Raw genomic sequence first — 57,671 nt, 5'->3', positions numbered from 1 at the left:
CGAGTGAGATGGGTTTTTGTTTTTTTACAAATAATTTACAAAGATTTTATAGGGTTTTATCCAATTTTGACTAATTTTTAATATAAGATATAAAAGGAAGGAAGTGGAGAGTATGAAACGTCAAAGGACTTTTTTTATTTATAAAGATCTGATTTTTGAAATCCAGAAACCAGAAATTACACTAAAGCAAATCAGAGTAGCACAGGTTAAAATTGAAAATGAGGAATACAAAGAACTGAGAAAAAAATTCAATGAAGATGTTTTTCATATAGAAAAAAAACCTGAAGGATGGTTTATTACACAGAAAGAGTAAGCCCCTTTCTATTCTGAAAGGAGCTTTTTACTGCAGGTACACACTCGGATACAAAACCAATCATAGTTTATATTCCTTTTTTGTTATTAAGCCAACGGGGGGGGGGGGGGATTTAGTTTAACAAGATACCTTTCCATCTGTTTAATTGGATGCAAGCATGTTATAATTAATAACATAGGATAAGTACGTACTACTTTTACTAATAATTGAACGGATGCCAAAAAAAGCCTCCGCATAGCCATAAAATATGGAGGTGTAAGCGAATGAATAAACGATGGACGATTGGCAAAATAAAAGAATTTGTTGAGAACAATTCTGAGAGTAAGTTGCTAACGACGGAATATCACGGCTTTTCTCAAAAGTTACTTTTTAAATGTGCATGTGGTAGCAACTTTGAAAAAACATTAACGAAATTTAAAAATAATAACCAACGTAAATGTGAAGTGTGCCAACCACCAAAAGCGACACGATAACGTATAGCAAATAAACGAAGTGCCGATTTCTATTAAAGAGAAGTTGGCACTTCGTTTATTTTATAGATGAAATATTAGCTAGGTTCATCGGTTGTGAAAGCTTTTGAAGTAAATGGTGAATAGCGATTAAGTTCGACAAGCAAGGCACTTATGTTCTCTGTAAAATCAACTAATTAGGGCACTGCTGCTCTTTGACCCGGACGCTTTGGCTGAACTCGCTGGGAGTTACAGCTATTCGTGAATTTGAAATAAAAATAGCTTGACAAAAATTAGGGGACCAATAATTGAGGCATAAAAAAACAGACAGAAATACTAAGTTCTGTCTGTTTATATATGAAGAACCGCATTTCATTTGCGGTTCAACAGGATTAGAAATTATCTTCATTAAAATCCGAAGAATCATTGTAATCGTACCGAATACCGTCTTTAGCGGAAGTGATATTTTTATCAATCTGTACATTGTCGGTTTTATCAAGTAAAAACTGTTCGACTTTATTTAATTCATTATTTGATTTCCCATCGTTTGACTTCACTTAGTTAGCCTCCTGCCAATAATTTTTACCTACCTATTATTCCTATAGAATTGTTAATTATACTCAAGAAAAAGGCGATTAAAAGATTAATAGAATTAATTGAACGGAATGATTTTAAAATTGATACCGGATTTTTATCAGTTCCTTATATTATGGATAAAACGTAGTGCATAAATTAGATGAGATGTTACCAAAAAAGACAAAGAAAGCTTTACTTCCTCACAGTAAGGCTTTCTTTGTTTTTCTGTATTCTGTAGGAGTAACCAGATTCAGCTTTTTGAACGATTTATAAACAAATAAAATGGAAACGGTTTCAATACAACTTATCCCATAGGGTATACCAGGCAGGGTATTATGCAGCTTGTTAAATTATTTAGCCATGGAAACTTCACGATATGAAAAATAATGGGACTATCATGGGTGTGATTTTGCTAATATTCTAAATATTGAGATGGAGGGGAATTATGAGTAGAGTACGTACATTGGAAGAAATACCTTTGCGTAAATTTCACTGGCAAATGTTTTTTTATACAGGTGGCGGAGCGTTTATTGATGGGTACATCATTGGGATTATCGCAGTAGCCCTGGCCGTTTTACAGCCCCAGTTTGATATGTCTTTAACCTTAGTCGGTATGATCGCAATGGCTACGTACGTCGGAATGTTTTTTGGCGGAATCATCGGGGGTTACCTAACAGACATTATTGGACGAAAGACGATGTTTCTTCTTGATTTAGGCCTATTTGTTCTTGCCTCGATTCCCCAGTTTTTTGTAACCGACCCGGCACAGCTCATTATTTGGCGCTTTATTTTAGGGTTCGCGGTGGGCGCTGATAATCCGATTTCCGCTACGTATATGGCGGAGTTTGCCCCTAGTAAGCAGCGGGGTGTCTTGCTTGGTGGACTAATCGCCCTGTGGTATGTTGGCTACGGTGCGTCCTACTTGGTAGGGTATTGGCTGCTGGCTTTAGGTGACGACAGCTGGCGTTGGATGTTGACAAGCAGTGCCATTCCCGCGATCATTCTTCTGTTTGCTCGATTAAAGATGCCAGAATCCCCTCTCTGGCTGGCAAGCAAAGGAAAAGTAAAAGAAGCCAACGCGATTATCCAAAAGATCTTTGGAAAAGGTGTGATCCTCTCCGAGTCCTTCGAATATAAAGAAAAGACGTCTTTTATGGACATATTTAAAAATGGGTATGGAAAATGGACTCTCTTCATTGCTTTATTCTGGACGCTTCAAGTGGCTCCTGCCTTTGCGATTGCTACCTACATCCCTCAAGTATTAGGGGAATTTGGATTTGCGGATGGGAACATGGAGTATCTGGGTTCGGCGATTATGAGCCTCTTCTATTTAGTCGGATTATTGCCGGCAATCTATCTGGTAGATAAAATTGGAAGAAGACCGGTGCTAATTTGGCCGTTCTTAGTCTCCTCGGTTGTTTTAGTTGTATTGGGGATAACTTCAAGCTGGCAGATGTCATTTGCCTTGACCATTACGCTGTTTGTCATTTATGGTATTTTTAACACCAGTATGAATATTCACCAATGGATCTATCCAAATGAATTATTTCCGACAAAAATTAGAGGAACAGCTGTAGGGTTTGGCACCGGCGTGAGTCGAATTGGTGCCTCACTGAGTACATTTTTGTTTCCTCTCATCTTGAGTAAGTACGGGCTTGAGGTCACCATGTATTGTTGTGCAGCCCTATTTTTTGTTGGGTTTCTCATTTCATTCATGATGGCTCCAGAGACCAGGAATATGACTCTGGCAGAGACAAGTACATTAAACAAACCTAGCATTAAATTTAGCAGTAAACCTAGTCCTAAGAGAGAGACAGTTTAAATGATTTGTTGCAAAAAGGAGGCATATTTTGTTATTACTTTCAGAAAAAGACGTTGAAAATCACCTATCAATGGAAGAAGCAATAAATGTAATTGAAGAGGCGTTTTTAAAATATGCGAATAAAGATTTTGTAATGCCCGCCCGCACTTTTTCAGAAGTAAAAGGCGAGGATAATTTGCTGATAATGCCTTGTTTTGTTGACGATTGCATAGGGCTAAAAGTAGTCACTTCCTTTCCATCAAATCACAAAACCAATAGTCCGGTAACACAAGGCTTAGTGTTAATTAATGATAGAGAAACTGGTGATCCATTATCTATAATAAACGGCACCATTTTGACAGCGATAAAAACAGCTGCCGTTTCTGGTGTTGCTATGCGGCACCTTATGAAGAATGCTGAAACAGTCGGGTTAGTAGGAACTGGACTGCAGGGATTGTACCAGCTTATTGCAGCTCAATCATCTACTTCCGTAAAAAGATTTTATTTATATAATCGATCTCCGGAAAAAATAGAGTCATTTATTCAAAAATTCCGAAGTATCTCGAATAAAGAAGCCGAGATTATACCGGTTTCGGATAAAGGTGAGTTAGTTCGAAATTCAGAAATCATTATTACCGCAACCACATCAGTCTCTCCAGTCCTTCCGGACGATACGGAGCTCTATAAAAATAAGTTAGTTATAGGGGTAGGTTCTTACAAAAGTAATATGAGAGAATTGCCGCAAACTTTGTTTGAGCTAGCTGACTATTATTATATTGATTCGGAACAAGGAAAGATAGAATGCGGTGATATTATAGACCCATTGGAAAAAGGCTGGGTTAAAGATCATCAGGTTATACTTTTATCCGATTTGTTATCAGGGAAAACAAAAGCACCGAGAAAGGGAAGTCTTATTTTATTTAAAACCGTAAATATGGCCCTTTTCGATGCCTCTATTGGTAATTACGTTTATAAAAAGGCCAAACAAGCAGGAATCGGTCAGAAAGTTACTATTTAATGAATATGTGATAAACAACATAGGAGTGATAAGGTATGGCTTTTAAAAGAATGATTCACGCCGTGGATACTCATTCAGGTGAACCAATGCGTGTTATTACTGGAGGAGTTCCTCATATACCTGGAAATACAGTTTATGAGCAGATGCGCTGGCTACAGGAAAACGATGACCAGCTAAGAATGCTTATGTTAAGAGAACCGAGGGGGTATCCTCCTCTTTGTTGTAACCTAATTGTCCCACCTAAGCATCCACAGGCGGATGCAGGTTACATTATTATGGAGCAGGTTGAATATCCAGTTATGTCTGGCGGCAATACCATCGCTGTTGTTACAGTACTTTTGGAAACGGGTATGCTGCCCATGAAGGAACCAGTAACTGAACTAACACTTGAAGCCCCTGCTGGACTTATTCGTGTAAAAGCGGAATGTTCAAATGGTAAAGTTACGAACGTAACATTTAAGAATGTTCCAGCTTTTGCACCATATATAAATGCAGAAATTGATGTACCTCATTTGGGAAAAGTAAAGGTGGATGTGGGATGGGGAGGGATGTTCTATGTGATTGCTGATGTTCGTCAGTTTGAAGGACTTGAACTAATTCCTGAACATGGACATGAAATTGCCCGTATTTCATCGATGATACGGAAGGCAGCTCAGGAGCAATTACCCGTAGAACATCCAGATTATCCAGGAGTCGGAATTACGATTTCCCAGCTATCTGGGCCATCTTCTAATCCTGAAGCAGACTGGAAAAATGTTGTAAACGTTGCTTCTGGAGAGCTTGACTGGAATGACCCTTCTACATGGACAGGTGCTTTGGATAGGTGTCCTTGCGGGACTGGAACTTGTGCTAAGATGGCTACATTGCATGCTAAGGGTGAATTGAAATTAAATCAAGATTTCCGACACGAAGGGATTTTAGGGACAGTATATAATGGGCGCCTTGTGGAGGAGAACAAAATTGGTGACTATAAAGCTGTAGTGCCAACTGTTAGCGGACAGGCGTGGATTACTGGATTTAACACGTATGTCCTAGATCCAACAGATCCTTTTCCAAATGGATTCAGCATAGGAGATATCTGGGCATAAGATTATTAAAGCTACTTCTTTTTATAATAAAAAACTAAAAACATATAAAGTAACAACTAATATACATGATACTTCACATAAGAGTTATCATGCCTTTAGTATTTACAAGTCGTTATTAGATTAAAGGATGTAAGGATGGAGTCGTAATGGTTCCATCTTTTTATTATGAGTAAGCAATGGATTGTGATGATTAACTTTTTTGTCATGTAAGCCGTTTTCATTTCCGTTCAACTGGCGATAATGATAAAAAGTATGATCGATGTTGGCTATCCGTTATGATAGGTGCTGCCAACCGCTAGGAGAAAAAACAATGTATGAAATAACCGTAAGACTCCCAACTAAAAAAATCGAGAGAATCATTACTCGTTTATACCAAAAAGGCTACTACCAAACCTTTTACGAGGTTCCTTTAGATGTGGTCACAGATGCCAACGGCTACGCCTTTGTTGAGAAAAGGAATGAAACAACAGAACTTAATATCTATATAAATGATTATATTGAAGCAAAGGAACGACGTCAGTTAGTAGAATTATTAGCCATTGATGAGTCCAATCTGCTGGTTAAGGAAGTAAATGAGCTGAATTACCAGCAAACATTTGATGACATTTTTCTTGAAAAAGGCTGGGTCATCACCACACCGGATAGAAGGAATCATTACAAGAAAGAAAAGCTTATTGTACTAGACTCTCAAGGGAATTTTGGAACAGGCTATCATGAAACCACAAAAGATTGTTTGTCCTTCATATTACAACATGATTTTAAAGGGTCGAGTGTAGCAGATATCGGAGCCGGTTCAGGAGTGTTAAGTGTCGCTGCAGCACTCAAGGGAGCAAGTACGATCGATACATATGACATCCAACCGGTCGAACGAGAAATTCTGTATCAGTGTGAATTAAATCGTGTAAAGCCGGTGAATGTGTTTCAAAGTGATTTAATCAAGAATAAAAATCAAATCAACAAAAAATATGATTGGATCTTCCTTAATATCGGAACGCAGGAAAATATCGATATCCTTAACGCCCAAAGACTCTTAGAGTGCAAGGACACTACATTTATAACATCAGGTATGCTTGAATGGAATTCCCATCGGATAAAGACTTTATTTAAAAATGCAGGATTCTCCTTGAAGCAAAAGAAACAAAGTAACGAATGGGTAACATGCCTTTTTAAGGTGATTTAAAAAGGGCCACATATTGAATGTTAATTAATAAAAAACAGGTGTCAGAACTCCTTGTAGGAATATAAATACGGGGAATTGTGATACTTTTTTTTATGTCTTGTTATGGTGTTTTTTTATTATGAAAGCGCATACATTGTTACTATACTATGGAGGTGAACCTTGGATGTATATATATGGTAAAGACTATATTAAATATTTAAACGATGACAGTACCGGCATGTTAACGTACGACCAATGGAAAAATAAAAACAGTCTACAAGGCTCTGATAAAGGAAATTCAAACGAAAAGGTCAAAACAACTAGGTATACTGAGGGAAACTATTCTCCAAGCGTCTTTAATAAAAAATTTATAGTTTGATTTTGGGCAAATCAATGGATGAAATGCCAAGTAAGAAGAAATAACTTGACTTGAATTTTAAAAAAACCATTAAAGACACTGTACGAACATCGGTGTCTTTCTATATTACCTGGTAGAGTCTCACCTGTATTTTAAGGAAAAGATTCGACTATAGGGTAAGTTAGATTAATGGATATTTTTGTAAATGAAAAATGCCCTCCATATGTGGATGGACAATATAGTTATTATTTTTGTTGTGTGATTTCTTTTCTATTAGGAGCAAGAGGCGGTTGTTCTAACCATTTTTTACTTTACTAATGAGGCAGTTTAGTACAATAACCACTAAAAAAACAGTGGGAAACGAATGCTTCCCACTGCGTAATACGTTATTTAACTGGCGTTTTCATTAGTGGTTTTGAAAAAGTGAAAAATTTAATTTCACTAATAAATGTCGAGCCTAAAAGCAATGTACCACCAAGTATTTGAATAAATGTCATTTGTTCTTGAAGGATAATTGCCGAGATAAGTATGGCCACAAAGGGATCTACATAGCTTAACATCGCAATACTCTGTCCTTTTAATTTCTCCATACCTGAGAAAAATAACCAAAATCCTATACCTGTATTGATGACACCTAAAATGAATATAAAAGGAATGGAAGAACTGGATACTTCAAAAATACCAAAGCCTTCCGTAAAGAAAACATATGGCGTTAGAAGTAACGCTGTTGTTCCAAGCTGAATGATGGTCAGCTCTAATTTTCCCAGCTCCTTAATAAATTTATTTAATAACAATAATGCAGCATAAAAAGCAGCTGCGATTAATCCATAAGAAAGCCCAAGGATATCTTCTGATTTAGATGCACTGACGCCTTCTCCTACAATCAATAAAATGCCTATAATCGCTGCACCGATACATCCGATCTTTTTAATAGATAATGGTTCCCTAAGGACAAATGGAGAAAGAATCATCACAAAGACAGGTGCAAAGTAATAACCTAGTGTGGCGTTGGCAATGGACGTATGGTCGTACGATTTATAAAGGAAGATCCAATTTCCACCCAAAGCGATACCGGAAAGAAACAAAAATAAAGCATTCGATTTAACTAAATTCCACGATAATTTTTTCTTCATTATGAAGAGTATTAAGGATAAAAATAAGCATCCTATGAAACTGCTTAGTAAAGCTCTTTCGCTCGAAGTAAGATCAATGTATCGAACAACTAAACCAATTGTACCGAAAATGATCATTGATAATATAAACTGTATTTTAGATTTCATCGTTTTCTCCTTCGAATCTGCGAAACAGCTTATATTTCGCAGATTCTTAATCTGTTTTTAATATAAGCTTATTTAGTGCTGACGAGGCAGCTGGAGTCAACGGAGGTGGCGGTGATGTTGAAAATGGCTTCCAAATGTAAAGATTTATATTTGATAATGGCATAATAATCCTCCTATTTCTATTAACATATTAATAGTATCTAATTATCCTGGTGAAGATGAATCAAATCGAATTGATTTTTTTCTACTTTTTAAACTCATTCAATCTTTCATAAGTATCAATAAGAAAATCATAAAACAGCTTTTCAGTTGGAAGCAAGTCACGTTCAGCAGGGTAGATTACACCGACTGTTCGCGTGAGTCTCGAATCTGAAAGGGGAATTACGACAGTAGATCGTGGTGTGTTATCGACCAATGTCATCTCAGGCATCAAGGCTACACCTAAGCCTGCAGAAACTAAACCCTTTAAGGCGTCAATATCTTTCCCTTCGAATGCTATATTTGGTGAAAAACCGACACCATTACAGGCTTGAACCACTTGTTCACGAAATACGAACCCTTCAGGAAGAACGCAAAAGGGATCATTCATTAAATCCCGTAATCGAATGGATGGCCGGTCCGATAAGGGATGATGATGAGGGATGAGGGCAACGATATTTTCTGTGAATAAAATGTCCCCTTTAATCTTTTTTTCTTTTTCCAAATTTGGCATCGGGGCAATCATCGCCAAATTAAATTGGCCATTTACAACACCATCGATTAATTTGTAATAAAGGGCATTGCTCATTTGAAATTTTGCTTCGGGAAAACGGGTCCGAAAAGAATAAATGATGTGAGGCAATGTATGGGCTGCCATGCTAATTGGAAAGGCAATTCGAACGGTCCCTTTTTCAGGATTTAAATATTCTCTAATTTCTCTCTTGGAATCCTCCATCAAATACCACACTTGTTTAATCCGTTCATAAAAAATTCTGCCAAGGGGGGTTAATTTTACGCTCCGTCCTTCACGTATAAAAAGCTCAACACCTAATTCCTTTTCTAAATTGGCAATTTGTCTGCTAATGGCAGATTGGGCAATATGCAAGGCATCTGCTGCCTCTGTTACATGCTCTCTTTTTGCTACCTCTAGGAAATATTGAATTTGTCTCGTCTCCATGTTTTTACCACTCCAAGTTCATGCGTTTCATGCATGAATTTCATCAATAAATTCTGAACAATTAATTATTAAATTATATATTGTAAACACATTTTAGAAAAGAAATTCTGCAAACTAAAAAGTTTACAATCCTCATACGAGAGCACTTACGATTAAAGAATCTAATAATAGCTTTACAAACATGTTAGGTGCCAGGGATTTTTAAAATAAATGTTGTCAGAGTAAAGTATTGACATCTTAAATGATTATATGATAAATTTATCTCGAGTTAAAAATAACTGAATTCGAGATAATTGATTGAACGATAATAATCAATTTGGGGATTTCAGCTGATTGCCAAAAAAATAAGAGGGTAAACAATTTTTTTGGATAAATATCTCGACTTCGAGATAAATATAAAAAACCAAATGGAGGAATTTAAAATGGCAAAATGGACAGTAGACCAATCACACTCAAGCGTAGGATTTGAAGTAAAGCACATGATGGTATCCAAAGTGAAAGGACAATTTGAATCTTATACAGCCGATGTAGAAGCAGCAGATTTAACAGATTTAACTTCTGCTTCCATTGCATTCAAAATGGACGTTGCAAGCATCAACACACGCAACGAAGATCGTGATAACCACTTAAGATCTGCAGATTTCTTTAATGTAGAGAATAACCCAATGATTGAATTTACATCAACAAGCATTACAAAAGATGGAGGTAACTATAGCGTAACTGGTGATTTAACAATTAAAGATGTAACGAAACCAGTAACGTTTTCTGTTGTATTTAATGGTAAAGGTACAAATCCTTGGGGCGTAGAAGTTTACGGATTTGAAGCAGAAGCAAAAATTAACCGCGAAGAATTCGGTCTTACTTGGAACGCGGCTCTTGAAACAGGTGGCGTCCTAGTAGGGAAAGACATCAAAATTAAAGTGGAATTAGAAGTTAACCCAGCAGCTTAATTTTTTTAGGATGACATCTATTCACAATAGACCGGGCGGTTTTTGCCCGGTTTTTCTTATTTGCGAGCCCAGCAAGCCCAGAATTGCAAATTAGTGAAAGTTCAATCTGAGTAAGTACCAAGACGCTCAGTAGCTGACAGGCAACTGGTGAAGAAAATCTAAGTTTGAAGCCCCTGTGACAAAGTAACTCTCTCGAAGATCCCCTTTAGATGAAGTAATTTACTACTTTCCTACTCCTTTTCTCATCCTCGCAAATTTTTTCTAAAAGCAAATACCTAATGCGAATCCATTCAGCTTATTGAATCATGCGTAGGCAAATTATGAAACTCTATTAGAATCATTGAAACAAATTTGGTCCGTTGGAAGTTAGATAGACGATACGTTCATGGAAGTTATATGATACGTGGACAAAAAGAGAAAGAATATTTTTCATGGTAATAATTTTGTTGAAATTATTGGATGGTATCAGGCACTTATTTATTTGATTAATTTTTGTTATATTAAGATAAATAAAATGGTTTTCACAATAGAAGTGCTCTAAAAAGGGGAATATGGATGAAGGGATTTATTCAAGGGTTATATAGATTAAATGAATTTAGTTTGCGTTTGGTCTAAAAGTTTTTCTTTCTTCATGTTTCTTATCATATAACTCTCGTACCAGTGGTTATATTTCTTCGATATTAAAGTTTTATATAGTTTTAAAAACGATATAATAATATAATTGTTTAAAAAAGGGTGAGGATCATGCCGGTTAATTCTTTTGAAAACTATCCAATGAGCTGGAAGCCAACCATTGATAAAACCAAAAAGCCAATTTATCAAGTACTCGCAGAGCAATTAAAACAAGACATTTTAAACGGAGTTTTATTGCCTGGAACAAAACTTCCCCCACAGCGAGAATTGGCCGATTATTTAGATGTAAATTTGAGCACCATTTCAAAAGCGTTTAAAGTGTGTGGGTTAGAGGGCTTGTTAAGTTCATCTGTTGGAAGTGGCACCTTTGTATCCTATGATGCGTTATCGAATGCGTATTTACTTGAAGATGCGAAGCCGAAGCATTTAATTGAAATGGGTGCAACACTACCTGATAATGCTTCTTACGAGCCACTACTCCTCCAACTGAAAAGTATGCTGCAAGAGGCAGAATATGAAAAATGGTTTGGGTATGGTCGATCAGGCGAAAGCCTTTGGCAAAAGGACGCCGCTGTAAAGCTTATGCTAAGATATGGGTTTGAAACAACCGTTGATCACATTTTATTTTCAAATGGGGGGCAAAATGCGATAGCTGCTACACTTGCGAGTCTTTGTCAGCCTGGAGATCGTATTGGTGTTGATCATCATACATATCCGGGCTTAAAAACGGTTGCAGCGATGCTTAGTGTGCAAATTGTACCGATAAAATCAGAGAACTACGTAATGAGTCCTGCTGCCTTTGAATATGTGTGTAAAAATGAGAATATTAAAGGCATTTACTTGATCCCAGATTATCATAATCCGACAGCTTCCTGTATGTCTGTTGAGAAACGAAAAGAGATTGCAGCCATTGCCAAAAAGTATAATCAGTTCATTATTGAAGATGCGACGTATCATCTCCACAAAGAAAATCCACTCCCAGCAATCGCATCATTTGCACCAGATCAGGTCATCCATATTGCGAGTTTATCAAAATCGATAGCACCGGGGTTACGACTAGCATATGTAGCGGTGCCGAGTCAATTCAAGGAACTAATTTCAAAAGCACTTTATAATTTAAATATATCCGTCTCCCCTTTATTAGCAGAATTGACTGCACGTATAATTGTATCGAATCAGTTTGAAGTCTTAATTGAGGGACATCGGGAACAAACGATTCGCAGAAACCAAGTCGTAAATCGATATTTGGCAGACTATACGTGTTTAGGTGATGAAACAGGCATTTTTCGTTGGTTGCTTTTACCAGGGAAGATTACAGGTGCTGAATTTGAAAGATTAGCCGCACAGCACGGGGTACAAGTCTATGCGGCTGAACGTTTTGTAGTTGGAAATAGTTGTCCGGAGCGTGCTGTAAGGGTTGCTGTCTGTGCACCAGAAACGCACGAAGAGCTTGAGCAAGGATTGATTATCCTAAAACGTTTACTAAACGATCTTATCTAATATTATTTATTATTCGCCATACAAATTACATTTTGTTTGCCATACAATTATTATATTGTGTGGCTTTTTTTATGCGTGTTAAGATGACTACATAAAGAAATTAAATAATTGAGAGGGTGTGAAAGCTTATGTACAATTTTGATGAAATTATTGACAGAAGAAATACAAATGCAATGAGCACAGATGGTTTCCGCGGCTATATTTTCGGGGCCGATGATTCGATGGCGTTTCCTTACAAAGATGAGGAGTTTATCAGAATGTGGGTTGCAGATATGGATTTTGCTACACCACAGGTAATTATTGATGCAATCAAGGAACGTTTGGATAAAAGTATACTTGGGTATACCCGTACATTCTCTGACTCTTATTATAATGCTTTTGTGAAATGGTGTATGAAAAGATATGGATGGAGTTTTGAAAGAAACCAGCTAGTAATGTCTAATGGAATTATACCCGCTTTATATGAACTGGTTGATTATATTTGCAAGCCAGATGAAAAGGTAATTTTTTTAACTCCATCGTATGCATATTTTAAATATGCAGCAGATTTTAATCGTCGTGAGAGTGTATGCACAGACCTTATAAATAATAATGGTCGCTATAGCATTGACTTTGATGATTTTGAACGGAAAGCAGCTGATGAAAAAACAACTCTCTTTATTTTGTGTAACCCACATAATCCTACAGGTCGGGTGTGGACTGAAGAAGAGCTTAAAAGATTAGGAGATATATGTGTAAAAAACGATTTGTGGATTATCTCAGATGAAATTCATTGTGATCTTCTAAGGCTGGATAAAAAACATATTCCGTTAGCTAAAGTATTTCCAGAGTATGACAAATTGGTTACCTGTATGGCTCCGAGTAAGACATTTAACACAGCGGGACTGATGCTTTCGAATGTTATTATTCCGGATGAAAAAATAAGAGAAATTTGGCTTTCAAGACATTACAATTTTGATAATCCTTTAAGTGTTGCTGGTGCCCAAGCCGCTTATGAAAAGGGAGAACCTTGGTTAGAAGAACTTAGAGTTTATTTGGATGACAATTTTATTTTTACCAGAGATTATCTTGCAGAGAATTTGCCAAAAGCCGTTTTTGAAATTTCGGAAGCAACATATCTTGCGTGGGTAAATGTAAGTGCTTACTTCGGTAAGAGTGAGAACCTTCCTACGTTTTTTGCCTATGAGGCAGGAGTTCTATTAGAGGGGGGGAATATGTTTGTTCAGAATTCAGACTGCTACATTCGGTTAAATCTAGCCTGCCCGAGATCTGTATTGGCTGAAGGTCTGAAAAGAATCTGCAATGCAATCAATTCAAAGCAAGAAGAAACTGCAAAATCCGATACTTCCCAAATGGTGAAATAAAATATCGATAAAGTTATTACAATACAGGAGGAAAGTGATTATGAAAATAATAGATACAGTACATGCACCCGGAGCGATTGGACCATATTCACAGGGTTTTATAGTGAATGGATTGGTATATACATCCGGTCAAATTCCAGTGAATCCAGAAGATGGAACGGTAGGAAATACTATTAAGGACCAGGCGGAACAAAGTTGCCGTAATGTAGGAGCGATTCTTGCAGAAGCAGGAAGTGGATTTGAATATGTATTTAAGACTACATGTTTCCTAGCAGATATGACAGACTTTTCGGTTTTTAATGAGGTATACTCAAAATATTTTGTATCAAAACCAGCTAGAAGCTGCGTAGCGGTAAAGGAGCTTCCTAAAGGTGTCCTATGTGAGATAGAAGCTATTGCTGTACTTCCAGGAAATCTAGATTAAAGTATATTAATTAAGTACTATTTTCCCGTACTGGAAACAATGTAAAAGAGATGACCGTTATGACAGACCAGTGGAATATAACCTGATACGAGCATAGAGCAATCTATAAATCAACTTATTAGGCAACCTTCACTGGTCAATATTCCAATTTATTACATCAATATATATATAGAAATCTAGTTTTATTGAAATTCCTTAAACAAAGTACCTTGCGCGCTGATAATTGTAAGTGCTTACTTTGATGGGTATTTATTTAAAGTGAAAATGGAGAAGTGAGAATGCAACTAATTTAAGGGCGAGATTGTTATATTTCCAGTAAGGTAAACACAGCTGCATTTTTATAAATATATCTTAAATCACCACTATAGTGGGAGGGAAATGAAATGAGTGAAAAAGAACACGTACAGTCCTACGAGAAAGAAAACTTGAAGAGAGGACTGTCAAGTCGCCATATCTCAATGATAGCCATAGGAGGCTCAATTGGAACTGGTCTTTTCTATGGTTCTTCCTGGGCTATCAATATGGGGGGGCCTGCAGTATTACTTACCTATTTATTTGTAGGTATTGCCATCTACTTTATTATGAGGGCTTTAGGCGAAATGGCTGTGGAAGAACCTGTCTCTGGATCATATATTTCCTATTCGAATCGTTACATTCATCGCTTTGTTGGGTTTCTAACTGGTTGGAACGCGCTTATCTTTTTAATAGCTACAAGTGCAGCTGAACTTAATGCGCTTGGAAGATATGTACAGTTTTGGTTTCCTAATATACCGATATGGGTTAGCGCTTTAATAGTGGTATTGATTTTGTTCATTATTAATATGATTGGTGTATCGTTTTATGGAGAGGCTGAATACTGGTTCTCCTTGGTTAAAGTTGTAGCGATAATTCTTATGATAATATTTGGAGCTTTTATGATATTTTTCGGAATTGGAAATGGTGGTAATCCGGTTGGATTGGGCAATCTCGTAAACCATGGAGGGTTTTTCTCAACGGGAGTGAGTGGATTTATATTATCCATTGTTATGGTGGCTTTTGCATTTGGCGGAGTTGAAAATCTCGGACTTGCAGCAGGAGAAGCAAAGGATGTAAAGAAAACTATGCCAAAGGCTGTTAATTCTGTGTTCTGGAGAATTTTGATTTTCTATGTTGGGGCTATATTTATTTTGGTAACAATCTATCCTTGGAATACTGTCGGTTCGTCTGGAAGCCCATTTGTAGAAATATTTACTAAAATGAATATTCCAGCGGCCGCTTCAATTATGAATTTTGTAGTTATTACGGCAGTATTATCTGCAGTAAACTCTAGTATTTTTACCAATACCCGTTCTTTTTACAGCTTGTCTTTAGCAAAGAACGCTCCTTGCTTCCTAAGCAAGGTTAATAAGAAAAATATACCATCTAATGCAGTAGTGCTAGTTTTTGTATCAATGTTAGTTGGGGTAATAATGAATTACTTTATTCCTGATTCAGTTTTTTCATTGTTTGCATCAGTTACTGTATTTGGTCTAATTTCTGCCTGGTCTGCGATTCTAATAAGTCATTTAAAGTTCAGGAAGATTAAAATTAAAAATAATGAAGTGGACAAACTTACTTACAAAATGCCTTTCTATCCGTACGGCAATTATTTCGGTTTGTTCTTTATGGCTGTGGTTATAGTATGTATGGGGATTCTTCCAGAAATGAGAATGTCCTTAATAGTATCAGCTGTATGGGTTGCATTAGTTTTCGTAGCGTATAAGTTCTATACAAAAAATGCTGCAGAAGAGGATACAAATGAGGGTGAATTAAATAAAGTAGATTATGGCGCGTAATTATTACCTTAGAAATTCGCTCTCTTGTTTCTATTGGATTTAGAACACATATTGAACAAGATCTAAACATTTCTCATATATTGTTCGCCATACAATTGTTGTATTGTATGGTTTTTTGCGGGTGTTATGATGTTATTGTTGTACCATGCAAATAAATTAAATGGAGGATGTAAAATGAGAACAAAATTGTGAAATAGAATTATTGCTTTAATGCCTTGAAAGCTGAATTATAATAAATATTTTTAAATACAAGTTTGAAAGGTGGATGAACTATGAAAGTGAAAGTAATTGGAAGCCACTTGTGCCCAGATACATTGTACGCACTCAGCAAACTGAAAGAAAAAAATGCAGATATCGAATTTCAGGATCTTTCTGCAAACTTTTCGGCGCTAAAGGATTATTTGTACGTAAGGGAAAATAATGCAATATATAATGCTGTACGTGAAGCAGGTGGTATAGGAATACCTTTTTTTGAAATAGAAGATGGAACACAGAGCTTAGATTTAAAAGTTGTGTTATATAGAGTATCTAGTACGAATAGGAGTTCCTTTTTTTGAAATAGAGGATTGATTACAGACTTTAGATTTAGATGCTGTATTAAATAGATTGTAATGAGAAGTTTATAACAATGGTTAATTTATTATAGAATATGAAGCAATTGAAATAAATTGTCTGCCATACAATTATTGCATTGTATGGTATTTTTATTCATGTTAAGATAGTTGAAATTTAGTTGAATTAGGATTTAAAAAAGAATTAGCTTTCTAGAAAGATAGGTGAGAATGTGTTAGACGATCGCGTAAAAAAGTTAGACGTTCAAACATCTTTGTTACAAGTCTACATTAGTTCTTCAGAAAAACAAAAACAACTATATAAAAGAACATTAATAGTTGTTGTCTTATCACAAATTTTTGGAGGAGCAGGACTTGCTGCAGGAATAACAGTAGGGGCACTTCTAGCCCAAGACATGTTAGGTACAGATAGTGTAACCGGAATTCCTACGGCGTTATTTACTTTAGGGTCGGCAGGGGCTGCATTACTTGTGGGACGACTTTCTCAGGAATTTGGACGGCGTTCTGGACTTGCGACGGGATTTTTGGCTGGAGGTATCGGTGCTATTGGTGTAGTCATTTCGGCACTAACAAATAGTATTCTACTATTATTTGTTTCACTACTCATCTATGGGGCTGGATCTGCTACAAACTTACAAGCACGTTACGCAGGAACAGACTTGGCAAACTCAAAACAAAGGGCAAAGGCTATTAGTATAGCCATGGTTTCCACCACATTCGGGGCTGTTGCAGGTCCAAACATGGTGAATGTAATGGGTGAGTTTGCGTTATCTATAGGAATTCCAGCTTTAGCAGGTCCATTTTTATTAGCTGCAGCAGCTTATATACTTGCTGGGTTGGTTCTCTTAATTTTTCTTAGACCAGATCCCTTTATTGTTGCAAAAGCGATATCAAATGCTCAACGGTCAACGGGTAATTTACGCTTAGAGGATAATTTTGATTCGTCATTGAAAAACAGGCGAGGCATTTTTGCAGGAGCTTCTGTTATGGTTCTAACACAATTTGTTATGACTGCAATTATGACGATGACACCCATACATATGGGACACCATGGACATCATTTGAATGAAGTAGGAATTGTTATTGGGTTTCATATAGGGGCTATGTTTTTGCCTTCTTTAGTAACCGGATTTCTTGTTGATAAAATTGGTCGTGCTACAATGGCCATTGCTTCTGCCATTACGCTAATTGCTTCTGGCATTCTAGCTGCTATGGGACCTGCTGATTCGATGGTAGTACTCATTACAGCACTTGCTTTACTTGGTCTTGGCTGGAATTTTGGTTTAATCAGTGGTACAGCAATCCTTGTAGATGCAACTCCACCATCAACTCGGGCGAAGACGCAGGGTTCTGTAGATGTTTGGATTGCTTTGTCAGGAGCATTAGGAGGAGGCATATCTGGAATAGTTGTAGCACAATCTAGTTATGCAACGCTTTCAATCGCTGGTGGCATGCTTTCATTATTGCTTATTCCAATCGTTTTTTGGGCAGGTATCAACAAACAGAGGAATTCTAATAAAAAGTAACTGAAAATTCAGAGTCTAATTTAAGTAAATGTAGCTATTAAACTTTTAAAATAATCGCTTAACTTTACAAAAAAAAAGGAATGTGTATAAATGGAAAATAAATTTGCCGAGAGAGCTCGTTTAGTAAAATCTTCTGAGACAAGAGAAATCCTAAAAGTTACAGAAAGACCAGAAATCATCTCTTTTGCAGGAGGACTGCCAGCTCCAGAGTTGTTTCCTATGGAAGCACTTAAGGATGCTTGTAATGCTGTACTAAATGAAGAAGGTACGGGTTCCTTTCAATATAGTACGACCGAAGGATATATTCCTTTAAGAGAAGCAATTTGCCAAAGAATGAAAGTTATTGGGATTGACTCAACTATTGACAATGTTCTTATTACATCAGGATCGCAGCAAGCAATCGACCTTACTGGAAGATTATTTATTAATGAGAGAGATACTATTATTTGTGAAAGCCCAACCTATCTTGCAGCAATTAATGTATTCAAGTCATATAATGCAAAATTTGTCGAAGTAGCAATGGATAATGAAGGAATGGTGATGGAAGATCTAGAGAAAAAGCTGCAAGAGCATCCTAATACAAAATTTATCTATACGATTCCAGATTTCCAAAACCCTACAGGTCGCACATTAAAACTCGAAAGACGAAAAAAAATGATTGAGCTTGCTAATCAATTTGATGTGCTGATTGTAGAGGATAATCCATATGGAGCGGTAAGATTTGCTGGTGAGGAACTCCCGCCTGTGAAATATTTTGACACAGAGAGTAGAGTGATTTATATAAGCACTTTCTCTAAGATTTTTACTCCCGGTCTTCGTCTTGGCTGGATTTGCACAGACAAATCTTTCATTGATAAGTACGTTACTTTTAAGCAAATAGCTGACTTGCATACTGATGGTTTTGCTCAGAGAATTACAGCAAAGTATATGAAACTATACAATATTGAGGAGCACATTGATAAAATCAAAGCTGTTTATAAAGAAAGATGCACAGCTATGTTATCTTGTATTGAAGAATTTTTCCCAAAGAATTTGTCTTACAGTAAGCCAGAAGGTGGATTATTTATTTGGGTTGAGCTCCCTGAGGACGTTGATTCAACTCATATATTTGCAGAGTGCTTGAAAAACAATGTTGCTTGTGTTCCTGGTGTACCATTTTTTCCAAATGGTACAACAAAAAATACATTACGTTTAAATTACTCAAATATGTCTATAGATAATATCATTGAAGGAATGAAGCGTATGGGAGAAGTACTACATCGTGAATTAGATAAAGAAATCACACTTACATGATTCAAACTTCATTCAACTTTACATGGAGAGGTGGGCATTCCAGCCTCTCTCAAGGCACTGCTAAGACTTGATTTGAAAGTGTGGAAAAAAGGTTTAAATAGATTAATTACTAGAATGGTGGGATAGAGAATGTTACACAAAGGTTTCTTCTTGAATTGAAAATTAAATCCCTAAATTTACATGCCCAACGGCATATTTCTTCTTTAATCCTTTACTTCAATCCAAACTGATGGGCAACAAATTACACAAATCGCTGAATTAGTTGCAAAGCATAATCCGGAAACAAACATCACGCCGGAATGTCCACCGATCTTTATTCAACACGGATGGGATGATGAAAACATACCTCGCCTGCGATAACAAAGGTCATATTGGGCAGTAAGAGAAAACACCCAAGTGAATAATTAACACTTGGGTCGTGATTCTTACCAATTTTGTTCTTACTGAACCGGTTTAACAGCTTGAAATATTTTATTAATGAGGTTTCCAGCATCGTCGGCCTCGATTGTAGTTAATTGAATGCGGCAGAACGGTCTTACTCTACATTCTAAACACCTGCTAAAGCAGTCTACTATACAAACATCTACATCAGTTTGATAATGCAGGCGAAGAAGGTCTATGACTTTGTCAGCGTCGGTTACTTGAATGTTTCTCTCACAAAACTTAGCCACTCTCATGCTGGTTTTTCCTCAGTATGAATAAAACTTCTATTCCTGATCGTAATGGGTAAATTGGATATCCAAAGTACGAAGGTAGGTTTGTAGACCCGCATCCTGGATTGGGATAATGTATGCGGGTTCTCCTGATTCATTGTGATGGGAGTGCCACAGCCCTGGAGGGGTAACGAAAGCTTTTCCGGTTACCCAGTCAATCCGAATCGGATCAATGATTTGTTTTGTATGAGGGTCTATCTTATCCCCAACCAATGTATATGTCCCAGGTGCAGCATAGGCAACAAAGTCAAGTGCAACTGATTTATGACTATGAGGAGCTTGGCTTGCGCCTGCAGGAACAATACCAAACATAGCCCAAAAAACATGTGTAATCGTTAAAGTTTGTTCGAAATTTTGATTATTTAACAAAATGGAGATGCGGTTTTTTAAATGTGCGTCTGGTGCATTAGCTACCTCATCTAATTTTGCTTTTGCCCGTTCTGCTGTATAAAGTGTCGGCTTAAAACGTGCTTCCGTCGCTTTAACACCTAGGTAGTTAAGAAGCGGGGTGTCCAAAATGTAGTAGATGGTTGAATCCTCCACCGCGATATGACTGCTGACTGATCCGGCTGGAATGGTTAAGAAGTCACCTTTTTTCCAGCTGATTGTTTTACCATTTACTTCGGTAGTGCCAACCCCGGAAATAATATAATATAATTCACTAGTTGCGTTTGGTTGTGTATCAATCGAATCTCCTGCATTAATTCGGATAAAATGAGCAAGAAGGGAGGGGCTCGTTGCCGGATAGTTGGTTCTTAGTTCGCTTGATAAATCGAGTGATATAATCCGAGTTTCTCCTGAGTTATATAGTTCAGGTGCAAATTCTTTAGACGGGATAGGACTAGTAATCCCACTGCCAATTGGATCAGCAGCAGTTGTATATTCGTAAAAAAGGGCATCCTCGGTCCAGTTTTCTCTTAGAGTCCGAATATATAATTCCTCTGTTTGTACATTCTTTGACATATGTAAACCTCCTGTTCTATGAGTACTACTTTTTTGTTCTTATCATTTAGTTTGTAATAGTTCAGTTATAATGGTTTCTTTTCCTGCATGAATTAAATCTGGATCTTATTGATAGAAAAGAAACCATTCATACCTGCCATCTTCCGCTAAGACTATTTTGGCAGCCAGCTGCTCATATAGTCCTCAACTTCCAGCTGGTGGGCATCCTTTACAATATAGAGTGGACGGAAGGTGTCAATCATGACTGCAAGTTCGCGTGTCTCTTTTTTACCAATACTTTCTTCGATTTTGCCCGGATGAGGACCATGTGGCAATCCGCACGGATGAAGGGTAATGGAACCTTCCTCAACACCGCGCCGGCTCATAAAGTCACCGTCCACATAATAGAGTACTTCATCGCTGTCCACATTGCTGTGTACATAAGGTGCCGGAATCGCCTCTGGATGATAGTCATATAAACGCGGCACAAATGAACAAATAACAAAATTGTGCGCTTCAAAAGTTTGATGGACGGGTGGCGGCTGATGAACACGGCCTGTTATGGGTTCAAAATCATGGATACTAAATGCATAAGGATATAGATACCCATCCCATCCAACTGCATCGAGCGGATGGAAATCAAACGTATAGGAAGTAATCATTCCTTGTGCCCGGACCCGAATCTCAAATTCTCCTTTCTCATTTTTTGGCTCTAATCTATCTGGCGTGCGGATATCGCGCTCACAGAATGGAGAATGTTCGAGAAGTTGGCCAAATTCATTCCGATAGCGCTTAGGAGAAACAATGGATGAATTTGATTCGACAATTAAAAAGCGTGCTTCCTCTGATTCCAAAACAACACGATAGGTAGTACCAATAGGTATCACTAGGTAATCGCCGGGCCCAAAGCGTAACTCCCCAAAAATACTTTCAATTTTACCGGTTCCTTCGTGGACAAATAACATTTCATCGCCCTCGCCATTACGATAAAAATATTCCATCTGGCGATTTGGGCGTGCCACGCCAAGTGCGAGATCATCGTTTGCCATGAAAATTTTGCGTGCGGAGAGAAAATCACCGCCAACTTCTGTATTCCAAGAACGAAAATGACGATGCCTTAAAGGTCCTTTTTCTTCAAATTCATAACGAACATCACAAATTTTTTCGGCTTTTTTTACTTGTGTCGGCTGATTAATATGATAAATAAGTGATTGAATGCTAGAAAAGCCTTTCGTGCCCATTAATTGTTCATAATAGAGACTTCCGTCTTCCTGACGAAATTGAGTATGTCGTTTATGGGGGATGCGGCCCATTTTTACATAATATGCCATAGTCTAAACTCCTTTTGTTTTTATATTTTTTATTTCAAATTTTTACGGCAGCTTCATTGCCTGTTACATTGGTTTCTGAATGTGCAGGTAGTATCTGGCCGGATACTTCACCAAAACCTATTCGATATCCATCTCCTTGGCACCAGCCGCTAATTGTCAAGGTATCACCGTCTTCAATCCAGCTGCGTTCACCGCCTCCGTTTAGCTGAACAGGTTGTGTACCACGCCATGAAAGTTCCAGCATGCTGCCCCGTTCTTCACGATGAGGACCGCTGATTGTTCCGGATGCCTGCATGTCACCAGGGCGAATGTTGCATCCTGTAATGGTATGATGGGCTACCTGTTGGGCAATCGACCAATACATATAGTTGAAGTTGGTTTTTGTAATTCTAGTTTCTTTACCTGTATTCTCAGGAGTTAAATAAACTTCTAAATTAATAGTAAATGATCCATTTTTTCCTTGCTGCAGGTAAGGAAGTGGCTCTGGTTCCTGCTTAGGTCCAGCCGTGCGAAAAGGTTCGAGAGCTTCTAATGGTAGAACCCAAGGCGAGATGGAAGTGGCAAAATTTTTCGCAAGGAAGGGACCAAGCGGCTGATACTCCCATGCTTGAATGTCACGTGCACTCCAATCATTCACAAGAACGAGTCCAAAAACATGATCTTCAGCCTGCTGAACGGGAATAGGTTCACCAAGATTATTTCCAGGGCCGATAAACCATCCTATTTCAAGTTCAAAATCAAGCTGTGTACATGGTCCGAATACTGGATAGTCTGAATCCTTTGGTTTTCTTTGACCTAAAGGGCGCCGAACTGGGGTACCGCTTGGAACAATCGAACTAGCTCGTCCATGATAGCCAATGGGCAAGTGTGTCCAATTTGGCATGAGTGCGTTATCCTTACCCCTAAACATTGTGCCTACATTGGTCGCATGTTCTTTTGAAGCATAGAAATCGGTATAATCACCAATCTCTGCAGGAAGGAGCATGGTTACATCTTCCATTCGATGAAATGCTTGAACACGAAAATTGTTATCATCACGTAAAATCGAAGTATTTTCATCTAAGAGATATTGAAGTTTAGACCTTACGGAAGACCATACTGAACGGCCGAGTGCCATAAATGGATTTAGAGAAGGAGAGGAAAAAATATTTTTTCCTTCCACACCTGTACCATCTAATAAGCCGGCTTGTTCAATTAAGGATAAATCAAGAACATAATCGCCAATTGCTGTTCCGACACGAGGACGTTGCCCGGTTACTTTGAATATGCCATACGGTAAATTTTGAATCGGGAAATGTGATTCCGGTTTTGTTTCGATAAAAGATTTTTTCATCTGACTAACTCCTTCTGAAATAATGCAAGCTCTCCTAGTTCTTCTCGCGGCTCATCAAAACTGCAGCTTCCGTATGAAAGAGCAAAAATAGTACGTGCCGTATTAATCTCTTTAGAAGTGACGGCTAAATTCCGCCAGCTGAGTTCGTTTGTTGTAAAGGTAAAATGCTCTGGGTTATCATCAAGTAATATCGCTTCAATCTTTTCTTCTGTAATGGAGTGGCCATAGGCCATAATCGATGCCGTAAAAACGTTAACGAATCCATGCATGAAGGTCTCAATTTCTTGCCGGTATTGGCGAATCGGGTGGTGGAGACCAGCTGTAAATTTCAATGAAAGTCCTAGTTTTTTACATTCATAGATGACGTACGCTGCGGTTTTCGTAGATGGAAAAGAATTTGCTATAATTCCTCCCATACGAAATTTAATCCCAATAGGTCGTGAAGAGCCTTGAATCAGCATCTTGATTCTATCTAATGAGGATTGTAATTGTTCCATTGTTCCAGCTATTTCACAATAAATTCGATATCCCGCTAATAATTTATCAAGCTTTTCGTAGATTCCAGAATTCATTTGAAAGGATGGAGGGACTTCAATACCCTCTATCCTTCCTGCCGTTTGGTAGGTTTCCGAAAAAAGCTTAACGGCATCCAAATCTGTTTGTAACTCTTCAGATTTTGAAAGAATGATGGACAGTCGAAGGGGATAATGTTCATTAAATAAATCTCTAAATGGTTCTAGTTCCCACAGCCGAGAAGCCGGAATAACAAACGGCCCAAGCATCCAGCTATCCTCTTGATGTATATAAGAATGATAGTTTAAGACAGCTTCTTGTAGAGGAAGAGCTGCAGGCGGGAATATCCCTGCATAATCAATCAGTTCTGTCATAAAATGACTAACGGAATCCTCTTTCCAATATGACTTTACTTTTGTTAACAATTCACCATGCACCTCCTATGAAAGGGGGTCATGCCTGATAGGAACTGGCATGACCGAAATCTATTAAATATTCCCTCGAAGTTCCTGCTCTCGTTCAATTGACTCAAAAAGCGCTTTAAAGTTTCCATCACCAAAACCAAGTGCACCTTTCCGTTGAATAATTTCGATAAAAAGTGTTGGCCGGTCAACAAGTGGTTTGGTAAAGATTTGGAGCAGATATCCTTCATCATCTCGATCAACAAGAATATTAAGTTCCTGCAGCCTTTTCACATCTTCATCAATTTCCCCTACACGGTTGGCGAGGTCTGCATAATAGGTGTCAGGTGTAAACAGTAATTCAACTCCGTTTTCTCTAAGTGATGCAACAGTGCCAATGATATCGTTGGTTAAAAGAGCAAGATGCTGGACACCTGGTCCATTATAGTAATCTAGGTATTCTTGAATCTGAGATTTTCGTTTTCCTTCCGCAGGCTCATTAATTGGGAATTTAATACGTCCCGTTCCATTCATCATTACTTTAGACATGAGCGCAGAATATTCAGTAGAAATATCTTCATCATCAAAATGTTTAAGAACGTTAAACCCGAATACTTTTTCATAATAATTTACCCATTCTTCCATAACCTCTACGTTACCAACAAGGTGGTCAACACCAATTAAACCTGTAGGCTTTGTACCATAAATGTCCTCACGCGCTTCAAAACCTGGCATAAACACACCCTTATAATCGATAGGTTCGACCAGCGTATGAATAGTATCGCCATATGTACCAAGGATCGCCTTTTTCACTTTGCCATTTTCATCTTCTTCCACCCACGGTTCCCGAATTGCGATACCACCGCGTTCAATTGCACCTGCATACGTTTTTTCTAAGTCCTTTACAAGAAGGGCGATATCTTTTACACCTTCACCGTGAGTTTTAATGAATGTTGCAATATCAGTCTGATCTGATAACGTACCAGTTAAAATTAAGCGAATGGCACCTTGCTCCAAAACATAGGAAACACGATCACGGCAGCCTGTTTCCAATCCACGATAAGCTACAAGCTTGAAACCAAAAGCTTTTGCATAATAATAAGCAGACTGTTTTGCGTTTCCTGTATAAATTTCTACGTAATGAACATTTTTGACCGGAAATACTTCTTCTTTTTTTGCTTTCGGTTTTGCCATCATTTTTTCAACCATTTGTATCGCTCCTTCAAGTGTTTTATCAATAACAAACAGAATTTTCAAAATTCACTGTCTGTAATGTCACACATCATAATACATAAAAAAAGTGTGAGCAAACCTAGGATTTAACGCGGTTTTTCTGTTAAGCATTAATATTTTAATGCGTTAAAGCTAGTGTGCGTTGAGGCGCAATCTTGCGGATTTTTTAAAATTCCTCATAAAATATGGGAAATGAATTAAAGGGAGTGGTACATGTGAGCATTAATGTAAAATTTTGTCCTTGTAATTTCGAAGATGAACTCGAAGTAACTAAAGAAAAATTAAGGGATCGTGGTGATTTGGAGGTGATCGAAGAAAGATGCCTGTTGTATTGCGGACAATGTTTAATGGAACCATTCGCGCTGGTAAATGGAAAAAATATTGTCACTGACAAACCTGATAAACTCTATGAAAAAATTAATGTGTATGTTAGTGAACTGAAGCAAGGAGTGGTAATAAAATAAATAGTATTTTACGATTCAAAGACCATGCCAGACAAATAGGATACCCCATCAGAACGAGTGAATTTATGGTAAAATACAGGTGAAGCCCTACGAAAAAGGATTTGTAGGGCATTCTTTTATTTTGAAGGAGTATTCTGATGACGGCATTGATTGGGAAAAAGTTCGAAGATGGTGTATTAATTTTGGCTGATAAAAGAATTACCTATAGGGGAACTGAAAAATTTAGTGATGATGAAAAGAAAATCATTGTGTTAAATCATAAGGTAATCTTTGCTTTTGCTGGTGTCAAAAATATAATAGATTTGCCTCTTGAGGAACTTAAAACATTCGCAAGGAAAACGAATTCCCTTGAAAAAATAGAAGCCCATGCAAAAAAAATATTTTTTGATTCTTTGAATGTATTCAAAAAATTAAATCCAGAACAGGACTTTGCAACGGTTTATATTTTGGCTGGTTTTGCGGCGGATGGCTTCCCTCGTGTAACCTATTTCTCTTCTGATGACGACTTCCAAAAAGGAAATTTGCTTGAATTTTTTTATAAAACTTTCCCAAATAGTGAAATGGAATCTTTAAGGAACTTTTTGATCAATGAAGTAGATAGCAGGAAAAAAAGTATAAAATACTACATTCGAAAATTTTCCTTGGCAATACGCCGGATTAACCACGCAAAAGTAGGTAAGAACACTTATGCAATCTTTTTATCTAGGAAAGCTATACTTAAAATTGACATCAATGAGCAGGGGAAATTTCATATCGTGTCAATAAATCCTAATTAACTAGGATTCTTAACTTTAATGCAGTAAAGCAAAACCGCATTAACGCAAGGATGCTTTGAAGCGAAAGTTTGCAGTATCTAAAAAATGATAATAATATTTAGAAAAATCAGAAATGATTTTTATTTTTTCTTGCGTTAACACTATTATCACAGTAGAATTAGGGGGAATGATAGGATAAATCAATGATTAAATTACTATGAGGAAATGTATGCGAAGAAGAGGATTGTATTTTCTTGTATACATTATCTGAAAATTAAGACTACAGGTGGGATTTAGTTGAAATCAAAAATCAATCAGTCTAAAACTCTTCAAAATCACGTTTATGAATATTTACACGAAAAGATTGTAAACGGATTCATACCTCCTGGACAACGAATTGTTGAAGAAAAAGTTGCTCAGGAAACAGGGGTCAGCAGAAGTCCTATTCGAGAAGCTATACGCCGGTTAAATAGTGATGGATTAGTATCGGTCAGTCCAAGAGGTGGAGTAAGAGTTTATCGACCAACGTTTTCAGATTTCAAATATCTTTATGAATGCCGGTTAGGTCTAGAACCAACTGCTGCTTATTATGCCGCTTTACGAATGAATGAGAAGCAGCGTAATCATTTAAAAAATGTAGTGGAAGAAATGAACTTAATGGTGGAAAAGAAAGATCTTGAAAAATTAAAGTATTTTAGTACACAGTTTCACTTTTTTATTGTTGAAGCAAGTGAAAACCCTTACTTAATGAAAATGATGAAACAGTTATATTCGCTCATGTCTTTCTATCGAAATGCGGTATTAAATATTCCAATGAGGTTAGAGGATGGTGCTAAGGAACACCAAGCAGTATGGGAGGCCATTCAAACAGGAAATGGAAAAGCTGCAGAGGAGTTAATGAGGGCACATATTCAACGTGATTTCCAATTTTATAGTTCTATATATTCAGATAGGCAGAGTGAAGATAGCAATACATTAAAAAATTCTGTGAAAAATGTTTGAATGGAGGTTCTAAGGTGATTTTTCCTGAAAGAATACAAATACGAGATGTTTCGTTAAGAGATGGTTTACAAAATGAACCTGTGTTTGTAGAAACTAATCAAAAGATTGATAAAATGAAAGATTTAATAGATGCAGGGTTCAGACGTCTTGAAGTGACATCTTTTGTCCATCCTAAGTGGGTTCCTGCTATGCAGGATGCCGATTTTGTAGGACAAAATTTACCTGAAGTTCAAGGGGTTGAATATGAAGCGCTAGTACCGAATCAACGGGGGTTAGATCGATTTCTAAAGTCAAAAATACACAATGCGGTTTTTTTCCTTTCTGCAAGTGCAAAGCATAATCAGGCAAATTTAAATAAGAGTATCGATGAATCTCTAGCAGAAATAAAAGGTCTGGTTGAACAATCCAGAAGGGAAGGAAGAAAGGCGATTGGTGCAATTGCAACTGCATTTGTATGTCCTTTTGGCGGGGTTGTCCCTTACTTTGAGGTAGAGAGAATTGCAGAGAACCTTGTTAGTCTAGGCGTTGATGAATTAGGACTTGGAGATACAATCGGTAAAGCCACTCCGAGACAAGTATATGAATACTGCAGCCGTTTAGCTGAGAAATTCCCCGATATCCCAATTGGACTTCACTTGCATGATACATATGGATTCGGCTTAGCAAATGTAATGGCTGGTATACAGGCTGGTATTCATTTAGTGGATGTAGCTCAAGCCGGACTGGGAGGATGTCCATATGCTCCTGGCTCACCAGGGAATGTTCAGGCAAGCACTGTCGCAGAATTTTTAGAACTGCAGAATATTAAGACGGGACTGAATCTGGAACGGTTAAAGCAATTGGACTGCTCATTCCCTCAATTGTTAAGGGATGCAGAGGCTTTAACAAAAACTATACAAGGGTAGTATGCGGAAGTATAAATGGATCTAATAAAAACTGCATACATTGTCTGAATATTATAATAATTTTACTTTTTAGGAAAATCAGGGTGATAAATAAAGAGGAGGAGATCTCTTGAGAAAACCATTAGACGGAATAAAAGTTTTAGAATTAGGAAACTTTGTGGCAGCACCCTTTGCTGGTAAGATTTTTGGGGAATTTGGTGCTGAAGTGATAAAAGTAGAGGATCCAAAAAGTGGTGATTCAATAAGGAATTGGCGTGTCATGCATAAGGGTACCTCATTATGGTGGTATGTTCACGCAAGAAATAAAAAATCCGTTACCCTTAACCTTCGTGAAGCAGAAGGTCAGGAAATGGTCCGGGAATTAGCAAAAGATGCCGATGTAGTGATTGAAAATTTTCGCCCTGGAACGTTAGAAAAGTGGGGTATTGGGTATGAAGATTTAAAGAAAATAAATCCAAGTATCATTATGACCCGCATTTCTGGTTATGGTCAAACCGGTCCTTACCGTGACAAAGTAGGTTTCGGCAGTGTTGCTGAGTCAATGGGTGGTCTTAGATATTTAACAGGATTTCCTGATCGGCCGCCAGTTCGTGTTGGATTGGCGATTGGGGATTCGATAGCAGGTCTATATGCTGTTAATGGAACGTTAATGGCATTGAGAGCAAGAGATATGGATCCATTGAAAAGGGGACAATATGTTGATGTTGCTCTTACGGAAGCAGTCTTCTCTTTGCTTGAGGGGGTACTGCCGGAATATGATTTAAAAGGGATTGTAAGAGAGAGAACAGGTGCTACGTTGGAAGGTATTGCTCCATCTAATACGTATCTTTGTGCAGATGGTAAATATATTGTCATTGCCGCTAATAGTGATGGCATTTTCAATCGATTTATGAATGCTATTGGCCGGACTGACTTGGCTGAAGACCCCAATCTTACAAATAATCAGGGTAGAGCGAAACAAGCAGAACAATTGGATCTAGTCATTGAGGAGTGGACAAAACTTCATACACAAAAAGAAGTACAAAGAATCCTTGATGAAGCAGGTGTGCCAGTAGGACCTATTTATAGTATCGAAGATATAGTTAATGATGAACAGTTCAAGGCGCGGGATATGCTTCAAAGTGTTACCCTGCCTGATGGTGAAGAGGTTCTGGTTCCCGGTGTTGTCCCAAAATTATCGGAAACACCCGGCAGTATAGAGTGGATTGGTCCTGAACTCGGACAACATAACGAAGAAATCATAGCTAAAATCTTTGTAAGCAAAAATAATCCGGTTTTTTAGAGGATTATATGGCAGTGATCATTCAAGTCACCAATGCTACCGCAACCTAAAACGAACATTGGGGAGGAAGAAGTATATGTTGTCTATTTTAGGGTTTTTGATGATTTTTACCTTTTTATTTTTGATTTTGACTAAGCGCGTATCTCCGTTTTTAGGTCTAACCGTTGTACCGATTATTTATGGGTTAATTGGAGGATTTGGGTCGGAACTAGGGAATTTGATGATGGAAGGAATCCAGAATGTAGCACCTACTGCTATCCTGCTATTATTTGCCATTTTGTATTTTGGAATCATGTTAGACACTGGATTGTTTGATCCATTAACTTCAAAAATCATCCAGTTGGCAAAAGGGGATCCATTAAAAATAATTGTAGGAACGGCTGTGTTAGCAGGAATCATCGGATTTGATGGTGATGGTTCTACCACGATGATGATTGTTGTAACCGCCTTTCTTCCACTATATAAAAAACTTGGAATTAGTCCCATTATTTTAGCTTCGATAACAATCATGCAAATTGGGATCACTACACTAGTTCCATGGGGAGGTCCTGCAGGCAGGGTAGCGAGTGTTCTAAAACTGGAGCCAAATCAATTATATCTTGGAATGTTACCAGGAATGATTGTAAGTTTACTGTTCGTTATTGCTGCCGCTTATTTCATCGGGTTGAAAGAACGTGCCAGAGTAAGAATGACAAACAGTGAATCCGTTTCTATATCTGAAGCGGGAATTATCGATGCTGCAATTGAAAACGCTGTTATCGAAAACATCGCACCTGGTAGTCTAAATGTTAAACGTCCTAAATTAATTTGGTTTAACCTTTTACTATCAAGCTTAATTATGGTTGCCATAGTTCTAGAATGGCTCCCGCCAGCTACTGTTTTTATCCTAGGTACGGCTCTTGCCTTACTAGTTAATTACCCGGCTCTTCATCATCAGCGTGAACGAATGACAGCGCATGCACCTAATGCCCTAGCTGTAGTAATCGTGGTACTGGCTGCAGGGATTTTTTCTGGAATTTTTAAAGGAACTCCTATTTCTGAGTCTATGGCCCAATCGTTGGTATCCATTATCCCTGATGGACTGGGTGTTTATATGGCATTATTTACAGCTATTGTGAGTGGTCCAGCCCTTTTCTTAATTGGTGCGGATGGGTTTTACTTTGGCATTCTGCCAATCTTGGCTGAAACAGCTTCTAATTACGGAATTGATGCGTTAAAGATTGGAACTGCTTCATTATATGGGACTCCATTTGGGATTATGGGCCCGCTCGTAGCCTCTGTTTATCTACTAATCAACATAACAGGGATTAATTTAGGCGATCTCCACAAGCACGCATCAAAATGGTCTATAGGAATTATGCTTATCTATATTATTGTAGGTGTGATTACGGGAATCATTGCATTATGGTGATGGGAAATCCTACAAAGGGTAAGGGGGTTAGAAAATATGCTTTATAAATATAAGGGAATCTGCCCAGATGTACATTCAAGTTCTTATATCGCTCCAGGAGCGCAGTTGATTGGAAACATTGAACTTAAGGAAGATACTTCTGTTTGGTTTAATGCAGTTTTAAGGGGTGATAATGAAAAAATTACGATAGGAAAAGGCTCTAATATTCAGGATGGTGCCATTGTCCATGTAGATCCAGGCTATCCAGTCCATGTTGGGGAATATGTCACCATTGGACATAACGTGGTTTTGCATGGATGTACAGTAAAAGATGAAGCATTAATTGGGATGGGTGCAACCATTTTAAATGGTGCCGTTATTGGAGAAGGGGCCTTAGTGGCAGCTGGTGCACTTGTTCCGGAAGGTAAAATGATTGCACCTGGTGTTTTAGTGGCTGGAGTTCCGGCAAAGGTGATTCGAGCACTTACTCAAGAACAGACAGAGCGTTCAAAACAAGGTGCGTTACAATATGTCCAAAACGGTGCAAATTTTCGAGATGAGAACATTGTAGAGTTGGAAAATACTTTAAATCATAACTTACGATAAAATGGAATACGGAAGATTCTTAACCATTGGCTTGTCTTGATGCTGGAAGCGGGGAAGATCCGTGGGAGGATTCCCCCTTCTATCAATAAAAATGAGAATGATCATCTTAGTCTCTATTATTATAAATTAAATTATGATTATTAACGAAACCAGTGGAGGCAGTTTCATGTATATAAAAAAATTACCCCAGGAACCCATTGTTCAGTTATTTAATGCAATCCTTTCGTTACAAACAGAGGAAGAGTGTGCGGCATTTTTTGATGACTTATGTACAATGAATGAAATAAAGTCTTTTGTACAAAGGCTTGAAGTTGCAAGATTACTAAAAGAAGGCAATACATATATAGATATTCAAATAGAAACGAATGCCTCATCAGCTACGATTACAAGAGTGAAGAAGCTATTAGATTATGGCAGTAATGGATATCAATCTGTTTTAGAACGTATAGAAACTTAAGATGAACCAGAAGGAATTTTATCCTTTATGGTTAACAAAATAGCAGTGCGATTTCAGTTATGAAATCCACTGCTGTTATATTTGTTTTGCAATCATAGATAACCCATATGAAAATACAATTTATGGACTCTCATGGTAAAATAAATTTTTTTTATGGTTTTCTTTAAATTTTTTTGGAGTCTCTCCGGTCATTTTTTTAAAAAGAAGCGTAAAGTAATTTGGATTATCATAACCCATAATTCTTGCTATTTCCCCGATTTTTAACTCCGTCGATACGAGCAAGTTCTTTGCCTCTCCAATTCTTCGATTAATTAAGTAATTAATCGGTGAGATTTGCATTTGTTCCTTGAATACATGAGATAAGTAGTATTTATTAATATATAATGCATCAGCTATGTCCTCTAGCTTAATGTTTTTTTTATAATTTTTATCAATAAATTCTTTTATTCGATAGGCAAGTGTATTGGATTCTTCAAAGGATTCACTCTTAACATTTTGCAACGTGATAGCCCGATGTATTAAAGCGATGGATGATGTTAGTAAGCTTTGGCATATGATTTCATATCCATCCGCTTTAAGAGAGGACTCTTCAAATATCTGAGAAAAGTACATTCCAATTAGATCAGAATATTGGTTTTTTCGAATGACGGGCTCCAATTCTAAAGGGATGATATAAAGTTCCTTTAATTGATCAATCGCTAATTTGGATATCCCGCAAAAGAATGTGACAAGCGGGTTGTCTGGATTCGAATATTCTTCATGAATGTTCCCTGCGTTATAGATAAGAATATCCCCTTTTTGTGCAGTATACCTCTTTTGATTAATAATAAAGGTTCCTTCCCCTTCGCAAATATAAATAATTTCACTTAAATCATCATGCTTGTGGCTTGGAAAATTCCAATTGGGATTCCCGCCTACCTGCCCTGCGTAGGCGAGTACGGGCGGCTTTTTAAATGTTAAGGGTTTAGGTATATACTCCTTATCGATTAAACGATCCATAATCATCCTCCAAATGTTTACTACTTTGCTAAGATAATATCCTAATAACAAGATAGTATAGTTTTATATGATGGAATAGCAACATACTATAGTTTTTTCATTCTTACTGCCTTGAGGAATGAATTTCCTGTTTTTATTAGTTTATAACAAAATATTCATAAAAAAAATGGAAATCATTAGATAATTCGTCTTGCTATTCTTTTAATAACTGGAAATATCTGTAATAATTATTCCCTTAAAGGTAATGAAAGCCAGCTAAATAATAGTGAATAGCAAGATAGTATAGTTTTAATGTCTTTTCAGCACGATAGTTTATTGTTTAAACACTATGGTGATAGTAGTATCTTAAATAATCAGATTACTCGAAAAAGTAAAACATCTGAGAATGGAATGGGTAAAAAGGGGGTAATGGTGTAGGTGGATAAAAAGAACCTGTTCGCATTAGAAATGAGAGATATTACGAAGTCATTCCCAGGCGTAAAGGCCCTAGATGGTGTTTCTTTCAAGGTGAAAAAAGGCAGCGTTCATGCGCTTATGGGAGAAAACGGGGCCGGAAAATCTACCCTAATGAAAATACTTGCTGGAATTTATAAACCGAATCAGGGTGAGCTTTTTCTAAAGGGGAAGAAAGTTGAGTTTAACAATCCTCGCGAGGCATTAAAGTATGGAATCAGCATGATTCATCAGGAGTTAAGCTTTATTTCGGAGCTAACGGTTGCGGATAATATCTTTCTTGGAAGAGAACCTTGCTATGGGAAGTCTAGGGTGATGAACAAGAAGGAACAAAGAAAAAGAGTTCTTGAGCTTTTTCACCAATATAGGATTGATTTGAATCCAGATAAAAAAATGGCAGCTCTTTCCGTATCAGATAGACAAATGGTGGAAATTGTGAAAGCGATTTCGAATCATGCAGATATTATCGTGATGGATGAACCAACGTCAGCCATTACGGATAGAGAAGTCGAAAAACTGTTTGAAATGATTAATAAGTTAACATCCCAAGGAAAATCGATTATTTATATTTCTCACAAAATGGACGAAATTTTTAAAATCGCGGATGAAATTACTATTTTACGAGATGGATGTTTTGTAGATAGTAAACAAGCAGCAGATTTAAATCAGGACATGCTTATTTCACTAATGGTAGGCAGAGAATTAAAGAATGTTTATCAGACAAAAACAGCGAAAAGTGAAAGCGTCTTCATTGAGGTTAAAAATCTTACACGAAAAGGTAGCTTTGAAAATATCACGTTTACTGTCCATAAAGGAGAAGTAATGGGAATAGCAGGCCTCGTAGGCGCAGGACGGACAGAAGTGGTTGAAAGTATTTTTGGGATACACCCGCCACATAGTGGAGAAATATATATCAATCGAAAAAAAGTGGTCCATAAACACCCCAAACATGCGATTAACAATGGAATTGCATTGGTAACAGAAGATCGAAAACAAACAGGTTTACATTTAACAGGATCGGTGAGAGATAATATCAGTTTAGTTAATTTACGGAACTATTCATTCTTAAAGAATATAATTTCTCAAAAGAATGAAAACCGTGTGGTAGATGAACAAATTCAAGCATTAAAAATAAAAACGCCCCACCGGAACATGCTAGTCAAGAATCTTAGCGGAGGGAATCAGCAAAAAATTGTTATCGCTAAATGGCTATTGAACAACCCGGATATTTTAATTTTAGATGAACCGACTAGGGGAATTGACATAGGTGCTAAGGCAGAAATCTATAAAATTATTACTGATTTTACAAGCAGTGGTAAGTCAGTCATTGTTATTTCCTCAGAGATGCCGGAACTATTTGGAACCTGTGACCGGATTGTTGTCATGAGCGAAGGGAGATTAACAGGTGAGTTTACTCGAAAGGAGTTTGATCAAGAGAAAATCATGGCGTGTTGTGCAGGAATGAAGAAAGGAGAAAAATCTAAATGAATCCTCAAAAAGAAGAAGCAGCAAAACTTAGTGTAATGGAAATAGTAAATTCCCAATCAGTCATAAAGAAGGTAAATTTCGGAAAGATTCTGGCGAAATATGGTATTTATATTGCTTTTGCCACCTTATTTATTGTTTTATCCATCTCATCTGAATCGTTTTTAACCGCCACCAATATGATCAATATTTTGCGGCAGGTATCCATCATCGGTATTGTGGCGATTGGGATGTCCTTTGTGGTAATTACTGGAGGAATTGATCTTTCTGTCGGCTCAATTATGGCACTATCAGCTGTTGTTGCTGCAAGTTTTGCCCAAGCTGAAAGCAGCTATTCTATTATTATACCAATCATTGCCGGGATTACAGTCGGTTTAGCTTGCGGATTGATTAATGGTGCTTTAGTTGCAAAATGGAAGGTCGCACCCTTTATTGCGACATTAGGAATGATGACCGCAGCAAGAGGACTTGCAATGGTATATACGGATGGACGTCCCGTGATAGGACTTAGTAATACGTATAACAACATTGGGAGCGGATACATCTTGGGTCTTCCTATTCCTGTTATCGCATTTATTGTGATTGTCCTCATTGGGGTATTCCTACTTAATTATACGGTATATGGAAGGCATGTATTAGCGACTGGCGGCAACGAACAGTCTGCTAAACTATCAGGAATTAACGTTACTTCCGTCAAAATTGGAGTGTATGCGATTGCAGGACTGTTGGCCGGGATCGGAGGGATGATTCTCTCATCTCGAATCATGTCAGGATCCCCGGTACTAGGTCAGGGATATGAACTTGATGCCATTGCAGCAGTCGTTATTGGAGGAACAAGTCTTTTTGGCGGAGTAGGCAGCATTATTGGAACTGTCGTCGGGGTATTGATTATTGGAGTAATGAATAATGGTCTTGACTTACTGAATGTCTCCTCCTATTACCAACAAATTTTAAAAGGAGCAATCATCGTTATAGCCGTTCTTCTTGATAAAAAGAATCACCATTAAAAATATAATAAGTCGATAGGAGTGTGTATATGAAAAAAGTAAAGGTAGTAGCTGCAGCATTATTATTGATGATTACCATTTTGGCTGGTTGTAGCAGTAACGGAGAGGAAAAAGCAAATGGAACAGAGGATGGCAAAATAAAAATAGGTGTTTTATATCAAAATCTACAGAATGAATATATTGTTGGTTTACAAGATTCAATTAGAAAATATGCGAAATCCTCAGGTGTTGAATTAATAGAATCAGATGGGGAAGGTAAGGCAGAGAATCAAATTAGCCAAGTAGAAAATCTAATTAATCAACAAGTGGATGCCATCATATTAAACCCGGCCGACAAGGATGGCAGTGCCTCTGTAGTGGAACAGGCTGCAGCAGCAAATATTCCGATTATTACTGTACTTGCCGTAGTTTCGAATGAAGAAAAAGTAACAGCGCATGTTGGATCGGATGATGTAGAAGCTGGAATAATCGAAATGAAACATGTAGCAGAATTGTTAGAAGGAAAAGGAACCATTGGTATTATTCATGGTCCGAATGGGAATTCAGCAGAGGTTAATAGAACAGAAGGAAATAAGTCTGTCTTAAAAGATTTTCCTGAGATAAAAGTGGGTGCAGAGCAAACAGCAAATTGGTCCCGTGAAGAAGCGCTTGCCTTAACGGAAAACTGGCTGCAATCGCAGAAACTGGATGCCATTGTGGCACAAAATGATGAAATGGCACTAGGAGCTGTTAAAGCCTTAAGTGCTGCAGGAAAATTAAAGGAAACCATTGTCATCGGAATCGATGCGATTCCAGATGCGCTGAATTCGATTGAAGCAGGAGAATTATCGGCTACTGTATTCCAAGATGTAGATGCGCAAGGAAAAATGGCAGTTGAGATCGCGTTTAAAGCGGCAAAAGGAGAGAAAGTAGTAAAGGATAACATGATTCCATTCCAATTAGTAACAAAAGAAAATCTTGGCCAATTTAAAAAGTAAACCATTCTGTGTCTTTAAAAAGAAGGAGGAATATAACATGAATGCAGAAAAAAAGCTAAATAATATCCTTGAAATCGAAACCCCATTAAATGAACGGGTAAATAACGAACCGTTGAAAGTGTTAAGTGAGGAAGATTGGAAGTTTTGGAAGGAAAATGGTTATGTAATCATACGGAATGCGATTCCACAAGATCATATTGATCGACTAGTAAAATTAATCTGGGAATTTGAAGAAAAAGACCCTCATGATTCATCGACCTGGTATGCGAAGCCAGGCCGAGAAATGGTCATGAAAGAATTAATGAACACGGGAATGGTGGAGTTATATAACCATCAGTATTTATGGGATAATCGCATGTATGAAAAAATTTATAATGCGTTTGTAGATATTTGGGGAACAGAAAAACTATGGGTTAGTATTGATCGATGCAATTTAAACCTCCCAATGAAACCAGGCTATGAATATAAAGGATTCATTCACTGGGATGTTGATACTTCTTTAGATCCGATTCCTGTTAATGTCCAAGGGGTTTTATCGTTAGTGGATACAGATATTGATATGGGAGGATTCCAGTGTATTCCGGAACTTTACAGAACGTTTGATGAATGGGTGAAAACCCAGCCCGCTGATCGAGACCCGCATAAACCGGATACAACGGGCTTTACACCAACAAAGGTGGTAACGAAAGCAGGGGATCTGCTAATTTTCAATAGTATGCAGCCACATGGAATTCGTCCAAATTACTCTGAAAAAGCACGATTGGCACAATATATTTCCATGTTTCCAGCACAAGAAAATAATCAGGAATTAAGAGAGGCGAGAATCCAATCTTGGAAGGAAAGAATTAAGCCTGAGGGATATGCATTCCCAGGAGATCCGCGAAATTGGGAACAAGTGAAATATGAAAGAGCCCAGCTTACTGAATTAGGTGAAAAATTATTAGGCTTGAAAAAGTGGTAAAACGTTAATAAATTTCTAACTGGTTAGGAGGGGATTGTATATGAATGATGTGTGTATTTGTTGTGGAAGTCAGTTAGCCAAAATGGAAAGAAATCGATCCGTTTGTTGGGAATGCAGTGATAAAAGTCATGAAAGTTATAAAGAAGTGAATGAAAGTAATTGATTGCATATTAACAGTTAAATAGGTGTTCTAAAAGAAGGATGTCTTATTTGGGTATGTTACCTAGTAGGCATTCTTTTTTTATATTTAATAGCAATATATTATAGATTGTTGAAAAGTGTATCACTATGTTGTTTATTTTGTTTTCAACATGATTGCTTACAAAAAAATACTACAAAATAGCAATATAGTATATTTTTTTATTCATTTAAGCAGGATAGTTTATAGTTTTAACATGGTGAAAATATTATATTTAAATTGTTAGATTATTGAAAAATAAAACCATCTTAACCTTGATCGGAGGAGTTTTTTATGGCAAACACAAAAGTAAACAATATTCTTGAGATTGATATTCCTTTAAATGAACGTCCTAACAATGAACCATTACGCGTGTTAACGGAGGAAGAATTTACATTTTGGAAAGAAAACGGTTATGTCGTCGTTCGGAATGTGGTTCCAAAAGAAAATATTGAACGAACGGTTAATCTCATTTGGGAGTTTGAAGAAAAAGACCCGAATGATCCTTCAACATGGTACAGAGAACCGCTTCGTGACCATATAATGCCAGAACTTCGTAATGCCGGAATGGTAGAGTTATATAATCACCAATACTTCTGGGACAATCGTTCCTATCAAAAAGTATACGATGCGTTTGTAGATATATGGGGCACCGATAAGCTTTGGACTAGTATTGACAGATGTAATATGAGCTTCCCCAATAAGCCAAGGACATTTGAATTCGAAGGATTCATCCACTGGGATGGTGATACTTCATTAGATCCGCTTCCAGTGAATGTTCAGGGAATTCTTTTCTTAACAGATACTGATGTAGAAAATGGCGGATTGAATGTCATTCCTGAGTTATTTAGAGATTTTCCGGAGTGGGTTAAGACTCAACCAGCCAATAGAGATCCTTATCATCCAGATTACACAAGGTATACACCAACACCCGTAACGTTAAAAGCTGGAGACTTATTAATTTTTCATGTCATGCAGCCACATGGTTTACGTAAAAACCTTTCCAATACGCCTAATATTCATCAATATATTTCCATGTTTCCTGCACAGGAACACAATGAAGAACTAAGACAATGGAGAATCAAACAATGGAGTGAAAGAGTCATTCCAGAAGGGATTGCATTCCTAGGGGATCCTCGTAATTGGGAGCAAGAAAAATATGAACGAGCCGAACTCACTGAATTAGGTGAGAAATTGTTGGGCATCAAAAAGTGGTAGTGTATGATCATGAAAACAAAAGATAAGTGAGGGAATCTGGATGATAACAGTCTGTAAAAACCATATTAAAGAAGGGGTCATAGTATTAAATGTACCCCATATACAGAAATTACCTCAAAAATATTGGGAACATATCTGTATTTTCTGCGATGAACCAGCTCGCTTTAAATTGTTTTATAGCGTACCGATTATCGAGAAGAATTTACTAAAATATAAAAATAAATATAGGGCTTCTTAAATAATCAAATGAGCCAAGTATAAATGAAGGTAAGACACACACGTAGATTTAATTAAGTCCATTTAGAAAAAATATAACACTCACGAATGTTGTCATTTCAGCATTTGTGAGTGTTTTTTGTTTTTTTGAAGAAAGGCTGAAATCGCGAATTAACATGATGGGCAAAAAAGAATTATCAGGGGAAATTAAGTACTTCGATTGCAAAGGTGTTTGATTTAACATTAGACGCAAAAGGGCTGGCATGCCCCATGCCAATTGTTAAAACAAAAAAGGCAATGAATGAAATAAAAAGTGGTCATTTTTCATGTAACGAACCATCCAATTCACAAGGATTTTTGCCAACCACTTGGTGACGTTTCATCTTAATACCCGTGAGTTTTTCTTCGACGGCATTAATTGGGGAATGGAGGAAGGTGTCGTTACATCAATGAGCTTCTAGGGGACAATATTCTTCATAATAGGATAGGTGGTGGTGCCTCCTCCTGTTTATGATGCATTGATTTTTAGGGTTGACAAAAGTGCCTTGTTTGCAAGGAATTATATCCAACTATGACTGAACATAATTTTGTTGAAGTTATTGGAAGGTGTCAGACACTTATCTATTTGAGAAAATTTTGTTATATTAAGATAAATAAAAGGGTTTTCACAATAGTAGTGCTCTAAAAAGGGGAATAAGGATGAAGGGATTTGTTCAAGGGTTATATAGATTAGGTGAATTTAGTTGGCATCTGGTAATTTTAAATATAAAAGTCAAGGTACCTTTAAAAAATATATATGATTTGGAAGCAACGGTGCAGGAATATGAAGTTTAAACGTTTCTTTAGATTTCGCCATTTGAAAAATCAATTGTTATTCCAGAATGCTGTAAGTATCAGTCTAATAATTGGGTTGACTGCAATTATTACTTATACGCTTGCTATAAAAATCCAGATTAATGAAGCAATTAGATATAATACTGTGATGGTCATGCAAATTAGTAAAAGTATAGATAATATGGTGGAATCCTTTAATCGTGTGATGGATGGTGTAACTTTCAACAATGATGTACAAAGGATATTGCCAGATGCATACGAAAATAGTAAAGAAAAAAATCTCTTAAATAAAAACTTATTATCCAAAATAACAGATGAAACTATCATGTTCAATGAAGTCGATCTTGTCTATCTTTATGACACTGAAGGATTAAGAGTGAATTTAAGAAGAAGTGTCAATAACAATAACTATGAATTTTTTAATACATTACGTCCCGAGATTTATGATTCAGGTGGAAAAGTCACTTGGAGTGTTGAGAAGTCTGTGATTACAGCTAATCGGATGATTTACGATATACACTCTTATAAAATGAAAGTCATTGGTTATTTAACAATGTCTATGGATAAAGCATATTTAAAGGAGCGGATTCAGAAATTTGATCCAACTGAAGAAAGACATATTATTATACTGGATAAAGAAAATAATGTCGTTATATCTAATTCAAATGATAAGGAATTAAGTGCCGTTACATCATGGCTTTCAAATTCAACTAAACAATTAGCTAATTCTGATACATTAATAGAAATCCCGGATTCAGGGAGAATGATTATAAACAATTATCAATCTGAATTAACAGGGTGGAAAATCATTTCTTTAATAAGTTTGAATGAGATTTCGGAAGGACCTGCACTTATTGGTAAGACAGTCTTCTTAATTGGAATAGTAGCGATCATTATTGGTATCATTATCATTTGGATTAGCACAAATTATATTGTCAGACCATTAACCAAATTAAGTTTGGTGATGGATGAGGTTGAAAAAGATAACTTCAATGTTCAACTCCAAATCGACCGTTCGGATGAGCTTGGAAGAGTTGGCGAAAGCTTTAATCGAATGATGAATAAAATTAACAACTTGATTTCGGACATCTATCAGAAGGATATAAATGAAAAAGACGCGCAGCTAAGAGCACTTCGCGCCCAGATAAATCCACATTTTCTTTATAATACCCTGGATACAATCAATTGGATGGCACAATTCGGGAAATCAGATGAAGTTAGTAAAATGACAACCTCATTAAGTAGACTGTTGAAAAAGAGTATAACTAATAACGGGGAGTTCATTAGACTCGAAGAAGAGATTAATTATATTGATGATTATATGACGATTCAAAAAATTAGGTTTCAAGACAGAATTCATTATTCTGTCAACGTTGATCCAGAGGCTAAAAATTGTTTAGTTCCAAAACTGATTCTGCAGCCAATCGTTGAAAATGCCATGATTCATGGAATAGAAAAGAAAATTGGAAACGGATATTTATTTATCAATGGGAAAATTAAAAATAACAAATTACACATTGAAGTTTTAGATAATGGAGTAGGTATGGATGAAAATACAGTCGCCTCTCTTTCTGAGGGTAGATATCTAAGTCTTGATGACAACAGAGGAACAGGAAATGGGATATTAAATGTTCAAAACCGGATTCAATTATTATTTGGTGATGATAATGGTTTAAAGATTGAAAGTAATATTAACGTCGGAACCTCGTTTGAGCTGACTTTACCTATAAGAAGGGAGGGAGCCTGATGTTGAAAGTACTTATTATAGACGATGAACCATTTATTAGTAAAGGGTTATCTGAAAAAATCGATTGGCCAGCCCTTGGTTGCGAAATTTGTGGAATAGCGTCGAATGGTTACGAAGGAAAAAAACTAATTAATAAACTTAAGCCAGATATCGTAGTGTCTGATATTGTTATGCCTGGTCATACAGGCCTAGAATTGGCGGAGTTCGTTCATCAAAATCATAAAGATATTCTAATGATTCTTTTGTCAGGTTATGATGAGTTTACATTTGCCAAAGAAGCCTTTAAATATGGCGTTTTTGATTATTTACTGAAACCAACAGTCGTAGACGAAGTAATGGTTGTGATTAAAAATGCAGTAAATACCATAGAACAAAAAAGATATAAAGAGAAAAACTATGAATACTTGGAAAATGCTCTTCAAGAGAGTATACCCATTATAGAACAATCATTATTATATGAAATGACAGTTAAGGGGATAGTACCGACACAAAATATAAACCAAAGCATCAATCTTACACCTGGAAAAGGTGCTGTGATAACAATAGAGATGTATAGTGATACGCAAAATAGATTATCCTTTGATTCTGTTACAAAATCCATCAAGGACTTATTACTAACAAAAAATAAGGAAGTAAGATTTGTAACGCATGATCAACAACTTTTGGTAATACCTTCATTCTCACTATTAATGCCAGATAAAGTGGTAGAAACACGATTAAAAGATATTGCTGAAAATATATTGGGTTATTTTTCCTTTGAGGATCGCACCCATGTTTCAATTGGTATTGGAGGAATGTTTACTTCTATCAACACCTTACACTCCTCTTACTTACAATCTATCACAGCACTATCACGGAGTTATTTTGTTGGGAAAGGAAAAATTCATATTTATTCTGAAACTAGCACCAAACATTATAACAATAATTTCACAGCAAAATCATCGAGCTTTATTGAAAAGTTTGAAGAATGGGAACTTGAGAAGATTCTGCTTGAAATTGAGGCACTTTTCAAGGAGCTAAAATACACATTTGATAGACAGTTAGTATTAAATCTTTGCTTAGAGTTATTAATTAAACTAGGATTAATCGTTGCAAAATGGAATAAAAATTTTTCAATGACCGTTGGATATGAACAACTTGAACGGTGTAAAACCTTTGATCAACTACTTGAATTTATGAAGCAAACCTGTGTGAAGGTAAAAAATCATCTTTACGAAACAATGAATAAAAATAACATAGGTGTAGTTGAGCAGGCAAAACGAATTATTGAACAACATTATGCGAATCCAGATTTAAATGCGCAGTTTATTGCAGAACAACTTGATGTTAGTGTTAGTTATTTAAGCCGGACCTTTAAAAGGGATACCGGGGAAAATGTTAGTAATTTCTTAACAGAAAAACGGATTGAGGTGGCACAAAAGCTTTTATCTACTACTGATTTGAAAGCGAACGAAGTTTCAATAATGGTAGGATTTCTTGATGCAAGATATTTTGGTCAAGTTTTTAAAAAAATTATGAGAACTACTCCTTCTGAATATAAAAAATGCAGATAATCAATAATCCAACAGTCAAAAATTTCAACCTTTCTCCCTCATGGCCGTATCACATGAAATTCATGTGATGCGGCTTTTTTATATACGATGGTCAATATTTTCAACAACTACTTCAAAAATTTCAACCTTTCTCTCTTATGACGGTCATGTAGAATTAAAACCAAGAAAGCACTTTCAACTACTTTTGTAAGGGATTGCAATAGGAGGAGGGAATATACGAAAAGATACATTATCCCATAATTTTTAACCCTCCAATAAATCGTTTGCTGGTAACAGGGAGAGAAGTCGTTAAATTTTATTAGGAGAGAGAAGGGGATTATATGACAAATATGAAGAAAAAGATTACCATACCTAGAGCCGTTGGTTATGGGTTAACGGACATAATGGGTGGGGGTGCTTTCACCGTTATTGCCGCTTGGTTAATGTATTACTATACAACATTTGTGGGTTTAACTCCTGTTGAAGGTGCCTCCATTATTGCTATTGCTCGTATCGTGGATGCTGTAGTGAGCTTATCTATCGGCAGTATCACGGATAACTTCTATAAATTTAAATTGGGAAGAAAGTTTGGCAGACGCCGTTTCTTTCTATTAATTGGTTCACCGTTAATGGTCACATATGTGTTGCTATGGTTTACAGGAATGAATTATTGGTACTATCTTTTAAGCTATTTGTTATTTGAAATCGTTATGGCTTTAGTATTAATTCCTTGGGAAACGCTGCCATCCGAAATGACAAAGGATTTTAATGAAAGAACGAAATTATCCACAGCAAGAATGTTTATGTCTGGTACAGGTGTATTTTTAGCCACGTTTGTTCCTGCACGTTTAATCGCTTACTTTGGTGAAGATAATGCGTATGCTTATTTTATCAATGCTGTATTTTTTGCCATACTTTTTGCGATTTGTATCTTTATCTCGTATAAAGTAACGTGGGAAAACAAGCTTACACCTGAGGAAGAAAGAGAATTTATCGCACAATCGGGCAAATCTAAAAGTTTTGGTGAAACACTTAGTGCGATTGGATCTGTTTTAAAGGAATATTGGACTACCTTGAAAATAAAAAGCTTTCGTAAACATTTAGCGATCTATTTATTATCCTTCACTGCTAAAGACGTATTTAATGCTGTTTTTGTTTATTTCTGTGTGTTTGCTCTAAGTATTTCATCATCACTTGCTGCAGACTTGCTCTCACTCAGTATAATTGGAGTGCCTATTATGCTGGTAGCTGGATTCTTAATGATAAAAGTAGGCCCTGGTAATTTGTATAAAATCTCCTATTCCGTAATGCTTATCTGTTTGGGAGCGTTTTATGTAGTCTATTTAACAAAGCCTGATTCAATGGTCGTCATGCTGTTTGTGATTGCTGCTTTTTATCAAGTTGGCAGAGCAATTTTAGACTTTACACCGTGGAATGTATTCCCTTTCATTCCGGATATTGATGAGATTGTAACGAGACAAAGACGAGAGGGATTATTTGCAGCAGTTATGACATTCGCCAGAAAAACGTCTGTTGCATTGGCAACTATGGTTGTGGGACTTGTACTACAATGGGGCGGTTTTGTTGCAGGAGAAAAAACACAGACGATAGAGGCAGTTCATACCATCGTCTATACTATGGTCATTGGCGCTTCAGTACTTCTTGTTGCAGCATTACTAGTTGTTTTCTCTTTTAAATTAAATAAACAAACTCATAAAATATTAGTCGATGAAATTGAAAGATTAAAAAATAATGGTTCAAAGCTTAAAGTGGATCCAAAAACAAAAGAAGTTGTTGAAAATCTTACTGGGTTTAAGTATGAGGATATCTGGAAGGATAGTAATAATGAAAGTAAAATAAAATCTGCTTGAGTAAGTCACTCTCTAGAAAGCGTAAGGTGAAAAAATTATGTCAATTCGTGAAAAATACATGTTCAAGTTTATTAATGAAGACAATAATTGTTTAGCTTTTAAATTAAATCATAGTGATATTATTGCTAGAGTATTTGTTTTAGAAAATGATATTGTGCGTGTTTTGATGACAGAGGGTGAAAAGCTATCGCTGTCACAAACTTGGTTAGTGGCACCGGGGATGGATGACGTCCCGATGGAAGGTAGAGACCGTTTGGATCTTAGTCCATTTAGTTTGCCAGCCTATGTTTCGTACGAAAAAGAAGAAGTATTTTTTATTGAAACATCCGCATTAAAAGTTGAAATTAATCTAAATGGATTCAATATACATTGGTATTATAAGGATTCCGAAACATCAGATTATATTCATTTTATGAATGACCGAAAAACACAAGCCTATAATTTTGATGGGTCATTAGGTGAAGGAATATTCCATTATATCGAGAGAACGAGAGAAGAAAGCTATTACGGTTTAGGGGAAAAGGCGGGCGAAACCGACCGCTATGGTAAGCGCTATCGTATGATGAATGTTGATCCAATGGGTTACGATGCCCAATATACCGACCCATTGTACAAACATATCCCGTTTTATATCACCCGAAAAGATAAGACAAATATTTCATTTGGATTATTTTACGATAATATGTCAAAAGCAGTATTTGATATGGGAAATGAGATGGATAATTATCATGGCTGGTATCGCTATTTCCAATCAGATGCCGGAGATTTAGATTACTATATCATTGCTGGTCCTGAAGTAAAGGATGTTGTAAAAAGATACACTTGGTTAACCGGAAAACCGATTTTCCAGCCAAAATGGAGCCTTGGCTATTCGGGATCTACGATGACGTATACAGATTTACCGAAATCCCAAGAAAGATTAAATGAATTCCTGCAATTATGTGAGGAACATGATATTATTTGTGATTCGTTCCAATTATCATCAGGGTATACGTCTATTGGGGATAAACGTTATGTATTTAACTGGAATAGAGATAAGTTTCCAGACCCTAAAGGGTTCACAGAAGGATATCATGAAAAGAAAGTGCATCTTTGTGCGAACATCAAGCCTTGCTTGTTAAAAGACCACCCATTATTCGAAGAATTAGAAGATAAAGGGATGTTTATTAAATCGGAAGATGGCAAAACGCCTGAAATGGCACAATTTTGGGATGAAGTAGGAGCCTATTTGGATTTTACAAATAAAGACACATATGTATGGTGGAAAAAGAAGGTAACTGAAGCATTACTGGAATATGGTATTGATTCTACATGGAATGATAACAATGAATTTGAAATCTGGACGAAAAATGTACGAAGCAATGGATTTGGGCAAGAGGTAAATTTTGAACTTGTACGTGCCTTACAGCCATTATTAATGATGAAAGCTTCCTATGAAGCACAAAAGGAATTTTCACCAGAAGTAAGACCCTATTTAATATCTCGTTCCGGTAGTCCAGGGATGCAGCGATATGTTCAAACATGGACAGGTGATAATTATACGAGCTGGAAAACCGTAAAATACAACATTAAAATGGCCATTGGTTTAAGCTTATCAGGAGTGTATAATATCGGTCATGATATTGGCGGATTTTCCGGTCCTGCTCCGTCACCGGAATTATTTGTCCGTTGGGTGCAAAATGGAATTTTCTATCCTAGGTTTACGATTCATTCATGGAATGACGACCAAACGGTCAATGTTCCTTGGATGTATGAAGAAACAGCGGACCAAATAAAAGATTTAATTAAGTTTAGACACAGATTAACCCCATATTTGTATACTTTGTTATACAATGCTCACGATCAATATGAGCCTATCATTAAACCAACATTCTACGAGTTTGGTCATGATAAAAAGACATTTGAAGAATGTGATGATTTTATGTTAGGTGATTCAATTCTAGTGACATCTGTGGTAGAAGAAGGAGCTACTGAGCGAACAGTCTATTTACCAGAGTACGATGGAGGGTGGTACGATTATCATACATCAACCTGGTATAAAAGTGGACAAACTGTAACCATACCTGCACCATTAACGTATGCACCGTTCCTTGTAAAAGAAGGCAGTATCATTCCAGTGAATGATGCAGACTGTTCATTTCTAACAAAAACAAACGATGAACGGGGATTTGAGTTGTTCCCTCACCAACAAACAGGTACATCAGATTATGTATTGTACGAGGATGACGGTATCTCTTCAAATTATCAAGAAAATCATACTAAACTTCATGTTCACATGAAAACAACAAGTGATCGATTGGAAGTGTCTTTACAAAAAGAAGGGGTCTTCGAGTTGTCATATAAGCAAATTACATTCCATTTGCCAAAAGGTGAAAAGCGAGAGCTAGTGGTGAACGGACAGCCTTTACAACAAACAGATGATGGAAGTTTTGTTTATCATCTATAAAATGTAAAGGGTTTTATCCCTGATATAGACCCTATAGTTTAGATATACATAATAAGTCTAACTATAGGGTATTTTTTATATAATGATTTAGTGGTGTTTTAAGTATTTCACATCCCGAATAAGGTACGATCATAGAAGGGGCAATATCATCCTATGAAAGAATCATTGAAAAAGATTTCTATTTTTTTTATAACATCGATTATATTATTGACAATATCAGCCTGTGCTTACAATCCAAGTCCAAAAGATTCAATCGGATCAGAAAATGCAAAGAAAGTTACCTTGGATTTCCTTTGGTTTAGTGACGGTGTAGAGGGAAAGGTAATGAAAGAGATTATCAAGGATTATCAAGCAAAAAATCAAAATGTTGAAATTAAATTAATAGAAGTGGCTTATCAAGATTTAGATAAAAAATTAAAAAGAATGATTGCAGGTGGGGAACCTCCAGCATTAGCGAGAATAACAGATACTGGGAATTTTGCTGATTTTGCATTAGATCTTACACCATATGTTGGGGGAGAGGAAGAATTTACTTCACAATTCCTGCCCGCAGTTAAACCTTATTATGTAAAAGATAATAAAATTATTGCAACACCTATGGATGTTACTGCAAACTGCATTATTTATAACAAAACATTGTTTGTTAAAGCAGGAGTGCAAGTTCCACAAACCCCTGACGAAGTTTGGAACTGGGATGAATTTGTTGATGCTCTTAATACGGTAAAAGAAAAAGGCGGAGCAAAATACGGGCTGTTAGTTGATTTTACACCTCGAAGATATTCTACTTTAGTTTATCAATTTGGCGGAAGCCTCATGACAGAAGATGGTTCTGAACCAGCCATCAATAATGAAAAAGGCGTAGCAGCATTAAATTATTTTATCAAACTTCATAAAGACGGGATAATTCCTGAATCTGTTTGGTTAGGCGTGGAAGATCCAATTAAACTTTTCCGCTCAGGACAGGCTGTTGCTCACTTAGCCGGTAACTGGATGTTAAGCAACTATAGTGATATCGAGAACTTTGAGTGGGGGGTAACATATCTTCCTAAAAAAGAGATTCGTTCTTCTGTACCAGGAGGAAAATATATTATGGGCTTCAAAAATACAGAGGTAGAAGGCGAAACAGTTGATTTTATTAAATATTTAGCATCAAAGGAAGTCAATGCTAAATTCAATCAAGAGTCTCTTCTGTTAAGTTCTAGATTAGATAACAATGAATTAAACTACGAGTTTGGTAAAGATATGTTTAAAATATTTTCAAATGAGCTAGAAAATACTCCAGTTATTGCAGCGGAAGATTGGCGAAATCAAGAGGTCATCTCCCAGGTTTCCTCTGTTATGAGCGACTCCATCGTAAAAGCTCTAAATGGGGAAGTATCCTCACAAGAAGCAATGGATGCAGTGGCAGAAAAAATTAAAGAAGCGATTGAGGGAGGTTCACATTAATCAGAGTGAAAAGAGTAATGTGGTGCCTTCTGCCCTTCAATCATCAAACCATTCTGCAGTTCTTGAATATGAAAGGTATAAACTTATTCCAAAAACAAAGAAACGTAGGCAGGACGCTGATATTGCGGGGCTCCATTATGACCTATAAAATAATAAGAACAGAGATGAAAGGATTAACGTTATGAACCAGAAAATCATCCCTGCCTCTTCTAATATGAAGGAATTCGAATCCTTTTTGAGAAGTCCTTACGAGATTGGTGTATTTTTAGATATGCATATTGCTCAGTTAAAACATATTAATAGTATGGCTAAGGAAAAAGGGAAGAAAATGATTTACCATGTGGACTTAATCCACGGCATAAAAAATGATGATTATGCCACAGAGTATATTTGTCAGGAATTCAAGCCGTACGGCTTAATCTCAACTAAATCTAGTGTGATTCAAAAGGCAAAGCAAAAAGGTGTAATTGCTGTACAAAGAATTTTCCTAATCGATAGCCATGCTCTTGAAAAAAGCTATAAATTAATAGCAAAAACCCAGCCCGATTATATTGAAGTCCTGCCTGGGGCGATGCCGAAGATTATTGCGGAAGTTAAGGAGATTGTAGGAACACCCATCCTGGCTGGGGGGTTAATTCGGAATTCAGAAGATGTAGATGCGGCACTAATGGCAGGAGCTACAGCCATCACCACTTCAAAACGAGAGTTATGGGAGGGTTTTTTAAAACATTAAACAACATACTCATGTTAAAAAAGTTGTTTACATCGTTTTAGTAGAATCGTATACTTTCCTCAGGCAAGTTAACATTATGTGACGGAGAGTAGGAGATTCACGCAGAGACCCCTTTTGTGGGTTAATTCTGTTTAGTGAATCTCTTTTTTTGTATCCAATGATATTTTTGGAAGATGGTATTTTGGGAGGAAATTAATAGTGGAAAAATACATTTTATCTCTAGACCAGGGGACAACTAGTTCCCGTGCAATTATTTTTAATAAAAATGGGGAGATTGTTCATTCTGCGCAAAAGGAAATCACGCAATACTTTCCAAAGCCAGGCTGGGTCGAACACAATCCTAATGAAATTTGGGGTTCCATTCTTTCAGTTGTTGCTGAAAGTTTATCAGAATCCGAAATTAAACCTGAACAAATTGCAGGTATAGGGATTACAAACCAGCGCGAAACAGCTATAGTTTGGGACAAAGAAACAGGCAATCCAGTTTATAATGCCATTGTTTGGCAATCAAGACAAACAAGTGAGATTTGTGAGGAGTTGAAAGAAAAAGGATATAATGACCTATTTCGTAACAAAACTGGACTGTTAATTGATCCTTACTTTTCAGGAACAAAGGTAAAATGGATCCTCGATCATGTAGAAGGGGCACGTGAAAAAGCGGATCAAGGAAAATTATTATTTGGTACTGTTGATACTTGGCTGGTTTGGAAACTATCCGGAGGCCGTGCACATGTAACCGATTATTCTAACGCTTCACGAACCTTAATGTTCAACATCTATGAATTAAAGTGGGATGATGAATTATTGGAAATTTTAGATGTGCCTAAATCCATGCTGCCCGAGGTTAGACCATCATCAGAAATCTATGGAAAAACGGTTGATTATCACTTTTTTGGGAACGAGATTCCAATATCAGGGGTTGCCGGCGACCAGCAGGCTGCATTGTTCGGACAAGCGTGCTTTGACGAAGGAATGGCCAAAAACACCTATGGTACCGGCTGCTTTATGTTAAAGAATACGGGTGAGAAAGCTGTGCGCTCAGGGCATGGATTATTAACCACTATAGCATGGGGGCTGAATGGAAAAGTAGAATACGCACTTGAGGGAAGTATTTTTGTCGCGGGTTCTGCGATTCAGTGGCTTCGTGATGGGCTAAGAATGTTTAAAGATGCAAAGGACAGTGAAGCATATGCAGCAAAAGTCGATTCCAACGACGGCGTCTATTTGGTCCCAGCGTTTGTAGGCTTAGGAACTCCTTATTGGGATAGTGATGTAAAAGGTGCTGTTTTTGGTTTAACCCGTGGTACAACAAAGGAACATTTAGTTCGCGCTACGTTGGAATCTCTTGCATACCAAACCAAAGATGTATTATCTGCCATGGAAGCTGATTCTGGAATCGAACTAAAAACTCTCCGTGTAGACGGCGGGGCGGTGAAAAATAATTTCCTAATGGAGTTCCAAAGTGATATTTTGGATGTTCCAGTAGAAAGACCCGTTGTAAATGAAACTACCGCACTTGGAGCAGCATATTTAGCAGGACTTGCTGTTGGCTTCTGGGAAAGCCAGGAGGAAATTGCCAAGCAATGGGCGGTTGACCGAACGATTTTACCAAAGATGTCTAATGAAAATCGGAATAGATTATATGACGGTTGGAAAAAAGCAGTGAAAGCAACAATGGCTTTTAAATAATTATTTTCAATTTCAATACTTAATGTTATACTAAAGGCAAGTTAATACATGGCAGGAGAAGTCGGAGAGACCACAAAAACATTATCAATATGATAATGTCTTTTGTGGTCTCTTTTTATTTCATCTGAAAAAAATTAATTATATTCTACAAGCAGGAGGAGTACATTATGCAATTTTCAAACCTAAATCGGACTGAATTTGTTAACAAATTTAAAACAGAAATTTTTGATGTGTTAGTAATAGGCGGAGGAATTACCGGAGCAGGTATTGCCCTTGATGGACAAACCCGAGGAATGAATACGGCCCTAGTTGAAATGCAAGACTTCGCGGCTGGGACCTCAAGCAGGTCGACTAAATTAGTTCACGGCGGACTTAGATATCTAAAACAATTTGAAGTTAAAATGGTGGCAGAGGTTGGAAAAGAAAGGGCGATTGTTTACGAAAATGGCCCGCATGTGACAACGCCTGAATGGATGTTATTACCACTTCATATGGGTGGTACATTTGGTAAATTTAGCACATCCATTGGTCTACGTGTATACGATTTCTTAGCTGGTGTTAAAAAGTCGGAACGGAGAAAAATGCTAACCTCACAGTCTACTTTAGAAAAAGAGCCGCTTATAAAAAAATCTGGCTTAAAGGGTGGCGGTTTTTATGTTGAATATCGTACAGATGATGCAAGGCTGACCATTGAGGTTATGAAAGCGGCGGTGGAAAAAGGGGCAATTGCTTGTAATTATACAAAAGTATCAAAGCTTCTTTATAAAAATGGTAAGGTAATGGGTGCCTTGGTCCAAGATCAATTAACAGGAGAGATGTATGAAATACATGCCAAAAAGATTGTTAATGCTTCCGGACCATGGGTGGATCAAATCCGTGAAATGGACAAATCCAAAAAAGGGAAAGTCCTTCAGCTTTCAAAAGGTGTTCACTTAGTGATTGACCAATCCCGTTTTCCTTTGAAACAAGCCGTCTATTTTGACACACCTGACGGCCGGATGGTGTTTGCCATCCCTCGTGATGGAAAAGTCTATGTCGGAACAACAGATACCTTCTATAATGAAGACGCCGTAAATCCTTCTATGACAGAAAGTGATCGTAGTTATATCTTAAATGCGATCAATTATATGTTCCCTGAAGTGAAAATAAGTGAAAAAGATGTTGAATCGAGCTGGGCTGGTGTACGACCGCTTATTTACGAGGAAGGAAAGAATGCATCGGAAATTTCTCGAAAAGATGAGATTTGGGAATCGAATTCAGGGTTAATTACCATTGCTGGAGGTAAATTAACAGGCTACCGAAAAATGGCTGAAATGGTGGTTAATTTACTGTCTGCAAAATTAAAATCAGAAGAGGGGAGAAGTTTTAAATCGTGTCAAACGAAGTATCTCCCAATATCAGGTGGAGATGTTGGAGGTTCAAAACAATATCCTTCTTTTATTACTGCAGCAGTTAAAAGAGGTATGGAAATAGGTCTTACCAAAGAAGAGGCCGAAACATTAGTGAAAATATATGGATCCAATAGTAACACAGTGTTTGAATTGTTGAAAAATAATATGTCTGTTGCAAAAAAATATCAATTACCTACTGTGTTATTTGCAAAATTACTTTATGGCATTGAACATGAAATGATTGCTACACCTATAGATTTCTTAAACCGCCGAACAGGTGCCATTTTATTTGATATACAAACCGTAAAAAAATGGAATAAGCAAGTAATTGCTTATTTAGCTGATAGGTTAAATTGGTCTGTTGAGGAGAAAAACAAATATTCATCTTCGGTAGATGAGGCATTAGAAGCTGCAGTCATTCCTGTAGACCAACCAAAATCTTACCAAAAAGCTGCAAATGGTCATTAACTTGAATAGTAGGGTGAACTTTATGGAAATTGGTGTAGGTTCTTATCTAAAGAAGATAAATAAAAGTTTGATATTAAGTAAGATTATTAAGCATGGGCCGATCTCGAGGTCAGATTTAGCGAATATAACAAAATTAACAAAGGCAACCATTTCTTCACAGGTAGCAGATCTTTTAGAGGAAGAGTTAATCATCGAATCCCATATAGAGAATAACAGTGTTGGAAGAAAGCCGATTATGCTTTCTCTTCGGCCAGATGCCGGTTATGCATTAGGAATTGATCTTGATTATCGAGATATTAAATTTACTGTATCTGACCTTTTGGGGAACCCAGTTCATACGGAAAGAGTAGAGTTAGAGAATTCCGACTATGATGAAATTATTTATATCTTAATTAACCAAATTCGTGCATACCAAGAAAAATTTTCTCATAGTCGTTTTGGGATTATTGGTATTGTCATTGGAATACATGGAACAGTAACGAATGACAAAACCATCTCTTTTGTCCCACAGCATAGGTGGTATAACAAGGACTTAAAGGCTGACCTAGAGAAAAATGTAAATATAATAGTTTGTGTTGAAAATAATGCAAATTTATGTGCATTTGCGGAAAACGTATTTAATTTCCATCACTGCACGAACTTAATTAATATAAGTATGTATTCTGGAATAGGTCTAGGATTTTTAATTAACGGAGACTTGGTGAAAGGATATCATGGATTTGCAGGAGAAATGGGTCACATGATTATTCATCCTGATGGAAAACCTTGTAATTGCGGTAAATCGGGTTGTTGGGAATTATACGCTTCTGAAGTGAGCTTCTTTAAACAAATATCCGAGAAACTAGCTAAACCTATATCGACCTACGAGGATATCAAAAATCTTGTTATTGCAAGAAACCCAGCAGTTATTACTGAGATGGATGAGTATATAAAGTATGTATCTATTGGTCTAAATAATATTATTAATTTACTAAATCCTGAGACACTGGTGATAAATAGTGAATTATTAAGACAATTTCCTGAAGCAATGAGTATAATTAAATCAAATATAAAAACTTCAATTAGTAATTATAAGGAAATATTTATATCTGACCTCGGTACAAATGCTTGTGGAATGGGCGCATGTGCTATAGCAATAAAGAATTTTTTACAGATACCTGAGTTAAGTTTGACAATTAAACAAGATGTGTTGTCACAAAGTATATAAAACCCTAAGAAATTTCCTAGGTGGAGACATAAAAATAAAATTATCCGAAGTAACCCTACAGATTTTGCCCTGTTGGGTTACTTTTTTTTATAACACCTCTTTATTGTGAAAATTAACCTCTTTTTATTACATTTCTAATATTTTAGAAGAATTATATAATCAAATCACACCTTGAAATAACTTTATAATACTAACAAATTTTGGATGAGAGAAAGGAGTAGGGTAATGAAAAAAGTTTTAATTCTAGGAATTATGGTTTTCATGGTATGCTCGATCTTTAGCAACAACATGTTTGTATTTGCTTCACAATCATCTGGAGTGGATTACAGTGATTATAAACCCGGCGTAACTATGGAGGCGGATGCTACTTCTCCTACCGGCTATTATGCAACGTTTATTTACGAGGATGAGACTGCAGCAGCAACAAAGGTTGAACTTTATAGCGACACTTTCCATCATTTCACAATCGAAGATGGGTTTACACGGCCATATAAACCGGAGGAGTATAGAGCGGGTATGTTCCCTGCTGGCGGTAATGCTGATACTACATATTATGTATCGATGGAAAAACTGGGAAAAAATTTGTGGGGAGCCAGAGTTCCTCTGTCCAGCGGCGCTTTTGTCTACAATTTCCGCATTACCAATCCGGATGGTACTACAACCGCAAGACTAGATGACCCTAACAATCCGACGCTAATCAATACTGCGACAGGTATTGATAGCTTGTCAAGCATGGTCTATGTTCCGTATAATTCGAAAACAATGGGAACGGGAGAGTGGCTGGATCGCTCTGTAGAGCTTCCGCGTAAAAATAAGAATGGCAAAGTGGAAACCGTAGCCTATACAGGAGCTGCCGGTGATACACGCGGGCTTGCTGTTTACCTGCCTCACGGATACAATGAAAACCGCAAGAAACCATACAAGGTGCTTTACCTGTCACATGGCACTTCTGGCGATAAGTTTGGCAATGAACTGCGTTGGATGAACGAGGGCGCAGTGGCTAATATTACGGATAATCTGATTGCAGATGGAACTACTGAGCCCTTTGTAGTAGTGACCATGAATAATCAGGACTTTGGATGGGATTATGAAAAAATAGAAGAAGACCAGTTTGAGTATATAATGCCTTATATTGAAGCTAACTACAATGTTCATGATACACCTGAGGGTCGCGCTTACGCTGGTTTGTCGGCGGGTGGGATTACCGCCAATCGGATGTATTTCCATCACGCAGATGAATTTGATTATTTTGGTATTTGGAGTTATGCGGTTACGGGAGATGAACTGAAAAATATCGGCACATACAGCAATTTGGACAATCCTTCCGTAATGGTGGGCGCTGGTACTTGGGACTTTGGGCTTAAACCTGTACAAGATTTAGACAATGCACTGACTGAAAAAGGAATCGACCACTCTTATCTTGAGATTCCTGCTGCGCATGACTGGGAAGTTTGGCAGTTGTTTTATGCCGCTTTTGTAGAGGATCACTTGTGGAAGGCTGATAAAGATAAATAGTAGACTGATATAGATAAAGGGAAGCCTAATTGAGATACACGGAATGCAACTTTGATATAAGGTGTATGGACCATTTTGCAAATAAAAATGCAGCCCCACAAGGTTAGTGTGTGTGGGGCTTTTTTAATGGTTTAGCGTACAATTTCAAATACTTTTTCAGGTTTTAAAGTGAACTTGCCCTGGAAGCGGGTACAGCTACTATAATGATATCCATCTTTGAAGTCTATTAGATGAAATGCTTGAAAAAAAAACGGATTGACATCGTTTTCAATTCCTATTATTATAGTAATTAAGTTAATAATATGTGACGGAGAAATGGAGACTCACACGGATTGCCTGATATTTTATTCAGGTCCTTCTGTTGTGGGTCTCTTTTTTTCGTCATACTTGTAAAGGTTTACAGATTTAAAAGGGGAAAAAGATGTCACTTTCATTTGAAATGAATGGAGACGAAGATTTTACATCACGTTTAATGCAGGATTATATGGGGGGTAAATGATTATAGCAAAGTATAAAAAAGCATAAAACTATCTATTAATTTTTCTGAGATTTGAAAAAAATAAATACTTTAAAAAATGAGGGTCAATTGTAATGAGAAAATGGTTATCTTTTGTTACATCCGGGATTTTAGTAGCTGGAATTTTGGGTGGATGCGGCAATGCAGGAAACAATACAGCTGATACAGGCGGAAAGGAAA

The 57,671-nt window shown here is 37.0% G+C and carries 49 protein-coding genes and 1 pseudogene; 40 read left to right on the top strand and 10 right to left on the bottom strand.

All coding sequences use genetic code 11. The features are described from left to right. Positions 1-112: 112 nt before the first annotated feature. Together ACIQAA_RS15440 and ACIQAA_RS15435 are read left to right on the top strand one after the other, a co-directional pair. Positions 113-313 carry a hypothetical protein gene (locus ACIQAA_RS15440; protein ID WP_402621150.1) on the top strand — a complete coding sequence of 67 codons (201 nt, stop codon included), beginning with the start codon at positions 113-115 and terminating at the stop codon, positions 311-313. Positions 314-576: 263 nt separating this feature from the next. Next, positions 577-786 (top strand): hypothetical protein, encoded by a 210-nt coding sequence (locus ACIQAA_RS15435; RefSeq protein WP_402621147.1) that lies wholly within the window; start codon positions 577-579, stop codon positions 784-786. A 368-nt stretch (positions 787-1,154) separates the two neighbouring features. Here the strand turns inward: ACIQAA_RS15435 and ACIQAA_RS15430 are convergent, their stop codons facing one another. After that, positions 1,155-1,319, bottom strand: coding sequence for a hypothetical protein (locus tag ACIQAA_RS15430; protein ID WP_402621144.1), 165 nt, complete (start codon positions 1,317-1,319; stop codon positions 1,155-1,157). 464 nt (positions 1,320-1,783) lie between these two features. Between ACIQAA_RS15430 and ACIQAA_RS15425 the strand changes: the two genes are divergently transcribed. From ACIQAA_RS15425 to ACIQAA_RS15410, 4 genes are all read left to right on the top strand, one after another. Then, entirely contained in the window at positions 1,784-3,160 is a 1,377-nt protein-coding gene (locus ACIQAA_RS15425) for an MFS transporter (protein WP_402621142.1), read from the top strand. A gap of 28 nt (positions 3,161-3,188) precedes the next feature. Beyond that, complete coding sequence (locus tag ACIQAA_RS15420; protein ID WP_402621139.1) at positions 3,189-4,157, top strand: ornithine cyclodeaminase family protein; 969 nt, start codon at positions 3,189-3,191, stop codon at positions 4,155-4,157. Positions 4,158-4,192: 35 nt separating this feature from the next. Then, a complete protein-coding gene (locus tag ACIQAA_RS15415) occupies positions 4,193-5,245 on the top strand; it encodes a proline racemase family protein (RefSeq protein WP_402621136.1) in 1,053 nt (350 codons plus the stop codon). A 310-nt stretch (positions 5,246-5,555) separates the two neighbouring features. After that, positions 5,556-6,425 carry a 50S ribosomal protein L11 methyltransferase gene (locus ACIQAA_RS15410; protein ID WP_402621133.1) on the top strand — a complete coding sequence of 290 codons (870 nt, stop codon included), beginning with the start codon at positions 5,556-5,558 and terminating at the stop codon, positions 6,423-6,425. Between the two features lie 723 nt (positions 6,426-7,148). On the opposite strand, the gene ACIQAA_RS15405 is transcribed toward ACIQAA_RS15410, so the two are convergent. Together ACIQAA_RS15405 and gltC are read right to left on the bottom strand one after the other, a co-directional pair. Continuing rightward, positions 7,149-8,042, bottom strand: coding sequence for a DMT family transporter (locus tag ACIQAA_RS15405; RefSeq protein WP_402621130.1), 894 nt, complete (start codon positions 8,040-8,042; stop codon positions 7,149-7,151). Positions 8,043-8,286: 244 nt separating this feature from the next. Then, a complete protein-coding gene (gltC, locus tag ACIQAA_RS15400; RefSeq protein WP_402621127.1) occupies positions 8,287-9,198 on the bottom strand; it encodes a glutamate biosynthesis transcriptional regulator GltC in 912 nt (303 codons plus the stop codon). Between the two features lie 422 nt (positions 9,199-9,620). On the opposite strand from gltC, the gene ACIQAA_RS15395 reads away from it, so the two are divergent. The 8 genes from ACIQAA_RS15395 to ACIQAA_RS15360 all read left to right on the top strand — a co-directional run bounded on the left by ACIQAA_RS15395 (position 9,621) and on the right by ACIQAA_RS15360 (position 19,274). After that, positions 9,621-10,148: a YceI family protein gene (locus tag ACIQAA_RS15395; protein WP_402621125.1), complete on the top strand. Its 528-nt coding sequence runs from the start codon at positions 9,621-9,623 to the stop codon at positions 10,146-10,148. 744 nt (positions 10,149-10,892) lie between these two features. Then, a complete protein-coding gene (locus tag ACIQAA_RS15390; protein WP_402621122.1) occupies positions 10,893-12,281 on the top strand; it encodes an aminotransferase-like domain-containing protein in 1,389 nt (462 codons plus the stop codon). A 128-nt stretch (positions 12,282-12,409) separates the two neighbouring features. Further along, positions 12,410-13,645, top strand: a complete 1,236-nt coding sequence (locus ACIQAA_RS15385; RefSeq protein WP_402621119.1) for a MalY/PatB family protein — start codon at positions 12,410-12,412, stop codon at positions 13,643-13,645. A 40-nt stretch (positions 13,646-13,685) separates the two neighbouring features. Further along, positions 13,686-14,069, top strand: a complete 384-nt coding sequence (locus ACIQAA_RS15380; protein ID WP_402621116.1) for a RidA family protein — start codon at positions 13,686-13,688, stop codon at positions 14,067-14,069. 383 nt (positions 14,070-14,452) lie between these two features. Then, entirely contained in the window at positions 14,453-15,883 is a 1,431-nt protein-coding gene (locus ACIQAA_RS15375; protein ID WP_402621113.1) for an amino acid permease, read from the top strand. A 272-nt stretch (positions 15,884-16,155) separates the two neighbouring features. Next, a complete protein-coding gene (locus ACIQAA_RS15370) occupies positions 16,156-16,440 on the top strand; it encodes a hypothetical protein (protein WP_402621110.1) in 285 nt (94 codons plus the stop codon). A 227-nt stretch (positions 16,441-16,667) separates the two neighbouring features. Beyond that, entirely contained in the window at positions 16,668-17,981 is a 1,314-nt protein-coding gene (locus ACIQAA_RS15365; RefSeq protein ID WP_402621108.1) for an MFS transporter, read from the top strand. A 90-nt stretch (positions 17,982-18,071) separates the two neighbouring features. Then, positions 18,072-19,274: an aminotransferase-like domain-containing protein gene (locus ACIQAA_RS15360; protein ID WP_402621105.1), complete on the top strand. Its 1,203-nt coding sequence runs from the start codon at positions 18,072-18,074 to the stop codon at positions 19,272-19,274. A 440-nt stretch (positions 19,275-19,714) separates the two neighbouring features. On the opposite strand, the gene ACIQAA_RS15355 is transcribed toward ACIQAA_RS15360, so the two are convergent. The 6 genes from ACIQAA_RS15355 to hppD all read right to left on the bottom strand — a co-directional run bounded on the left by ACIQAA_RS15355 (position 19,715) and on the right by hppD (position 25,716). Next, positions 19,715-19,951 (bottom strand): DUF1450 domain-containing protein, encoded by a 237-nt coding sequence (locus ACIQAA_RS15355; RefSeq protein ID WP_402621102.1) that lies wholly within the window; start codon positions 19,949-19,951, stop codon positions 19,715-19,717. 30 nt (positions 19,952-19,981) lie between these two features. Beyond that, positions 19,982-20,950: a cupin domain-containing protein gene (locus tag ACIQAA_RS15350; RefSeq protein ID WP_402621099.1), complete on the bottom strand. Its 969-nt coding sequence runs from the start codon at positions 20,948-20,950 to the stop codon at positions 19,982-19,984. A 152-nt stretch (positions 20,951-21,102) separates the two neighbouring features. Beyond that, positions 21,103-22,260: a homogentisate 1,2-dioxygenase gene (locus ACIQAA_RS15345; RefSeq protein WP_402621097.1), complete on the bottom strand. Its 1,158-nt coding sequence runs from the start codon at positions 22,258-22,260 to the stop codon at positions 21,103-21,105. 34 nt (positions 22,261-22,294) lie between these two features. Next, on the bottom strand, positions 22,295-23,593 hold the full coding sequence (gene fahA, locus ACIQAA_RS15340; RefSeq protein WP_402621094.1) for a fumarylacetoacetase: 1,299 nt from the start codon (positions 23,591-23,593) through the stop codon (positions 22,295-22,297). Continuing rightward, complete coding sequence (locus tag ACIQAA_RS15335) at positions 23,590-24,531, bottom strand: hypothetical protein (protein ID WP_402621091.1); 942 nt, start codon at positions 24,529-24,531, stop codon at positions 23,590-23,592. Before ACIQAA_RS15335 ends, fahA begins: the two co-directional genes overlap by 4 nt. A 63-nt stretch (positions 24,532-24,594) precedes the next feature. Further along, positions 24,595-25,716, bottom strand: a complete 1,122-nt coding sequence (hppD, locus tag ACIQAA_RS15330) for a 4-hydroxyphenylpyruvate dioxygenase (protein ID WP_402621088.1) — start codon at positions 25,714-25,716, stop codon at positions 24,595-24,597. Between the two features lie 239 nt (positions 25,717-25,955). Between hppD and ACIQAA_RS15325 the strand changes: the two genes are divergently transcribed. From ACIQAA_RS15325 to ACIQAA_RS15290, 8 genes are all read left to right on the top strand, one after another. Continuing rightward, positions 25,956-26,204: a DUF1450 domain-containing protein gene (locus ACIQAA_RS15325; protein WP_402621085.1), complete on the top strand. Its 249-nt coding sequence runs from the start codon at positions 25,956-25,958 to the stop codon at positions 26,202-26,204. 137 nt (positions 26,205-26,341) lie between these two features. Continuing rightward, a complete protein-coding gene (locus ACIQAA_RS15320) occupies positions 26,342-26,980 on the top strand; it encodes a hypothetical protein (protein WP_402621082.1) in 639 nt (212 codons plus the stop codon). Between the two features lie 276 nt (positions 26,981-27,256). Continuing rightward, entirely contained in the window at positions 27,257-27,961 is a 705-nt protein-coding gene (locus tag ACIQAA_RS15315; RefSeq protein WP_402621080.1) for a GntR family transcriptional regulator, read from the top strand. A 14-nt stretch (positions 27,962-27,975) separates the two neighbouring features. Continuing rightward, the gene (locus ACIQAA_RS15310) at positions 27,976-28,866 is read left to right on the top strand and encodes a hydroxymethylglutaryl-CoA lyase (RefSeq protein WP_402621077.1); all 891 of its coding nucleotides are present in this window, start codon (positions 27,976-27,978) and stop codon (positions 28,864-28,866) included. A 109-nt stretch (positions 28,867-28,975) separates the two neighbouring features. Next, positions 28,976-30,148, top strand: coding sequence for a CaiB/BaiF CoA transferase family protein (locus tag ACIQAA_RS15305; protein WP_402621075.1), 1,173 nt, complete (start codon positions 28,976-28,978; stop codon positions 30,146-30,148). 76 nt (positions 30,149-30,224) lie between these two features. Continuing rightward, entirely contained in the window at positions 30,225-31,559 is a 1,335-nt protein-coding gene (locus ACIQAA_RS15300) for a CitMHS family transporter (protein ID WP_402621072.1), read from the top strand. A 36-nt stretch (positions 31,560-31,595) separates the two neighbouring features. Beyond that, a complete protein-coding gene (locus ACIQAA_RS15295) occupies positions 31,596-32,144 on the top strand; it encodes a gamma carbonic anhydrase family protein (protein ID WP_402621069.1) in 549 nt (182 codons plus the stop codon). A 166-nt stretch (positions 32,145-32,310) separates the two neighbouring features. Then, complete coding sequence (locus ACIQAA_RS15290; RefSeq protein WP_402621068.1) at positions 32,311-32,601, top strand: YerC/YecD family TrpR-related protein; 291 nt, start codon at positions 32,311-32,313, stop codon at positions 32,599-32,601. 120 nt (positions 32,602-32,721) lie between these two features. On the opposite strand, the gene ACIQAA_RS15285 is transcribed toward ACIQAA_RS15290, so the two are convergent. Then, on the bottom strand, positions 32,722-33,600 hold the full coding sequence (locus ACIQAA_RS15285; RefSeq protein ID WP_402621065.1) for an AraC family transcriptional regulator: 879 nt from the start codon (positions 33,598-33,600) through the stop codon (positions 32,722-32,724). 417 nt (positions 33,601-34,017) lie between these two features. Here ACIQAA_RS15285 and ACIQAA_RS15280 point away from each other — a divergent pair, with 417 nt between their 5' ends. The 18 genes and pseudogenes from ACIQAA_RS15280 to ACIQAA_RS15195 all read left to right on the top strand — a co-directional run bounded on the left by ACIQAA_RS15280 (position 34,018) and on the right by ACIQAA_RS15195 (position 56,974). Further along, a complete protein-coding gene (locus tag ACIQAA_RS15280) occupies positions 34,018-35,541 on the top strand; it encodes a sugar ABC transporter ATP-binding protein (protein WP_402621062.1) in 1,524 nt (507 codons plus the stop codon). Between the two features lie 35 nt (positions 35,542-35,576). Then, positions 35,577-36,545: an ABC transporter permease gene (locus ACIQAA_RS15275; RefSeq protein ID WP_402621581.1), complete on the top strand. Its 969-nt coding sequence runs from the start codon at positions 35,577-35,579 to the stop codon at positions 36,543-36,545. A 29-nt stretch (positions 36,546-36,574) separates the two neighbouring features. Beyond that, positions 36,575-37,522 carry a sugar ABC transporter substrate-binding protein gene (locus tag ACIQAA_RS15270; RefSeq protein ID WP_402621059.1) on the top strand — a complete coding sequence of 316 codons (948 nt, stop codon included), beginning with the start codon at positions 36,575-36,577 and terminating at the stop codon, positions 37,520-37,522. A 37-nt stretch (positions 37,523-37,559) separates the two neighbouring features. Then, positions 37,560-38,483: a phytanoyl-CoA dioxygenase family protein gene (locus tag ACIQAA_RS15265; RefSeq protein WP_402621057.1), complete on the top strand. Its 924-nt coding sequence runs from the start codon at positions 37,560-37,562 to the stop codon at positions 38,481-38,483. A gap of 40 nt (positions 38,484-38,523) precedes the next feature. After that, positions 38,524-38,646, top strand: coding sequence for a hypothetical protein (locus tag ACIQAA_RS15260; protein ID WP_402621055.1), 123 nt, complete (start codon positions 38,524-38,526; stop codon positions 38,644-38,646). Between the two features lie 309 nt (positions 38,647-38,955). After that, positions 38,956-39,879: a phytanoyl-CoA dioxygenase family protein gene (locus ACIQAA_RS15255; protein ID WP_402621052.1), complete on the top strand. Its 924-nt coding sequence runs from the start codon at positions 38,956-38,958 to the stop codon at positions 39,877-39,879. A 444-nt stretch (positions 39,880-40,323) separates the two neighbouring features. Further along, positions 40,324-40,413: pseudogene (locus ACIQAA_RS15250) on the top strand (sulfurtransferase TusA family protein); the annotation flags it as partial. A gap of 381 nt (positions 40,414-40,794) precedes the next feature. Then, complete coding sequence (locus ACIQAA_RS15245) at positions 40,795-40,929, top strand: hypothetical protein (protein ID WP_402621049.1); 135 nt, start codon at positions 40,795-40,797, stop codon at positions 40,927-40,929. Beyond that, the gene (locus ACIQAA_RS15240; RefSeq protein WP_402621046.1) at positions 40,919-42,676 is read left to right on the top strand and encodes a cache domain-containing sensor histidine kinase; all 1,758 of its coding nucleotides are present in this window, start codon (positions 40,919-40,921) and stop codon (positions 42,674-42,676) included. Before ACIQAA_RS15245 ends, ACIQAA_RS15240 begins: the two co-directional genes overlap by 11 nt. Next, positions 42,676-44,229, top strand: a complete 1,554-nt coding sequence (locus tag ACIQAA_RS15235) for a response regulator (protein WP_402621043.1) — start codon at positions 42,676-42,678, stop codon at positions 44,227-44,229. The genes ACIQAA_RS15240 and ACIQAA_RS15235 overlap by 1 nt, the downstream gene beginning before the upstream one ends. A gap of 320 nt (positions 44,230-44,549) precedes the next feature. Continuing rightward, positions 44,550-46,079 carry an MFS transporter gene (locus tag ACIQAA_RS15230; RefSeq protein ID WP_402621040.1) on the top strand — a complete coding sequence of 510 codons (1,530 nt, stop codon included), beginning with the start codon at positions 44,550-44,552 and terminating at the stop codon, positions 46,077-46,079. A gap of 37 nt (positions 46,080-46,116) precedes the next feature. Beyond that, on the top strand, positions 46,117-48,525 hold the full coding sequence (locus ACIQAA_RS15225; RefSeq protein WP_402621038.1) for a TIM-barrel domain-containing protein: 2,409 nt from the start codon (positions 46,117-46,119) through the stop codon (positions 48,523-48,525). A 153-nt stretch (positions 48,526-48,678) separates the two neighbouring features. Further along, complete coding sequence (locus ACIQAA_RS15220; protein WP_402621035.1) at positions 48,679-49,971, top strand: ABC transporter substrate-binding protein; 1,293 nt, start codon at positions 48,679-48,681, stop codon at positions 49,969-49,971. A gap of 181 nt (positions 49,972-50,152) precedes the next feature. Then, positions 50,153-50,704 carry a glycerol-3-phosphate responsive antiterminator gene (locus ACIQAA_RS15215; protein WP_402621032.1) on the top strand — a complete coding sequence of 184 codons (552 nt, stop codon included), beginning with the start codon at positions 50,153-50,155 and terminating at the stop codon, positions 50,702-50,704. A 198-nt stretch (positions 50,705-50,902) separates the two neighbouring features. Beyond that, positions 50,903-52,393, top strand: a complete 1,491-nt coding sequence (gene glpK, locus ACIQAA_RS15210) for a glycerol kinase GlpK (RefSeq protein ID WP_402621029.1) — start codon at positions 50,903-50,905, stop codon at positions 52,391-52,393. A gap of 167 nt (positions 52,394-52,560) precedes the next feature. Next, entirely contained in the window at positions 52,561-54,252 is a 1,692-nt protein-coding gene (locus ACIQAA_RS15205) for a glycerol-3-phosphate dehydrogenase/oxidase (protein ID WP_402621026.1), read from the top strand. A 22-nt stretch (positions 54,253-54,274) separates the two neighbouring features. Further along, a complete protein-coding gene (locus ACIQAA_RS15200) occupies positions 54,275-55,459 on the top strand; it encodes an ROK family transcriptional regulator (RefSeq protein WP_402621023.1) in 1,185 nt (394 codons plus the stop codon). Positions 55,460-55,720: 261 nt separating this feature from the next. Further along, on the top strand, positions 55,721-56,974 hold the full coding sequence (locus ACIQAA_RS15195; RefSeq protein WP_402621021.1) for an alpha/beta hydrolase: 1,254 nt from the start codon (positions 55,721-55,723) through the stop codon (positions 56,972-56,974). Positions 56,975-57,671: the final 697 nt, after the last annotated feature.

It is taken from the genome of Neobacillus sp. NPDC093182, from assembly GCF_044754045.1.
This window is presented reverse-complemented; position numbering and strand designations above follow the sequence as displayed.

Excerpts from the sequence above, each read along its gene's own strand:
- ACIQAA_RS15240 (WP_402621046.1), top strand. The coding sequence starts at position 40,919 with ATGAAGTTTAAACGTTTCTTTAGATTTCGCCATTTGAAAAATCAATTG.
- hppD (WP_402621088.1), bottom strand. The coding sequence starts at position 25,716 with ATGGTTGAAAAAATGATGGCAAAACCGAAAGCAAAAAAAGAAGAAGTA.
- ACIQAA_RS15225 (WP_402621038.1), top strand. The coding sequence starts at position 46,117 with ATGTCAATTCGTGAAAAATACATGTTCAAGTTTATTAATGAAGACAAT.
- ACIQAA_RS15380 (WP_402621116.1), top strand. The coding sequence starts at position 13,686 with ATGAAAATAATAGATACAGTACATGCACCCGGAGCGATTGGACCATAT.
- ACIQAA_RS15350 (WP_402621099.1), bottom strand. The coding sequence starts at position 20,950 with ATGTCAAAGAATGTACAAACAGAGGAATTATATATTCGGACTCTAAGA.
- ACIQAA_RS15425 (WP_402621142.1), top strand. The coding sequence starts at position 1,784 with ATGAGTAGAGTACGTACATTGGAAGAAATACCTTTGCGTAAATTTCAC.
- ACIQAA_RS15285 (WP_402621065.1), bottom strand. The coding sequence starts at position 33,600 with ATGGATCGTTTAATCGATAAGGAGTATATACCTAAACCCTTAACATTT.
- fahA (WP_402621094.1), bottom strand. The coding sequence starts at position 23,593 with ATGAAAAAATCTTTTATCGAAACAAAACCGGAATCACATTTCCCGATT.
- ACIQAA_RS15220 (WP_402621035.1), top strand. The coding sequence starts at position 48,679 with ATGAAAGAATCATTGAAAAAGATTTCTATTTTTTTTATAACATCGATT.
- ACIQAA_RS15375 (WP_402621113.1), top strand. The coding sequence starts at position 14,453 with ATGAGTGAAAAAGAACACGTACAGTCCTACGAGAAAGAAAACTTGAAG.
- ACIQAA_RS15320 (WP_402621082.1), top strand. The coding sequence starts at position 26,342 with ATGACGGCATTGATTGGGAAAAAGTTCGAAGATGGTGTATTAATTTTG.
- ACIQAA_RS15345 (WP_402621097.1), bottom strand. The coding sequence starts at position 22,260 with ATGGCATATTATGTAAAAATGGGCCGCATCCCCCATAAACGACATACT.
- ACIQAA_RS15205 (WP_402621026.1), top strand. The coding sequence starts at position 52,561 with ATGCAATTTTCAAACCTAAATCGGACTGAATTTGTTAACAAATTTAAA.
- ACIQAA_RS15230 (WP_402621040.1), top strand. The coding sequence starts at position 44,550 with ATGACAAATATGAAGAAAAAGATTACCATACCTAGAGCCGTTGGTTAT.
- ACIQAA_RS15260 (WP_402621055.1), top strand. The coding sequence starts at position 38,524 with ATGAATGATGTGTGTATTTGTTGTGGAAGTCAGTTAGCCAAAATGGAA.
- gltC (WP_402621127.1), bottom strand. The coding sequence starts at position 9,198 with ATGGAGACGAGACAAATTCAATATTTCCTAGAGGTAGCAAAAAGAGAG.
- ACIQAA_RS15235 (WP_402621043.1), top strand. The coding sequence starts at position 42,676 with ATGTTGAAAGTACTTATTATAGACGATGAACCATTTATTAGTAAAGGG.
- ACIQAA_RS15395 (WP_402621125.1), top strand. The coding sequence starts at position 9,621 with ATGGCAAAATGGACAGTAGACCAATCACACTCAAGCGTAGGATTTGAA.
- ACIQAA_RS15265 (WP_402621057.1), top strand. The coding sequence starts at position 37,560 with ATGAATGCAGAAAAAAAGCTAAATAATATCCTTGAAATCGAAACCCCA.
- ACIQAA_RS15300 (WP_402621072.1), top strand. The coding sequence starts at position 30,225 with ATGTTGTCTATTTTAGGGTTTTTGATGATTTTTACCTTTTTATTTTTG.
- ACIQAA_RS15275 (WP_402621581.1), top strand. The coding sequence starts at position 35,577 with ATGGAAATAGTAAATTCCCAATCAGTCATAAAGAAGGTAAATTTCGGA.
- ACIQAA_RS15440 (WP_402621150.1), top strand. The coding sequence starts at position 113 with ATGAAACGTCAAAGGACTTTTTTTATTTATAAAGATCTGATTTTTGAA.
- ACIQAA_RS15355 (WP_402621102.1), bottom strand. The coding sequence starts at position 19,951 with ATGAGAGTGGCTAAGTTTTGTGAGAGAAACATTCAAGTAACCGACGCT.
- ACIQAA_RS15270 (WP_402621059.1), top strand. The coding sequence starts at position 36,575 with ATGAAAAAAGTAAAGGTAGTAGCTGCAGCATTATTATTGATGATTACC.
- ACIQAA_RS15255 (WP_402621052.1), top strand. The coding sequence starts at position 38,956 with ATGGCAAACACAAAAGTAAACAATATTCTTGAGATTGATATTCCTTTA.
- ACIQAA_RS15245 (WP_402621049.1), top strand. The coding sequence starts at position 40,795 with ATGAAGGGATTTGTTCAAGGGTTATATAGATTAGGTGAATTTAGTTGG.
- ACIQAA_RS15360 (WP_402621105.1), top strand. The coding sequence starts at position 18,072 with ATGGAAAATAAATTTGCCGAGAGAGCTCGTTTAGTAAAATCTTCTGAG.
- ACIQAA_RS15195 (WP_402621021.1), top strand. The coding sequence starts at position 55,721 with ATGGTATGCTCGATCTTTAGCAACAACATGTTTGTATTTGCTTCACAA.
- ACIQAA_RS15390 (WP_402621122.1), top strand. The coding sequence starts at position 10,893 with ATGCCGGTTAATTCTTTTGAAAACTATCCAATGAGCTGGAAGCCAACC.
- ACIQAA_RS15410 (WP_402621133.1), top strand. The coding sequence starts at position 5,556 with ATGTATGAAATAACCGTAAGACTCCCAACTAAAAAAATCGAGAGAATC.
- ACIQAA_RS15295 (WP_402621069.1), top strand. The coding sequence starts at position 31,596 with ATGCTTTATAAATATAAGGGAATCTGCCCAGATGTACATTCAAGTTCT.
- ACIQAA_RS15215 (WP_402621032.1), top strand. The coding sequence starts at position 50,153 with ATGAACCAGAAAATCATCCCTGCCTCTTCTAATATGAAGGAATTCGAA.
- ACIQAA_RS15435 (WP_402621147.1), top strand. The coding sequence starts at position 577 with ATGAATAAACGATGGACGATTGGCAAAATAAAAGAATTTGTTGAGAAC.
- ACIQAA_RS15405 (WP_402621130.1), bottom strand. The coding sequence starts at position 8,042 with ATGAAATCTAAAATACAGTTTATATTATCAATGATCATTTTCGGTACA.
- ACIQAA_RS15415 (WP_402621136.1), top strand. The coding sequence starts at position 4,193 with ATGGCTTTTAAAAGAATGATTCACGCCGTGGATACTCATTCAGGTGAA.
- ACIQAA_RS15385 (WP_402621119.1), top strand. The coding sequence starts at position 12,410 with ATGTACAATTTTGATGAAATTATTGACAGAAGAAATACAAATGCAATG.
- ACIQAA_RS15290 (WP_402621068.1), top strand. The coding sequence starts at position 32,311 with ATGTATATAAAAAAATTACCCCAGGAACCCATTGTTCAGTTATTTAAT.
- ACIQAA_RS15200 (WP_402621023.1), top strand. The coding sequence starts at position 54,275 with ATGGAAATTGGTGTAGGTTCTTATCTAAAGAAGATAAATAAAAGTTTG.
- ACIQAA_RS15370 (WP_402621110.1), top strand. The coding sequence starts at position 16,156 with ATGAAAGTGAAAGTAATTGGAAGCCACTTGTGCCCAGATACATTGTAC.